This window comes from Gordonia sp. SGD-V-85 (assembly GCF_001456905.1).
GTDB classification, from domain to species: domain Bacteria; phylum Actinomycetota; class Actinomycetes; order Mycobacteriales; family Mycobacteriaceae; genus Gordonia; species Gordonia hongkongensis.
In genome coordinates this window covers 57,672-100,865 of the sequence record NZ_LNQO01000019.1, presented here as the reverse complement: position 1 = coordinate 100,865, position 43,194 = coordinate 57,672, and the positions used below count along the sequence as shown (strand labels likewise).

Genomic DNA, 43,194 nt, shown 5'->3' with positions numbered 1-43,194 from the left:
CCTCGATATGCAGCACCTGGATCTTCACACGCCCATTCTCCCGCGCAACTCGCGGCGGCTGGCCACCCCGCACCTTCTTGATCAACACGCCCTAGTTGGACTCGACCTCTCCGAGCTCGGCGATGACGAACTCGCCGGCGCGGCGGCCGTCGGCGACACCGAGGCCTTCGACGTGCTCGTCCGGCGCGTGACCCCGGGTCTGCTGCGATACATGCTGCGGATGGTCGACGGTCAGCAGACCGCCGAGGACCTTACGCAGGAGACCTTGCTCGACGCGTGGAAGGGGCTGCCCGACTTCGCTTTCCGAAGCAGCTTCCGCACCTGGATGTTCGCCATCGCGCACCGCAAGGCGGTGGACTACCACCGCCGCCGACGCGACGTCCCGTTCGACGACGAGCGCTTCGCCGAACTCGAGGCCGCCGGACCGCTGCCCTCCGACATCGCCGAACGGAGTCTGCTCATGGATGCCCTGCGCGCCGAATTGGACAATCTCCCCGCCAATTCGCGCGCCGCGTGGTGGCTGAAGGAAGTCGAGGGGCTTACGCTCGAGGAAATCGGACAGGTGTTGCGCATCACCACGGGATCGGTGCGCGGTCATCTCCAGCGGAGCCGGAAGTTCCTGTTGACCCGTTTGGCGCCGTGGAACCCTGGTAAACCGAGAATCACACCGACGGAGACCGTCGACGACGCGGAGGGAGGCGAGGTCGGTGCCTGACAAGCACGGACGTGACTTCGAGGCCACCGACGTCGCCGACGCCTGGCTCGTCGAGGCGACACAGCAGATCGCCGCCGACGAACCCATCGGTGACGTCGATCGGCTGATCACCTCGATCTCGGGCAGCCTGCAACGCATTCGGCGCCCGGCTCGAACCCTGGCGACCGACGAACTGCGCGTCAACACGAGCGACCGCGTCGTCAAACAACTCATCGCCGTTCGGACGCGCCGCGAACTCGGTCGGTTGACAGTGTTCGTGTCGGTCGACGGCGCCGGTGACACCGTCGACGGCGTGCGCGTCGGGTTGATCGCCCGGTACGCCGACGAGCTGCCCGCGCTCTCCGACGAGGTACGCGACATCGTCGACGAGGTGCTGCTCGACACCCTAGGGGCCGAGAGCAGTGCCGCGGCCCGACGCAACATCTCGGTGCGGTGGCAGGATGTGTACACGCGGGAGTGGTTGAGCCGGTAGCGGTTTCACGGCTAGGAGTCGCGCTGGGCGCGGGTCTGAGCTACGAAATCGAGGGAGTGCGCGCAAAGGGATTCGAACCCCTGACCGCTGGTGTGTAAGACCAGAGCTCTACCGCTGAGCTATACGCGCGTGCCGCGCTGACGAACGTGGCGCTGCGCACACGAATTTAGTCGCTCCGATGCCGGTCGCTCAAACCGGGTCTGGCCGGGATTACCACGCTCCCTGAGGAGCGAGCTTGAGAGCCCCGCCCTGCTGCCTGAGTAGCGAGCTTGCGAGCCCCGCCTGCTCCCTGAGGAGCGAGCTTGCGAGCGTCACGAAGGGTCTTGGTCAGTCGGGTTGCGAAGACCCTTCGTGACGCGCCCTCCGCAAGCTCCGGGCGCTCCTCAGGGAGCGATGGTATGGCCCTCCGCAAGCTCCGGGCGCTCCTCAGGGAGCGATGGTATGGCCCTCCGCGAGCTCCGCGCACTCCTCACAGAGCAGGGGAATGTTCCCCCGGGCAAGCTCCGGGCGGTCCTCAGGGAGCAATGGGGTCGATTCTCTCGGATCGGGGACCGGGGGACCGGCAGACTTCAACTCAACCGACAGACTTCGATCGAAGTCTGGGAGTCGAGTTGAGGTCTGGCGGTCAGGCGAAGACGGACGGGAGGGCCAGGACCATGACCGCGCCCCAGATCACGTGGGTGATCGCGGGTGCGAGGACGCCGGCGGTACTGCGTCTGAGGATGGCGCAGACGGTGCCGAGGACCGCGCCGGCGAAGCCGAGCATCACGTTGCCGCTGGCCATGGTGACCAGCACGTAGATGACCGTCGACACGAGGATCGGATTGTGCGGGCGGGCCGCCGAGTAGACCGAGCCGCGGAAGAACAGCTCCTCGGCGAGGCCGTTGAGCATCGTGATCGCGGTGACCACGGCGAGGCTGCCGAAGTCGGCGAAGGCCAGAACCTGGTTGGCGAGGTCGCTGACGCCGGGGATCATCCGTGCCACCAGGCCGCCGACCACGAACGCGCCGCCCACGGCCAGACCGACGACGACGCCGAGTCCAATCGCCCCGATCCGGTCGGGCGGGCGCGAGGGGGTGGGGCTGAAGGCACCGAGGCGCAGCGGTCCGGAGACGAACGCACCGACGATCCATACGGCCGCCAGGCCGATGGTCAGCGGGTAGAACGCGGCATCTCCCGGCTCTACCCGCAGGGAGATGCCGAGAACCACCGCACCGATGACGAGGAAGACGCCGACCAGCCAGCGTCGTCGGATGTAGTGGGCGCCGGGATCGGGGTCGCGGTCCGCGGCGACGGAGTCGTACAGGTCGCGCGCCAGTGAGGTCACCAGCACATCACCACCTAGTTCGATCGGTCAGGGAGTCGGTCGACTAACGGTCACCGCTCACGACGCTACATCGGCGCGACCCGGTCGGAGGACTCCGACGACCTTCGTCGCCACTCCGAGGGACGTACCGATCGTCTCGACGACGCTGCGCTTGACCCGCAGCCAGTCGCCGCCGGCCCAGGCCGGGTCGGTGTCGGCGAGGTGGTGGAGGTCGTCGAGGTCGCACACCGAGCGGGGATACGGCGACCGCACGGATGCGTGGACGGCCTCGCGCATCGGTGTCAGTCCGCCCTCGGGCGGCGGGACGAGGTCGCGGATGCGGTGCTCGGACGCCGTCATCGGGTGGTCGAGGGAGGTGACGAGCTCCTCGGTGAGCGACGCCGGGACCGGCACGAGCATGCCGCCGACCCGGCCCGCGAGCCGGGTCGAGATCCCGAAGACCGGCAACCGCAACCTCGGCATCCGGATCGCCGACACGTACTCGTGCAGGATCGAGATGTAGCGTGCGCTGTCGGGGCCGGAGATGTCGTAGTTCCCGGCGGGTAGGACCGACGAGTCGCACGCCGCGGCCAGGTAATGGACCGCGTCGCGGATGGAGATGGGATCCATCTCGTTGGTGATCCATTCGGGTTCGGGGATCACCGGCAGTCGGTCGGCCATGTAGCGAATGATCTCGAACGACGTCGAACCCGCGCCGATGACCACTGCGGCGCGCAGCCACACCAGTTCGGGCCCGCCGTCGACCACCAGTCCGTCGGCGACGTCGGCGCGGCTCTGCAGATGGGTGGACAGTTTGTCGTCCGACGGCACGAAACCGCCGAGATAGATGATCCGTCCCACTCCGGCGTCACGCGCGGCTTCGGCGACGTTGCGTGCGGCGTCGCGGTCGCCGTTCGCGAAGTCGGCCTGGCCGATGGCGTGGACGAGGTAGTAGATCGCGTCGATCTGCCCGGCGTCCGACATCGCGCTCCTGACCGACGCCGGGTCGTCGGCGTCCATGGTCACCATGCTGACTTGGTCCGACCAACCGAACTTGGCCAGCTTCCGGGTGTCCCGTGACGTGACGACCACGTCGTGTCCCTGCTTGAGCAGTGCGCACACCAAGCGGGAACCGACGTACCCCGTGGCGCCAGTGATGAGAAGTCGCATGACACCGACGGTAGAGAAAATCGGCGGAGTCGGTCGGCTCGGGAGCGTCCATGTGACAGACACGGTGCCGATGTCACGGTCGGGTAACGGCGTCGGTGACGGTCACGGTTGCGCGACGACTGCCCGTCGGTACCGTTCGGCGACCCGGTCGTGGTACTCCGCGGCGGCCACCAACTCGGCCCGGAGTTCAACCGGTTCGATCACGGTGAAATCCGCGCCGAAGGCGTACAGCCAGCGAGCGATCTCCGCGAGCGACGTGCTGTACAGCGTGATCTCGCAACTGTGCTCGTCGCCGGACTCGAGTGCACCCCACGATTCGTGGACCATCGCCGACACCTCGTCGAGCGAGGCATGGATACGCACCCGCGCCGTCGCCCGCCGGTAGACGGACCCGAGACCGCGCAGAACGAACGCCGCCGCCCCTCCCTCGGGTGGTTCGCGCGGGGTGAAACGCGGTCCGGTCGGCACCTTCGGTTCCATCCGGTCGACGCGGAACGACCGCCAGGCGCCGCGTTGGATGTCGAAACCGACCAGATACCAACGGTTCCCGTTGCGGACGAGTCGATAGGGTTCGATCTCGCGTCGGCTCTCCTCCCCGTCGTTGCGCCGATAGTCGAACCGCAGCCGCTCGTTCCGATGGCATGCGGTCGCGATCTCGGTGAGCCGGTCGGCGGACACCGCGCTCGCCGGCGCGGTACGGGGCACGGCCTCGATCCGCAGGGCGTCGAGTCGGTGGCGCAGCCTCGACGGCATGACCTGACGCAGCTTCGCGAGCGCGCCCGCCGAGGCCTCCGCCATGTCGGCGACCGCACCGGTCGTCACCGCGTCGAGCCCCAGAGCGACCGCGAGGACCTCCTGGTCGTCGAGCAGCAGCGGCGGCATCTCCGCGCCGGCGCCCAGCCGATAGCCACCGCGCGAGCCGACGTTGGCGTCCACCGGGTAGCCCAGCTCGCGCAGTTTGTCGATGTCGCGCCGCACGGTGCGGGTGGTGATGTCGAGGCGCTCGGCGAGTTCGGGGCCCGACCACTCGCGTCGTGTCTGCAGTAGCGACAGCAACGCGAGCAACCGCGCGGAGGTTTCCAACATGTGCCCATCCTGCCCGACGATGCGGACAGGTCCGGTCCTTGTTCGTCGCGTCGTCCCTGTAGGGGCGCGGTCAGCAGGTGATCTGCGATTCCGGGTCGGTGGTGTAGTCGAGCCAGCGGCCGTATGCAAGGCCGCCGATCTGGTTGCGCATCGTGCAGATGTCCTCGAGAGTGCGGCCCGCGACGTAGTAGACCGCATAGATCGGAGTGCCGTCATCGCTCACCTGCTTCAGCGACGGACACGACTGATCTGTGCGCAAGTAGCTCGCACCCGGGTACTGGTTCAAATAGGACTGCACCTCGCCGGGGTAGTTCCCGGGTGCGGTCGCGTTGGCGACCACGACGATCCCCGTGCCGTCGCACGCCGGCCGGGTCATCGGCACGGTGAGACCGAGATCGCCGGGGACGATTGCGGGTTGAGGACTCGCCGACGGCCGGGGTGCCGGACCCGGCTGCGACGCGGGGCCCGGTTGCAAAGTCGGTCCGGGAAGGGGCGTCGGTTCGGCCGGCGTCGGCGTCGTTGGCTGGGGCGCCGCCTCGGTGGTCGTGGACACTGCGGATGCGTCGGCGGCTGTGGTCGCCGGGTTGTCCCGCTCGGTCGTGACGATCGCCCAGGCGACGACGCCGGCGCAGATCAGCAGCACGACGGACGTCGCCACGACGATGGGAACGAGAGGTGACCGGCGGCGGGGCGGTGTGGTCCAGACCGCGGCCCGGGTGGCGTCCCACGGCCCGGCTGGAGCGGCGGGTGTCGATGCCGACGGGGTGGCGGGCACGACGGTGGGGGTTCCGGCCGGGACGATCGTCGGCGCGCCACCGAGAGGCTCCGACCGCAGGGCACCGCCGGCGTCGGCGACCAGCGCCGCCGCCGAGAGCTGGCGCTGCGACGGATCTTTCGCCATCCCGCGGGCGATGACGTGATCGATCGCGGCACCGAGGCGCGGCGGCGGGGCGGTGAGGTGGGCGGCGATCAACCGCTCGATGGTGGTCGCCGAGGCGAACGGGTGCACTCCGGCGAGACATTCGAACAGCACGCACGCCAGCGCGTAGATGTCGGCGGGCGGCCCCACGGCATCGTCGCCGAACCGCTCCGGCGCCATGTAGCCGAAGGAACCGACTGCGGTGCCGGTGCTCGTGAACCGTGTGTCGGTGTCCGCCTGTGCGAGACCGAAATCCACGAGGTACGCGAAGTCGCGATCGTCGACGAGAATGTTGTCGGGTTTGACGTCGCGGTGGACGAGGCCGGATCGATGCGCAGCATCGAGGGCGTCACCGATCTGACCGACGATCCGCAGCGCGCGTTCAGCCGGCAGGGGTCCGTCCTGCAGGAGCAGGGTGCGTAGGTCGCGGCCGTCGACCAGGCGCATGTCGATGAACAGGCGCCCCTCGATCTCTCCCCAGTCGTGGATCGGGATGACGTGTGGATCGTTGAGGCGGGCGGCAACGCGCGACTCGCGGTGGAACCGGTCACGGAAAGCCGGGTCGTCGGCGACCTGAGGGCTGAGCAGCTTCAGGGCGACGACCCGGTCCTTGCGGGTGTCGGTCGCGCGGTACACCTCGCCCATTCCGCCCCGGCCGATCAACCCGTCGATGAGGTACGGACCGAGCCGGTCGCCGGCGCGCACGGATGCAGACACGCGGACAAGCGTAGGGTGTCCGGGTCGTTCGCCGGGGCCGACCCCACGCATTGTCCTCCGTTCGGCGGGTCCCGGGATCCGCAGATCGGTCCCCGATACGGTTGAACCGAGTGACCCGCCGGCGACCCTGATCGCCGATTCAGACCCGAGGAGAAACGATGGCGACGACGATCCTGCCGATCGACGAGGTGACCGAGGCTCTGATCGCGCAGTGGGGCGTGATCGGCGAACTGGCCCGCGCGCTCGACGACGATGCGTGGTCGGCGCCGTCGGTTCTGCCCGGCTGGACCAATGCCGACATCGTCGCCCACATCGTCGGGACCGAAAGCATGCTCGACGGCCGCGACGTCGAGGCCACCCGTACGGTCAGCGCCCTCGACCACGTCCGTAACCCGATCGGCGAACTCAACGAGAAGTGGGTCGACCATTACCGCCCGAAGCCGCGTGCCGAGGTGGTCGCCGCCCTCGACGAGATCATCGGCGTCCGGACCGAGGCGCTGAAAGCCATGTCGCAGAACGACTTCGACGCCGAGTCGATGACGCCCGCCGGGCCGGATACGTACGGGCGCTTCATGCGGATTCGGATCTTCGACTGTTGGGTGCACGAGATCGACCTGCGTGACGGCACCGATCGTTCCGCCGTGGCCGAGCCGGGCCCGGCGTCGTTCGCACTCGACGAGATCGGCGCGTCGTTGCCCTTCGTCGTCGGGAAGCGAGCCGATGCACCGAAGGGCAGCACCGTCCTCTTCGACATCACCGGGGTGTCTCCGCGAACCGTGCGAATCGCCGTCGGGGACCGGGCGGGTGTCGTCGACGAGTTCGACGGCGGCGACGACGCCGCCGACGTGCGTATCCGGCTGGATGCGACGAATCTTGCGCGGTACGCCGGCGGCCGACGGGATGCCGATTCGTCTGCGGTGGAGTTGCACGGCGACCAGGTTCTCGGACAAGCGATCCTGAGCCGGATGAACTACGTGATCTAGTCGGGTGGACCTCGGCGGCTAGTCCTGATTTGGTTGCGGTTTGTATCGCTTTGCGGGACAAGTCGCAACCGGATCAGGCGGCCGAACGGCTCAAGGCATTTCTCACCGTGGTCACCACCTGATCGCCGCGTTCGACGATGTCGGCCCAGGTGAAGTTCAGGACCAGCCCGCGGCGATGAGCGCATTGCGCTTTGTCCGATCTCGCTGAAACGTCGTGACATCGCGGTGATAGGCGAATCCGTCGATTTCGACAGCCAGCTTCTCCCGGGCAAAGGCCATGTCGATGACATATCCCTCGGCGCCCACGTTCGGTGTCCAGCTCACTATGCCCGACTCGCGAAACAACGTGGCCACGATTCGCTCCGCCTCCGATCGCGCGCCGTCGCCGAGGAGTCGCAAGTACTGAGTGATGGCCGGAGAACCATGCCGCCCGGGGTAGCGCGAGTGTGCGGCCTGCAGGTCGGCGAGTTTCACCGTGCCGGAGAGAAGAGCCGAATCGAGGACAGCGATTCCGAGTTCGGCGGAGGCGTCGAGGACGGTGAGCGCCGCTGCGGTGACCCTGAGGTCGGCGTGCGTGGCGACGTCGGCGTCGGTCAGGCGGCGGTGCCGGACCACCGCAGTCGCCGACGAGCGCGAATGCGCTCCGTGAGAGCCGGTGAACACCAGGTGTTTTCGAGGTTCTTTCGGGTGGAGGCCCAACCACCAAGCGGCGGCAACCCCACCCAACGCGGCGTTCGAGCTCACGGAGAGTACTGCGATCCGTGCCTGTGCGCGCGCCGATCGGTGATGGCCCAGAATTCTGGTTGCGGTTTGTCCCGGTTGCCGGGACAAACCGCAACCGGATCCACATGGACTCCGCGGGTCACCCGCCCACGGTCGCCTTCTGGATCAGCAGGTTCTGCTTCGGCGGGCCCGACGCCGCACCCGGGGCATTCGGGGTGAAGCCGCCGGCCAGGACCTTGTCGAGGACGGCGAGCCCGGACGGGTCGATGGTGCCGACGGTCGAGTAGGTCAAGGGGAGGTCGGTGTCGTCGGCGAGCAGGAAGAACGTCGTGGATCCGGTGGCACCCTCGTCATCGGGCAGATCGAGGATGCCGACGGTGCCGCGTGGGTAGGTGACCTGCGGTACGCCGTCGTCGTCGGTGCCGGCCGACGGCAAATTCTCGGGCAGCTCGTCCGGGCTGGTCCAGCCCGGGTTGGTGCCCTCACGGCCGCCGGACGAGCCGCAGATCAGGTACTGCCGCGACGCGCGGTGACACTTGCTGTTGTCGTAGAAACCGGACTCGATCAACGACACCATCGCCCCCACGTTGCAGGGCGCCTCGGCACGGTCGAGCGTCAGGTCGATCGTGCCCTGGCCGGCAATGGGGATCTGCGCGTCGACCGTTCCGGTGTTCGGTTGGCTCGGGGCGGGAGCGGGCTGGGTGATGCCGCCGACCGCGGTTCGTGTCGGGTAGTCGCACGCAACGGTGCCCGCCGGGATCGCACTGGTCGACGTGCTCGGCGGGGCCGGGTCCTCATCGCCCGAACCGGCCAGGACCACGATGATGCCGGTGACCGCCAGCGCGATCACGACCAGCCCGGCTCCCACCGCGATGGCCACATTCCGTCCGGTGTTCGATTTCCGCGGCGGGGCGGTCGGGGTGCCCCACTGCCCCGGGCCCGCGAACTGTTGCGGGCCGGAGAACTGTTGCGGGCTGGAGCGCTGGGGAGCCGAATAGGACTGGGGACCCGAGCGTTGGGGACCCGGGTAGGACGGCGCGCCCGAATGCGACTGGGGGCCCGAATAGGACTGGGGGCTCGAAAGTCGTTGCGGGCCGGACTGTCCCGGCGGTGGCCCGAAACCGGGGGCGCCGCCGGGCTGTCCGGGCGCGGGTGTGCCGGGCGAGATGACCGTCCGATCCGAGGGGACCGGACTCCCTTGCTTGCGAAACGCGTCCGAGCCGGGCCCTCCGGGCGCGTAGGTGGGCGGGGCCATCGGGGGTGGTGTCACGATGCGCGGTGTCACCGTCGGCGGTGCCGACGACGCGGGCGGTTCGGTCAGCGCCGACGCCGCGGCCCGGATCAGTTCGCGCGCCGTCGGATAGCGCTGCGCCGGATCCTTGGCGAGTCCGCGCGCGATGACCGGGTCGAGCGGACCGCCCATCGTCGGCGGTTCCTTGGTGATGTGCGCGGCCATCAGACCCTGATCGGTTTTCACCGGATACGGGGTCTGACCGGTGACACATTCGTACAACACGCAGGCCAACGCGTAGTTGTCCGAACTCGGCCCGGCGGGGTCGTCGCCGAACCGCTCCGGCGCCATGTAGGCGAGTGTCCCGAGCGCGGTCCCGATCTGGGTGAGGCGGCTGTCGCTCGCGCCCTGCGCGATGCCGAAGTCGACGAGGTAGGCGAAGTCGTCGGCGTCGACGAGGATGTTGTCCGGCTTGATGTCTCGGTGGACGAGGCCGTTGCGGTGCGCGGCGTCGAGAGCCGACGCCACCTGGCCGAGGATCGCAACCGCCCGGGCGGCGGGCAGCGGACCGGCGGCGAGCAGCTTGCGCAGGTCCTGCCCGTCGACGAGCCGCATGTCGATGAAGAGGACGCCGTCCTTCTCGCCCCAGTCGTGGATCGGGATGACGTGCGGGTCGGAGAGCTTCGCCGCGGTCTTCGACTCCCGCTCGAAGCGCTCGCGGAAGTCCTTGTCGTGCACCAGGTGTGGGGGCAGGAGTTTCAGGGCGACGCGGCGTTCCCGGACGGTGTCGTAGGCCTCGTAGACCTCACCCATCCCGCCACGACCCAGGAGTCTGTCGATGCGGTACGGACCCAGCGTCGTACCCGCACGCGACGATGGATCGCTCACGTCATCCTCGGTTCCTCGGCGTCGGGATCGAACCCAACCCTATCCATTGGCGACAACGGGTGTGCAGCGTGTGCCGGCAGCCGGGTCACGACTCCGCGTCCGGCGGGCGGCCGCGCGACCACCCCGGTGCTTCACGGCTCGTCGGTCAGGGCCTCGCCGCGGGCGAACTCGCGGGCTCGGTCACCGGAGAGGATTTGCGCCGGTAGCGGATCGCTGAGCAGGGTGCGGACGAGGGAGGCCGACGGATCGAGCGGGGTGTCGCTGCCCGCGATCACGATGTTGCCGGTGCGTCGACCTTTGAACATCGCGGCGTCGGCGATGAGCGCGAGATGGTCGAACACCGATCCGACGGTCGCGGCTTCGGCGCGGGCGCCGGCGAGGTCCCGGCTGTCGCCGCAGTTGGCGAGATACAGGCCGCCGGGGACGAGGACGTCGCGGACGCGTTCGGTGAATTCGCGCGTCGTGAGGTGCCGTGGGGTGCGATCGCCGGCGAACGCGTCCCGTACGACGACCTCGCGGGTGCCCGGCTGCAGCGACTCGACGACCTGCCGCGCATCGCCGACCCGGATCCGGAGTTTCGGCGCACGAGGGAGGTCGAACCACTCCCGTACGAGGCGTGCGAGTTCGGCGTCGATCTCGACGGCCACCTGGCGGGCGTCCGGGTAGCGGTGGTCGAGGTGGCGCGCCAATGCGCAGGCCGCCCCACCGAGATGCAGGACCCGGAGTCGATCGGTCGTCGGGTGCCGTTCGTCGATGACGGCCGCCATCTGCCGCAGGTAGTCGAAGTCGAGCGCGGTCGGGTCGTCGGGGTGGATGTGCGAGCTGTGCGCCCCGTTGATGGTCAGCAGCCACCCGCCCGCGATGGTGTCGGGGCTCAACTCGGCGACGCCGGTGTCGATGTCGTACCGACCGGGTGTCGGGTGTGCGGTTGTCCGGGCCACGGGGGCCAAGTGTGGCACGGGCCCGGCGCCGGGAGCGAAGCGAGCGGGCCGTACGGGTGCCGGCGCCGGGAGCGAAGCGAGCGGGCCGAATGGGTGCCGGCGCCGGGAGCGAAGCGAGCGGGCCGGAGGCACACGAGCCCGGGTGGATACCATCGCGCGGTGCCCAGACCGTCGCGTTTCCGTAGTCCGCACCCCGATCGCCGTCGTGGTGACGTCACCGCGGCGGGGTTGGTGGCCGGGTTCGTGCTCGACGAGCTGTTCGGTGATCCGTCGCGCGGTCACCCGGTGGCCGGATTCGGACGGCTGACGGGTGCGGTCGAGCGGCGTATGTACCGGGACTCGCGGGCGGCGGGCGTCGGGCTGGTCGGGGTGATGGTCGGTTCGACGGTGGCGCTCGCGGCGTTGCCCGGTCGGCGATCTGCAGGCGTTGTCGGCGTCGCGGTGACCGCGGCGTCGACGTGGGTGGCGCTGGGCGGCACGTCGCTGTGTCGGGTCGGCGATGCGGTCGCGCAAGCGTTGGAGGCCGAGGACCTCGAGGGTGCGCGAGCGCTCATTCCCAGCCTGTGCGGCCGGGACCCGGAGTCACTCGACGAGGCGGGGCTCTGCCGTGCAGCTCTCGAGTCGATCGCCGAGAACACCTCCGATGCGACCGTCGGTCCGCTGGTGTGGGGTGCACTGGCGGGTGTCCCCGGAGTGCTGGGGTATCGGGCGGTCAACACGCTCGATGCGATGGTCGGCTATCGGAGTGAGCGCTACCGGAACTTCGGCTGGGCGGCCGCGCGCCTCGACGATCTCGTGAACCTGCTGCCCGCGCGGCTGGCGGGTTCGCTGCTGGTGGTGATCGGCGGCGCCCCGCGGCGGACGATCGCGGCGTGGCGCCGGGACAGCAGTGCCCACCCGAGTCCGAACGCGGGGGTCGTCGAAGCCGGGTTCGCCGGGGCGCTGGGGGTGCAGCTGGGCGGTCGGACCGTCTACCCGTACGGCGTCGAGATGCGTCCGACGCTCGGTTCCGGACCGGCGCCGGGGCCGGCCGATCTCCGGGCCGCGGTCGCCTTGTCGCGGCGCGTGCAACGCGCGACGGTGCTCACCTGCGCGGTCGTCGCCGTGGTACGACCGGGCGTCGGAGCCGCGGCGAGGCGGCTCAGCCGCCGTATCGCCGGGTGAGCTTGTCGCGGACGTCGCCGGATTCGTCACCGGCGCGCGGGCCATGGCCGATGTCGCCGACCTGCTGGGTCACCGTCGTCCCGGCGGCGGCCCGCAATTCCTCTCGACGGTGCTGCCGGCGCTGGGAGCGGGACTCGACGGTCGTGGTGGCAGCGGCGACCGGGTCGGACGGCTGGTCGACGGCGGTGCCGGCGGCCGCGGTCGCCGATGTCTCGGTGGCCGCAGCGGCAGCCCGGCGACGGGCGCGGATCTCGGAGTAGAGGAAGTAGCCGACGCCGAGGGGGGCCATCACGCCGAAGGCGAGCCACTGCAGGCCGTACGACAGGTAGGGGCCGGTGTCGAGCTGGGGCAGCGGGATCTCGCCGAGCGAGCCCGGCTGGTCGGGGGAGAGCTGCAGGTAGAAGTCGTCCATCGGGGTGGACGTCGCCGCGGACACCAGCCCCGGGTTGATGGTCGCGACGGTCAGTGCGCCGTTCTCGACGCGTGTGCCGCGGTCGGTGCTCACGCTCTCGGCGGCCCGGATGCGGCCGTCGACGGTTTGCTCGCCGACGGGCGGGGCCGGGATGTCGGGGACCGCTCCCTCGACCGGGCGGACGAAACCGCGGTTGACGAGGATGACCCGGTCGGACCCGCTGACCGCGAACGGGGTGAGCACCTCCACCGCGGGGCGCTGATCGACGTTGCGGAGCCGGACGAGAGCCTGCCGGTCCGTCAGGTACCGCCCGGTCACCGCGACCGAACGCCACTCCGAGGACGGCACGAAGGTCGACGACGGCGCCACCTCCGCCAACGGTGCCGTCTCGATCGACGTGGCAGTGCGGATCAGGTCGTTGCGGCGTTCGGTGTCGGAGTTCTTGCCCAGCTGCCAGGGCGCGAGCAGGGTGAAGCAGGCCACCGCGAACGCCGCGACCACGAGACCGAGGGCAATCCACCCGGGCCGGAGGATCGTTCGCAGTACGTGCACACCGCCCAGGCTACCGAGCGGGGGTAGCCTGATCGAAATGCGAGACTTCCTCTGCTTGAAGTGCGGTCAGCGTCTCTCCTTCGAGAACAGTCTGTGTCTGAACTGCCGGAGCCCGCTCGGCTTCTGGCTGAAGACCAGGACCATCCACGTCCTCGACGACCAGGCGCGCGTGGAGGTGGACGGCGTGCTGCTCGAACGCTGTGCCAATACCAAGGTCGCGCAATGCAATTGGCTGGTGAAGTGGAGCGGCAAGCCGACCATGTGTGAGTCGTGCCGCCTCACCCGTACCCGTCCCGGCGACGACGATCCCGAGGCGCTGGTCATCTTCGGCCAGACCGAGACCGCCAAGCGTCGCCTCATCCTGGAACTCGACGAACTCGGGCTCCCCATCGAGACCCGGGAGGAGAACCCGGAGTCCGGGCTGGCCTTCGACCTGCTCTCCAGTGCGAAGCAGTCGGTCATCACCGGTCATGCGAACGGCGTCATCACCCTCGACCTCGCCGAGGGGGACGACGTCCACCGCGAACAGATGCGAGTCGAACTCGCCGAACCGTACCGGACCGTCCTCGGGCACTTCCGGCATGAGATCGGCCACTACTACCAACTCGTCCTCATCACCGACGAGCGACGAGCGGGCTTCGAGGAGCTGTTCGGAAACCCCGACGACGACTATCAGGCGGCTCTCGACCGCCACTACAGCGAGGGCGCTCCCGAGGGCTGGCGGCAGGACTTCGTGTCCTCATACGCGACGATGCACCCGGCGGAGGATTTCGCGGAGACGTTCGCGCACTACCTGCACATCCGCGACACGCTCGACACCGCAGCGGCGTTCGCCATGGCGCCCGCGGGCACGACCTTCGACGGGGTGCCGCCCGGGGACGTGGGATTCGACCGGGTCATCGACGAGTGGCTACCGCTGACGTGGGCGCTCAACCAGATCAACCGGTCGATGGGCCATCCCGACCTCTACCCGTTCGTGCTGCCCGAGACGGTTCTGACCAAGATCCGCTTCGTGCACAATCTCATCGCGCCGGCGGCCTGAGACTGAGTCCCTGATCCGAAAGAACGACCCGCCCCCTGCTCCCTGAGGAGCGCCCGGAGCTTGCGGAGGGCGCGTCACGAAGGGTCTTCGCAACCGACCTCTTCAAGACCCTTCGTGACGGCCTCCGCAAGCTCCGGCCTCCTCAGGGAGCAGTAGTTGGGCTCGCTCCGAGGGCAACGAGTCTTGTCAATGCGGGCGCTCCTCAGGGAGCAGAGGAGAGACCGGCGGTTTTGTGGTTCTTTCGGATCAGGACACCCCGAGTTCGGCCCGCACCCAGTCGATCAGGCCCGGCATCGAACCCTCGATCTGTTCGCGTGTCACCACGAAGTCGTCGGGGGTGCCGTAGTACGGGTCGGCGAGATCGAGGTCGTCGGCGGGCGCGGACGGATCGAACGAGCGCAGCAGTCGTGTGCGGTCGCCGAGACGTTTGCGTTCGAGTTCGCGCACGTGGCCCTCGTCCATCGCGAGCAGGAGGTCGGCCTCGAAATGTTCAGGTCCGATCAACGCGGCGACATGTGCGTCGGAGTAGCCGTGCGCGACCAATTCGGTTCGCGCGCGATTGTCGGCCGGCTCACCGATGTGATAGCCGCTCGTCCCGCAACTGGACACACGCACCTTGCCGCCGAGTCCGGCGTCGTCGAGTGCCGTTCGGAAGATGTTCTGCGCCATCGGTGACCGGCAGATGTTGCCCGTACACACGAAGCAGATGTGAAGTTCGTCAGACACTGCTACCTCAACAAGTCGATGTGCGCCTCAGCCGGTCGTCGGGTACGAGGTCACGCACCCAGGACGTCGCGGAGTTCGGCCACGGACTCGACCACCCAGGTCGCACCCTGGTCCTCCCCGCCCAGAGCGTAACCCCACCGCACGAGAATCGCTGAGATGCCGAATTCGGCCGCGCCCAGCACGTCATGGCTGCGGTCGCCGATCATCACGACCGGAGTGGTGACGTGCCCGGTCTGCGGGTCGGTGGGCAGTCCGAGTTCGGCGAGGGCGGAGGCGATCACGTCGGCTTTCTCGCGGCGGGTACCGTCGTCGCTGGCCCCGGCGATGCAGCGGAAGTGTCCGGCCAGACCGAAGTGCTCGAGGATCCGACGCGCGGTTGTCTGGTTCTTCGACGTCGCGATCGCCAGGGTCCGGCCGCCGGCGGCCAGATCGGCGAGCAGCTCGGCCATCCCGTCGAACACCGAGTTCTCCAGCCAGCCGACCTCGGTGTATCGCTCTCGGTACGCGCGCATCGCCTTGTCGGCCGTCTCGGGGGAGAGGCCCAGGGCATTCAGCGTGTCGATCATCGGCGGCCCGGCGATGCCGGCCACGATGCGCGGATCGGGCTCGGGCGCCCCGACCACGGCGAGAGCATGCCGAAAGCTGTTCTCGATACCTGCGAAACTGTCGGTGACCGTGCCGTCGAGGTCGACGAGTAGGACGGTTTCGGGATGGCGGGGATCCGGCGTCGTCGTCACGTCTCCATCGTGCACGTAAGGTCTGAACACATGACAGTTGGGTACGACGCGCTCGACGTCGGGACCGGTCCGGCCGGGACACCGCCGCCGCGCGCCGATCTGACCGACCCGGAACGTCACGGCGACCAGGACGCCGCGCCGGGGCTCGTCGACTTCGCCGTGAACGTCCGCGGTACACCGCCCGCGTTCGTCCTCGACGCCATCCGGTCGGGACTCGACGATCTTGCGCGATATCCGACCGGAGCGCAGGAGCGACGAGCCGTCGACGCGATCGCCGCGGCACACGGCCGTCGCCCCGAGGAAGTGCTGCTGCTTTCCGGAGCCGCCGACGGGTTCGAGATGCTCCCGCGGCTGGGGGTTCGTCACGCGGCCCTGATCCAACCGTCGTTCACCGAGCCGGAGGTCGTGCTCCGCGCCGCGGGCATCCCGATCACGCAGGTCGCGCTGGCCGCACCCTGGGAGCTGCCCGGTCCGGGAGACAGCGGGACCGCCGTGCCGGACGACGCCGATCTCGTCATCCTGGGCAATCCCACGAACCCGACGTCGGTGCTGCACCCGGTCGAGGCCATCGCCGCATTGCGCAGGCCGGGACGGATCCTCGTCGTCGACGAGGCCTTCGCCGACCTCACCCTGGGCGCCGACGGGTCACTCGAACCCCAGTCCCTCGCCTCGGTCGACTGGCCCGACCTTCTCGTGATCCGCAGTGTGACAAAGACTTTCGGTCTCGCTGGACTCCGCGCGGGTTATCTGCTCGGGCCGGTCGACCTGCTCGACCGACTCCGCGCCGGCCGACGACCGTGGGCCGTGTCGACCCCCGCGCTGGCCGCGCTGACCGCCTGTGTCGAGCAACAGGGGCAGCGATACTGCGCCGCGGTCGCGCGGCGGGTCGCCGACGAGCGCAGCGAGATGGTCGCCGAGCTGACGCGGATCGGGCTCCGAGTGGCGGCCGAGCCCGCGGCGCCCTTCCTGCTCGTCGAGATGGCCCACGCCACCGAGGTGAAGCAGCGGCTGATCCGCCACGGATTCGCGGTGCGCAGCTGCGCCAATTTCGTCGGCCTCGGCGACTCGCATCTTCGTCTTGCCGTCCGGGCACTTCCGCAGGTCCGCGCGCTCACGCGGGCGATCGAGTTGGTACGAGAGGAGATCGACAGTGGAACCGGCGAACGCGTCTGACGCGACTGTGACGGTGGGCGACGTGGTCGACGTCGTGGAGCGGGCTTATCCGCCCGCCCTCGCCGAATCGTGGGATGCGGTCGGTCTGGTGTGTGGCGACCGGGCCGACCCGGCGCGCGGCGTGCTGGTGTGCGTGGACGTCACCGATGCGGTGGTCGACGCCGCGGTCGCGGCCGGCGCAGGGATCGTCGTCGCCCATCACCCGCTCCTCCTGCGCGGTGTCACCACTGTGGCCGCCGACACCCCCAAGGGCCGGATCGTCCATCGGCTCATCCGCAACGGGATCGCGCTGCTGTGCGCACACACCAACGCCGACAGTGCGCGCCCCGGCGTCTCCGACGCGCTGGCCGACCGGCTGGGGTTGCGCGGCACCGTTCCCATCGACCCGAAACCGGTTGCGGCGATGGACAAGTGGGTCGTGATGGTGCCGGAGGGCAACGTCGAGCAGGTCAGCGAGGCGATGTTCGCCGCGGGTGCGGGGGCGATCGGCGACTACCGGGACTGCTCGTGGACGGTCGTCGGAACCGGGCAGTTCGAGGCCGGCGAGGACGCCTCGCCGACCATCGGCGAGATCGGGATGCGCACCCACGTCGACGAGGCGCGGGTCGAGATGGTCGCCTCGCGCGGACTGCGGGCCGGCGTCCTGCGCGCCTTGCGCGACGCGCATCCGTACGAGGAGCCGGCCTTCGACGTGTTCGAACTGGCCGACCTGGGCAGCGATGTCGGGCTGGGCCGCGTCGGGTCGCTCACCGAGTCGATGACGTTGCGCGACTTCGTCGCCGAGGCCGCCCGGGTGTTGCGCACCCCGGCGGGTGTCCGCGCCGCGGGAGACCCGGACGCGCTGGTGCGGACCGTCGCGGTGTGCGGCGGGGCCGGCGACTCCTTGCTCGGACGTGTCCGCGGTCTCGGCGTCGACGTCTACCTGACCGGTGATCTCCGTCATCATCCGGTCGACGAGAGTCTGCGCGACGGCGGGCCGGCGCTGGTCGACGCCGGACACTGGGCGACCGAGTTCCCGTGGTGTGCGCAGGTCGAGGCGCTGCTCGAGGCCGAATTGGGCACGCCGGTGAGCGTCTTCGAGGCGCCGACCGATCCGTTCGCGCTGCACAGTGCGGGCTGACTCGGGAGAAACCGAGCCGCCGCCGGCTCTCGCGCGCCCCCCGCGTACGGTGGGGGGACTTTCGCCGAAGAGGAGACCGCAATGAAAGTCGACGCCGCCGTGCAGCGACTGCTGCTCGATCTCGCGGACTCCGATGCCGAGATCAATCGTCTCGTTCATCGCCGCAAGACCCTGCCGGAGGACGCCGAGATCGCCGAACACAATTCCGCGATCGATGCCGCCCGTGACGATCTGGTGCGCGCGGAGATCGCCGCCGAGGACCTCGGACGCGAGTACCGCCGGATCGACTCCGAGGTGACCGGTATGGCCAACCGTGAGGCCAAGGACTCGGCCCTGTTGACCGCCGGTGGCCTGGCGCCGAAAGCGTTGTCGGAGTTGCAACACGAGCTCGCGGGCCTGGGTCGTCGGCGAGCGGTGCTCGAGGACGAGATGCTGTCGCTGATGGAGCAGCAGGAGGCCGTCGAGTCCGAACGCACCCGGGCCGCGGCGACCATCAGCCACCTCGAAGAGAAGGTCGCCGAAGCGCAGGTCCGGCGCGACAAGTCGCTCGAGACCATCGACGAGGACCTGTCGCGCGCGCGGGAGCGCCGCGAGACCCTCGAAGCCGAGATCGATGCGCCGCTGCTCGCGATGTACGACAAGCAACGCGCCGGCGGCCGCATCGGCGCCGGCCTGCTGCGGGCACGCCGATGCGGTGCCTGCCGGATGGAACTCGACCGCGGGACCATCGCCACCATCGCCGCGGCACAGTCCGACGAGGTGATCCGGTGCGAAGAGTGCGGCGCGATCCTCGTGCGCACCGCCGAGTCCGGGATCTAGATTCGTGACCGCGACCGCCGAAGAGTCTGTCCCCGAGGGAGATTCGGCGACCAAGGCGCCGTCGTGGCAGGGTCGGCGCAGCGATCCGACCCGGTTGATCCTGCTCCGGCACGGCCAGACGCCGCTGTCGGTGGAGCGGCGCTACTCCGGGCGGGGCAATCCCGACCTCACCGACGAGGGCCGACGCCAGGCCCGCGCCGCCGCCGCGCGCGTGGTGCGCGAGGAGGGGATCGCCGCGATCGTGACCTCGCCGCTGCGGCGTGCACGGTCGACGGCCGAGGAGGTCGCCGCCCTGACCGGGATCGACGTCGTCGAACATTCCGGGCTGATCGAGAACGACTTCGGTGACTGGGAGGGTCTGACGTTCACCGAGGCGTCGCAGCGTGACCCGGATCTGCACCGCGCGTGGCTGTCCGACATCACCGTGCCCGCGCCCGGCGGGGAGAGCTTCGCGCAGGTCGCCGAACGCATTTCGCGGACGAAAGCCGAACTGCTGGAGAGGTATCCGGGTCAGACCGTGGTGCTGGTCTCGCATGTCACGCCCATCAAGACGCTGCTGCAGGACGCGCTCGGCGTCGGACCCGAACTGCTGTTCCGGCTGCACCTCGACCTCGCGTCGGTGTCGATCGCCGAGTACTTCGACGACGGCGGCTCCGTTGTGCGGCTCGTCAACGACGCCGCGCACTGGCGCGTCTGACCGCGGATGTTTTGTGCCGTCGCCCCGGGCGTATCCTGAGTGCGCGAACGAGTCGGCCGGGCGGCCGCGGTGCGCGGAACGGGCGGTCTCCCGCCACGCCGCGCATCGAGGAAAGTCCGGACTCCGCAGAGCAGGGTGGTTGTCAACGGCAACCCGGGGTGACCCGCGGGACAGTGCCACAGAGAACAGACCGCCGGCCGCGAGGTCGGTAAGGGTGAAACGGTGCGGTAAGAGCGCACCAGCGGCACGGGTGACCGTGCCGGCTCGGTAAACCCCACCCGGAGCAAGGCCGAAGCACGCACCTCACGGTGCGTGTGCGCGGGCGTCACGAGGGCTGCTCGCCCCAGCCCGCGGGTGGGCCGCTCGAGGTACCCGGCGACGGTGTGCCCAGATGGATGGTCGCCGCCCACGCGGTCTCACGACCGTGCGGGAACAGGATCCGGCTTACGTGCCGACTCGTTCGCCTCACTCTTCTCTAGGGTTGGGGGAGTGAAGCGCATCCTCTCCGCCCCCGACATCGACTTCGCCGGCATACGCACCGAACTGGGCGTCGACGAGGAGTACGGCGACGATGCCCTCGCCGAAGCCCGGGCCACCGCGCAGATGATCGACTCCGGCGCTCCGGGTGCCGACCGGTACGCCGACGTCCGCGAGGACCACACCGGCGTCCCCTTCGTCACGATCGACCCGCCGACCTCTCGGGATCTCGACCAGGCGGTGCACCTCACCGCCGACGGCGACGGGTTCGTCGTCGACTACGCGATCGCCGATGTCGCGGCCCTGATCACCCCCGAAGGTGCTCTCGACCAGGAGAGCCGGCGACGCGGCGCGACCGTGTACTTCCCGGACGGGTCGGTCCCGTTGCACCCTCGCGCACTGTCCGAGGGCGCGGGTTCCCTTCTGCCGGAGCAGGTCAGACTGTGTGTGCTGTGGACCATCCGGGTGGCCGGCGACGGATCGGTGACCGATGTCCGGGTGCGGCGGTCCCGCATCGCCTCGGTCGCGCGCCTCGACTACGCCGGGGTCTCGGCCGATGCCGCCGCCGGCCGGCTGCATCCCGCCATCGCCGCCCTGCCTGCATTCGGCGAACTGCGACGCGAGGTCGCGCTGGCGCGGGGCGCGGTCGAACTCGACCTGCCCGACCAGACGGTCGTCCGCACGGCCGACGGGTGGCGTCTTGATCTCGAGGCACACACACCCGCCGACATGTGGAACTCGCAGGTGTCGCTGCTGGCCGGGATGTGCGCGGGCACGATCATGGCCGAGGCCGGTGTCGGGCTGCTGCGCACCCTGCCGCCGGCCGAGGAGGACGCGATCGAGGATCTGCGTGCCGCTGCCCGGGCCCTCGGGGTTCAGTGGCCGGCCGGCTTGCCGGTGGGCCGGTTCCTGGCGGGGCTACCGGGTGGCGAGCCGAGCACGCTCGCCCTGCAGTCGGCCGCGGCCGGGCTCATGCGGGGTGCCAATTACCTCGCCCTCACCGGACCCGACGAGCCCGTCGATGACGCGCTGATGCGGCATTCGGCGATCGGTGGGCTCTATGCCCATGTCACCGCACCGCTGCGGCGGCTCGGGGACCGGTTCGCCACCGAGGTGTGTCTGGCGATCGCATCCGGTACGCCGGTACCGGACTGGGTGCACCGCGCGTTGCCGACGCTGCCCAAGATCCTGCGGTCGGCCGACACTCTCGGCGCCACCGCGGATCGCGCGAGCATCGACCTGGCGGAAGCCGTCATCTTGCGTGAGCGGGTGGGTGAGCGGTTCGACGCGGTCGTGATGTCGGGCGCGACCGAGCGCAGGCAGGCGCAGATTTTCCTGTCCGATCCGCCGGTGATCGCGCGCTGCGCGGGTGATCTACGCCCCGGCGACCGCGTGGTCGTCGAACTCACCAAAGCTGACGAAGTGACCCGGACGGTGGAGTTCCGCCCGGTGTGAGCGGTGGTGGCGGAGTGGCTTCGACTCGGCGCCTCGCTCCGCTCGGTGCCGGCTCAACCAGCAGGGGGGCGGCTCGCTTCGCTCGGTGCCGGCTCAACCAGCGGCCGGTTGGTCAGAGTTCCTTGGCGACTCGGCGGTACGCGGCGATCGCGCGGTGCCCGTCGGCCTCGAGCCGGGCGTCGATCCGGCCGAGGACGAACATGTCGGGGCCGCCGAGGGTGCCGGCCGCCGCGATCTGTGCGAGTCGCGTCCGGTTGATCCGGGTGTCGTTGAAATCGCCCAGCGCGGACTGGATCTTCTTGGCCGCCACGCCGACCTTGCGATACTTCTTCTTCCCGAGCGGTTCGGTCGCGTCGATGCTGTAGCGCAGCCGCTTGGCGCGCTTGCGGATGGTGTGCAGCTGCTCCTCCCACTCGTCGGAACCCTCGGCGAAGCCGGCGAGACGAGCCTGTGCGCGGTGGATGTGCTTGCGGCTGCGGGCGATCGCCTTGTCGACGACCGTGGTCGCCGGGAGGTCGGCGTCGGGGCCCGGTGGGGGCGACGCGATCAGGCCGTCGATGCTGTCGAGCAGGGCGAAGTACCGCTTCGACGACATCGCGGCGTGCGCCGCGCGCAAGGCGCGATCGTGGGCGGTGACCTCGGTGCCGGCGAGCTCGGCGAGCAGCTCCGGCGAGGCGTTCTCGCCACGCAGCAGTGATTCGCTCAACTCGAGCTGCACCTCTGAATCGCGTGCGTCGCCGAGGATCTGGGCGAGCAGCTTCAGCTCGGCGCCGATGTGGGCGGTGCGCTCGGCGTCGAGGACGGTGGGGAAGCCCGACAACACGCTGCGCAGGCGGCGGCACGCCACGCGCATCTGGTGCACCGCGTCAGGGGCGTCGACGCGCACCAGCGGATCGTAGGCGACCAGCGAGTTGCGATGCAGCGCAATGTCGGTGACGACGAGTTCGAGTGCGGTGGGCCGCTTGGACAGGCGCGGTTCGTGCACGGTCGGGGTGGCGCCGATCGCACGGGCGAGTTTCGACGCGCTCGACGCCTCGCGGCCGCCCCCGGCACGCAGCGCCTTGTCGGCGGCCTTCAGGAGCTTCGGCGTGCCACCGGCGAGGAGCTCGAACTCCCACTCCGCCCACTGCTGGCTGTGACCGCCGGGCAGGAGCGACTGGGCGGTGACGAGGTCCTCGGCGAGTTCGGCGAGCGGCTCGTCGTCGGCGCCGAGCAACCGGGTCACGGTGCGCGTCGTGGAGATGACGGCGACCGGCATCAGGGTGCGTTCGCGGATGTGGGCCAGGACCGGTGTCGACAGTGCGGCGGGGACGTCGCCGGCCGCGGGCGCCTCGTCGAAGCCCACGTGCAGCTCTCGCCGGGTTCCCGGAATGCCCGTGGGCCGCTTGAGGTGCCAGCCCTGGTCACTGCCGCCGGTACGCCGCCGCATGGTGATCTTGTTGCCGGCGAGGTCGAGGTTCTCGGTGTCGAAGTAGGTGGCGTCGAGTGAGAACGTCTCCGGGGTCGTCGCCGACACGACACCGGGCAGCACCCGCAGGTCGGGGGCCACGTGTCCGGCGTCCACGTCGAACTTCAGCTCCACCTCGACCTGCTCGGATGCGGCCACCTGTTCCTCCTGGTTTCTCGACGGCTGTCCGTCGAGCTTAGTGGTGCGTGCGGAGCACTGGCGTCGGCTACCGCGCGAACCGGTCCGTGGCCTCGATCAGGTGATGTCTGATACCCGGTTCGTACGACGCGTGCCCGGCGTCGGCGACGATGCGGAGATCGGCAGCCGGCCAGGCGCGGTGGAGGTCCCAGGCGCTGCGCATCGGGCACACGACGTCGTAGCGGCCTTGCACGATCACGCCGGGGATGGAGGCAATCGTGTCGATCTCGTCGAGGAGCTGACCGTCGCGCAGGAATCCGTGATTGACGAAGTAGTGGTTCTCGATCGATGCGAAGGCGAGGTCGAAGCGGTCGGTGTCCTTTTTCTGGGGGTCGTCCGCCGAGGAACCGTCCGACTCCTCGTCGGGGCGGGGGAGGAGATAGCTGGTCGCCTGCTCCCAACCCGTCCAGGCGCGGGCGGCGGCGCGGGCCGTCGCGGCGTCCCCGGAGGTGAGCAGGCGGTGATAGGCGGCGACGAGGTCGCCGTCGCGTTCGTCGACGGGGATGGGCTCGAGGTAGCTCTCCCACAGGTCGGGGTAGATGTGGGCGGCCCCGCCGTTGTAGTACCAGTCGATTTCGCTGCGCCGCAGCAGGAAGATGCCGCGCAGCACGAGTTCGGTGACGCGGTCGGGATGGGCCTGCGCGTAGGCGAGACCGAGTGTCGAACCCCAGGAACCGCCGAAGACCTGCCAGCGGTCGATCCCGAGATGAGTACGGAGGCGCTCCATGTCGGCGATGAGGTGGGGTGTCGTGTTCACGGCGAGGTCCGCGCCGTCGGCGATGTGGGGCCGGGACTGTCCGCAGCCGCGCTGGTCGAACAGGACGATCCGGTACCTCGCCGGGTCGAAGAACCGGCGCTGCGCCGGGGACGTCCCGCCCCCGGGCCCGCCGTGCACGAACACGGCGGGTTTGCCGTTTGGGTTGCCGGAGGTCTCCCAGTAGATCTGCTGGCCGTCGCCGACGTCGAGATGGCCGGAGGCGTAGGGCTCGATCTCCGGGTAGAAGTTCCGCATGGACGTCAGCGTAGTGCTGACGCCCGGGCTCAGTAGCTGTGTTCGGGGCCGGGGAACACTCCTCGGCGCACCTCGTCGGCGTATTGCTCGGCGGCCGAGCGCAATTCGCCTCCGACATCGGCGAAGCGCTTGACGAACTTCGCGGTCTTGCCGTGGGTGAGTCCGGCCATGTCCTGCCACACGAGGACCTGCGCGTCGGTCTCGTTGCCCGCGCCGATGCCGACGGTCGGGATGGTCAGCTTGCGGGTGATCTGACCGGCGAGATCGGCCGGCACCATCTCCATCACCACGGCGAAGGCGCCCGCCTCCTGGACGGCGATGGCGTCGGCGACGAGCTGATCGGCGCCGTCCCCGCGGCCCTGGACGCGGAATCCGCCGAGCCCGTTGACGCTCTGCGGGGTGAACCCGATGTGGGCCATGACCGGGATACCGGCCGCGGTCAGCGCCGCGATCTGCGGGGCGACGCGTTCGCCGCCCTCGAGCTTCACCGCGTGCGCACCGGTCTCCTTGAAGATCCGGAACGCGTTCTCGAGCGCGTGTTGCGGACCGATCTCGTAGCTGCCGAACGGCATGTCGGCGACGACCAGTGCATGCGGTGCGCCGCGTACGACGGCGCGGATGAGCGGGATCATCTCGTCGACGGTGACCGGGATGGTGGTGTCGTAGCCCAGGACGACGTTGGCGGCGGAGTCGCCGACCAGCAGGACGGGGATCTCGGCGGCGTCGAAGATGCGGGCGGAGGAGTAGTCGTATGCGGTGAGCATCGACCACTTCTCGCCCTCGGCCTTCATCTGCGCGAGGTGGTGGATGCGGGTCACGCGTCGCTTGGCGGACTGGGCGGGGGCGGACGCGCCGTATACCGAGGAATCGGACATCGTTGTCTCTTTTCTGCCTCGAGTCCCGACTGGCCGGAGAGGGCGCGGCGGGTACCCGGGTTGAACACGGACGTAGGCCATTGTTTCACCAGGACGACCGGTTGTGACCTGCCACCTTTATGCAATTGGTCACAGGCGAAAAGGGGTCCGAGATCGCCGTGTGCGACTCTGTCGGCAGTTCACTTGGGATTTCGTGTCCGGCCCGGCGTCCCAGCTACTGGTCGGACGTCTCACGATGTGGGATGCCGTCCGTAAAACTGCAGCACAGCGAGTTGGAATTGCGCGTGTAACACGGATTTAACAGCGTACTTCTAATGTCGGCGACCATGGATCGCCAAAAGGAATTCGTGCTGCGGACCCTCGAAGAGCGCGACATCCGCTTCGTCCGACTGTGGTTCACCGACGTCCTCGGTTATCTGAAGTCCGTGGCGATCGCCCCGGCCGAACTCGAGGGCGCGTTCGCCGAGGGTATCGGCTTCGACGGCTCGTCCATCGAGGGATTCTCCCGGGTCTCGGAAGCCGACACCGTGGCCAAGCCCGATCCGTCGACCTTCCAGGTGCTGCCGTGGACCACCTCGGCCGGTCGGCACCATTCCGCGCGGATGTTCTGCGACATCGCGATGCCCGACGGCACTCCCAGTTGGGCCGACTCACGGCATGTGCTGCGCCGGCAGCTCAACAAGGCCGCCGACCTCGGCTTCAGCTGCTACGTCCACCCCGAGATCGAGTTCTTCCTGCTCAAAGAGGCGCCCCTGGACGGGTCGGTGCCGACTCCCGCGGACTCCGGGGGGTACTTCGACCAGGCCGTCCACGACGCCGCGCCCAACTTCCGGCGGCATGCCATCGAGGCCCTGGAGTCGATGGGCATCTCGGTCGAGTTCTCCCACCACGAGGGCGCGCCCGGTCAGCAGGAGATCGACCTGCGCTACGCCGACGCGCTGTCGATGGCCGACAACGTCATGACGTTCCGCTACCTCATCAAGGAGGTCGCGATCAACGAGAACGTCTGGGCGACGTTCATGCCCAAGCCGTTCAGTGAGCATCCCGGGTCGGCGATGCACACCCACCTCAGCCTGTTCGAGGGCGACCTCAACGCCTTCCACAACCCCGACGACCCGATGCAGCTCTCGGCCACCGGAAAGAAGTTCATCGCCGGCATCCTGCATCACGCCTCGGAGATCAGTGCGGTCACCAACCAGTGGGTGAACAGCTACAAGCGGCTCATCCACGGTGGTGAGGCGCCGACCGCGGCCACCTGGGGCGGCGCCAACCGCTCGGCGCTGATCCGACTCCCGCTCTACACGCCGAACAAGGCGTCCTCGCGCCGCATCGAGGTCCGCAGCCCCGACTCCGCCTGCAATCCGTACCTGACCTTCGCGGTGCTGCTGGCCGCCGGGCTCAAGGGCATCAACGAGGACTACGAGCTGCCCGACGAGGCCGAGGACGACGTCTGGGCGCTCACCTCGGCCGAGCGTCGCGCGATGGGCTACAAGGAACTCCCCGGCAGCCTGGCCGACGCGCTGAAGGAGATGGAGAACTCGGAGCTGGTCGCCGAGGCCCTCGGCGAGCACGTGTTCGACTACTTCCTGCGCAACAAGTGGACGGAATGGACGAACTACCGCAGCCTCGTGACCCCGTTCGAGCTGCAGAACTACCTGCCGCTGTAAGGGCTGCCTTGCCCGGTCCGGGACCGCGATGTCGTGTCGATCGGATCCGGTCGCTACTTTTGTGATGTGACAACACGATCGGGACCCCCGGGGCGAGCCGGACGCAGCACCGTCCCCAGCGCGGGCCGGCTGGGTCTGCTCGACGACTCCGCACCCCGGAACCTCGCCGATCTCGGGTGGAACACGCCCGAATCGGTCGACGTGTTGTGGGCCCTGTCGCGGTCTCCCGACGCCGACCTGGCCCTCCGTACGCTCGTGCGGTTGCGCAGCGCCGTCGACGACGAGTGGTCCGAGATCGACGGCCTGGTGCGCACGGAGCGCGCATTCCGTGGGCGCCTGTTCGCGGTCATCGGCTCGTCGGACGCACTCGCCGATCACCTGGTCGCCGAACCGTCGAGCTGGCGGCTGCTGCTCGCCGACGAGTTGCCCGACCGTGCCGAGGTCGACCGTCTGATGCTCGCCTCGGTCGGTGCCGAGCCCGTTCCGGGCGAGGTCGAGAAGGGCAACCGGGTGTACCGGTCCGCGCTCACCGGCCCGAAGGCCGTCATCGCACTCCGCCTGGCCTACCGCAATCTGATCCTGCAGCTCGCCGCCCACGACGTCGCCTCGACCGTCGAGGACGAACCGGTGATGTGGCTGCCCGAAGTGGGTGCCTACCTGTCCGACCTGGCCGACGCCGCCCTGACCGCGGCGCTGGCCGTCGCCTTCGCCGAGGTCTGCGGGGACGATCCGATCCCGGTCCGGCTCGCCGTCGTCGCGATGGGCAAATGCGGTGCGCGCGAACTGAACTACGTCAGCGACGTCGACGTCATCTTCGTCAGTGACCCGGCCGACGGTACCGCGGCGCGGATCGCGGGCGAGATGATGCGCATCGGTTCGCTCGCGTTCTTCGAGGTCGATGCCGCGCTACGTCCCGAGGGGAAGTCCGGCGCGCTGACCCGAACCCTGGAATCGCATGTGGCCTACTACGAACGGTGGGCCAAGACCTGGGAGTTCCAGGCACTGCTCAAAGCCCGGGCGATGACCGGCGACATGCAACTCGCCGACGACTACATCGCCGCGGTCAAACCGATGGTGTGGAAGGCGGCCGAGCGGCCCGACTTCGTGCCCGAGGTGCAGAAGATGCGACGCCGCGTCGAATCCCTGCTCCCCGAGGACGAGCGCGAGCGCAACCTTAAACTCGGGCGCGGCAGTCTGCGCGACGTCGAGTTCGCGGTCCAGCTGCTGCAGATGGTGCACGGCCGGGTGGACGAGAACCTGCGCGTGATGCCGACCGTCGATGCGCTGGCCGCGCTCACCGCAGGCGGTTACGTCGGACGCGACGACGCCGCGAATCTCAGTGCGTCGTACCAGTTCTTGCGTCTCCTCGAACATCGGCTGCAGCTGCAGCGCATGTCCCGGACGCATCTGTTGCCGCAGCCCGACGACCACGAGGCGCTGCGCTGGCTCGCCCGCGCCGCACACATCCGGCGAGAGGGCGAGCTCGACGCGACGGGGGTGCTGCGCGAACAGATCCGCCATCAGAGCCTGCGGGTCCGGCGGCTGCACCAAAAGCTGTTCTACCGCCCGCTGCTCGAGGCGGTCACGCGCTTCAAGACCGACGAGCTGACCCTGACCGACACCTCCGCCGAGAGGCGGCTGGCCGCACTGGGTTACGCGAAACCCGATCGGGCACTGAGTCATATCCGCGCGCTGTCGAACGCGCCGGGACGCCGCGGTCAGATCCAGCTGCTCATCCTGCCGCAGTTGCTCGAACACATCGGGGACACGCCGGATCCCGATGCCGGCCTGCTGAACTACCGCCGGCTGTGCGACGTGATGGAAGACACCGACTGGTTCCTGCGACTGCTGCGCGACGACGGCGTGGTGGCGGCGCGACTGATGAAGGTACTCGGGACGTCGGAGTACATCGCGAACATGCTGATGCGATCGCCCGAGGTGATCCACCAGTACTCCGACGGGCCGGACGGGCCCAAGCTGTGCAACGTGCGCCCCGAGGACGTCGCCAAGGGCCTCGTCGCCTCGACCGTCCGCCAGCAGGACATGAAACGCGCGGTGGCCGTGGCCCGTTCGCATCGTCGGGCCGAGCTGGTCCGCATCGCCTCCGCCGACGTGCTGGGACTGCTGGACGTACCGGCCGTCTGCAAGGCGCTGTCCAGTGTGTGGGCGGCGGTCCTGAACGCAGCGCTCACCGTCGCGATCAACATCTCCGAGCGCGAACGGGGGAGCCGGGCGCCGGCGCGCATCGCGGTGATCGGCATGGGTCGGCTCGGCGGTGGCGAGCTGGGTTACGGATCCGACGCCGACGTGATGTTCGTGTGTCAGCCCGATCGGGACGCCGAGGAGTCCGAGGCGCTCAAGTGGGCGCAGACGATCGCCGAGAACGTGCGGTCGATGCTGGGGAGCCCGAGCGCGGATCCGCCGCTCGAGGTCGACACGGGGCTGCGCCCCGAGGGTCGGAACGGTCCGATCGTGCGGACTCTCGCGTCCTACGCCGCCTACTACGCGCAATGGGCGCAACCGTGGGAGGTGCAGGCGCTGCTCCGGGCGCATCAGGTCGCGGGCGACGAGGCCCTCGGCATCGACTTCCTGCACATGATCGACCACGTGCGGTATCCGGCCGGCGGTGTCAGCAACGACGCCGTTCGGGAGATCCGCCGGATCAAGGCCCGCGTGGACGCCGAACGTCTGCCGCGCGGCGCCGACCCGGCCACCCACACCAAGCTCGGCCGCGGTGGCCTCGCCGACATCGAGTGGACGGTGCAGCTCCTGCAGCTGAAGTATGCGCACCGCTATCGGAGCCTGCACAACACGTCGACGCTGGACTCACTGGATGCCATCGGCGCGGCGGAGTTGCTGTCGGAGAACGACGTCGCGCTGTTGAAGGACGCCTGGACGACCGCGACGAAGGCGCGCAACGCGCTGGTCCTGGTGCGTGGCAAGCCGATCGACCAACTGCCCGGGCCGGGTGCACAACTGCGCCAGATCGCGTTTGCCGCGGGGTGGCCGGAGGACCAGGCCAACGAGTTCCTGGAGAATTATCTCCGGGTGACGCGCCGGGCCAAGGCCGTGGTGCTGAAGGTCTTCGGGGCCTGAGCGCGGAGAGAAACGGACGGGCGCGGAAGGGCGCAGCTGACTCCGGCGGGGGAACACCGGATCACATGGGGGAGCGATGACGAGATTTCTGTGGGCGGCCGCGTACGTCCTGGGGTGGGCGATGCTCGCCGTCGTGGTGCTGGGCGTGTTCCTGCACTTTTACCCGTCCCGCGGTGACGTCGCCCTGTACCTCACCAGTGCCGTGCAGTTCGCGTTGATCCCCGGAGTGATCGCGATCGTCGTCTTCGCGGTCCTGCGGCGCTGGTTCATGCTGGCGATTGCGATCGTCGCCGTCGGCGGTCTGGCCTACACCCAGGTGCCGCTGGTCATCGCCAACGCGGCGCCGTCCGGCGAGCGGTTCACCGTCGTTTCCGCCAACCTCCTCTTCGGCGGGGGCGACCTGGGTGCGCTCGAGAAGATCGTCGCCGACGCCGATCCGGACCTCGTGTCCCTCCAAGAGGTCACCCCCGAGGCGCTGGAACGTCTGCGGCGCAGCGAGATCGGCCGAACCCTGCCGCACGAGTTCGCGATCCCGTACACCTACGCGGCCGGCACCGCGATGTTCAGCAAGCGCCCGCTGGACGAGCGATACAACATCCCGGGGACGGTGCTGCACAACCTGCAGGCCCGCACCGACCTGCCGGGCGCCGCCGGGACCCAGGTCCTGGCCATCCACCCGGCGGCACCGCTGTGGGGTCGCAACTGGGACTGGCACGACGACATGGACACGCTCGCCGCACATTTCGCCGAGCTCCCACCCGGCCGGGTCATCGCGATCGGGGACTACAACTCCACCTGGAATCACGCGAAGTACCGCAGCCTGCTGACCAACGGGCTCGTCGACGGCACCGACATGGCCGGTGCCGGGTTTTTGCCGAGCTATCCCACCGACAAGCAACTCGGCAACCGGCCGCTGGTCGCCATCGACCGGGTCATCCTGCGCGGTTTCGTGGCGACGTCGATGGACACCCACTACCTGCCGGGTTCCGATCACCGGACTCTGGTGGTAACACTGGTGGCATCATGACGCCCGATCCCGAGAACGTCGGACCACACGACCGCCCGAGTATCTCCGAACGTCTGCGTTCGGCCACCGCGGTGGCGCACGAACGCGCCGAGCATGCGCCGTTCATCGACGACCTGATGTCGGGCCGGCTGGACTCCGGTGAGTATCAGCGCCTGGCGGTCCAGTTGTACTTCGTCTACGAGGCGCTCGAGCGTGTCGGTGCCGACCTGGCGGGGGACCCGGTGGCCGACGCCGTGCTCGACCCGAAACTGCTTCGCCTGCAACGCCTCGGCGCCGACCTCGCCTCCTTCGGCATCGACCCGTCGACGGCGTCGCCGCTGCCGGCGGTGGCGCGCTATGTGGCGGCGATCGAATCCACACGCACCGACCCGGCGCGCTACGTGGCTCATCACTACACGCGCTATCTCGGCGACCTCAGTGGTGGCCAGGTGGTGGCCAGGCGCATGCGGGACCACTACGGGGTCGACGACGCGGCGCTGAGTTTCTACTCGTTCGACGAGATCGACAAGCTCAAGCGCTACAAGGACGCCTACCGGGCACGGCTCGACGCGCTACCGCTCGACCCCACGGGGATCGATCGGCTCGTTGACGAGGCCATCGCGGCCTTCGACCACAATCAGGCGGTGTTCGGCGATCTCGACGGCGCCCGGGCGGCCTGACCCATAGGTCCGCCCGAACGTCGGATCGTCGAATCAGGAGTCAGTTGACCTGCAGCTTGACGGTGCGGTCCAGGACGACCTCGCTCAGGTCGTCGTGGCCCTTCACGAGTTCGATGCGCAGCTGGTTGTCGTCGACGCGACTGGTGGTCCGAACCACTCGCGGGGTGCCCTCCAGGCGGATGCGGTCACCGGGTACGAGATCTTCGACGTATACATCACGGGTCATTCGTCCAAACTACGGTCGTATTCGGTGAGTCGGCAGGGTAACAAGTCCCAAAAGTGTTACGGATCACATGCCGTATTGCGGGTGCTGTTTCGACGCACGTCAGCGTTGCCGTTCGGCACCCGATTGCACATCCAGCGCGCGTCGCGCGCTGACACCCTGCGGAAGGTGAATCGATGGCAGATGCCGCCGTGCCCGATCTCAGCGAGATCCTCGCCGACTCGCCCACCAATTGGGGCAGATGGGGACCCGATGACGAGGTGGGCAGCCTGAACTATCTGACGGCCGCACAGGTCTTGGCGGGCGCGGCGCAGATCAGGCGGGGCGCGGTGTTCACGCTTCAGCGCCTGATCGGTGATCCCCACGGTGACCCCGTGTGGCCGGGTCGTAGCCCTGCCACTCGCGAGATGACCCTTGACGAATCGCACTGGGATGACGGCAAAGGGCCTGCTTTCCCCGGCGGCATGCACTGCGCCGACGACAAGCTCACCGCATCGCTCCAGGGTTCCACGCAGTACGACGCGCTCGGCCACGTCTGGTACGACGGCCAGATCTGGAACGGGTACGACTCGAGGACCACGATCGGGGGCTTGTCGAGGGCCAGCGTCGCGCCGATCGCCGAGCGTGGAGTGGTCGGTCGCGCCGTGCTCCTCGACATCGCACGTCACCGGGGTAAGGCCTACCTGGAGCCGTACGAGACGTTCGACCACGAGGATCTGATCGCGTGTGCCGAGTACCAGGGCACGGAGATCCAGCCGCGCGACATCGTGGTGATCCGAACCAATCACCTGCAACTGTTCTTCGAGAACGCCGTCGAGTTCTACAGCGACTTCTGCGAATCCGGCCTCGTCTACTCCCGCGAACTCGTGTCCTGGTTCCAGGAGATGGAGATACCGAATCTCGTGACCGACACCATCGCGAACGAGGTGACCGTGGACCCGAACAACGGCGCCGCTCTGGTGCTGCACAACGCGCTCATGCGCAACCTCGGCGTGGCGTTCACCGAGATCTGCGACCTCGAGAAGCTCGCCGCCGATTGCGCCGACGACGGGGTCTACACGTTCTTCTACGTGGCCGCGCCGCTGAAGATCAACGAGGCCACCGGTTCTCCTGTCAACCCCGTCGCGATCAAGTGAGCCACGCCCGGCGTCGACGCGGGACGAGATGATCGGCGCCCCGATGCGGTCCGGGACCGGTAGGACCGTCTCAATGTGAGACGGATCGCGACGGCGATCGTGCTTATTCTGCGCGCGATACCCGCACACATCAGGAGTTGGCGATGAAAGCTCTCGTGTATCACGGTCCCGGGCAGAAGGCGTGGGAAGACGTTCCGGACCCCGTTCTGCAGGAGCCGACGGACGCCATCGTCAAGATGGAGGTGACCACCATCTGCGGAACCGATCTGCACATCCTCAAGGGCGACGTACCGGCGGTCACGCCGGGTCGGATCCTCGGGCATGAGGGCGTCGGTGTGGTCACCGAGGTCGGTCCCGGCTGCGAACGGGTCAAGGTCGGGGACCGCGTGATCGTGTCGTGCGTGAGCAAGTGTGGAACATGCGAGTTCTGCAAGGCCGGCCTGACGTCGCACTGCCAGACGGTGGGCGGCATCGGATGGATCTTCGGCCACCTCATCGACGGCACGCAAGCGGAGTACGTGCGGGTTCCGTTCGCGGACAACGGTCTGATCGCGCTTCCCGAGAAGGTGACTCCCGAGCAGGGCACGATGCTCAGCGACATCCTGCCGACCGGCTACGAGATCGGGGTGCTCTACGGCGCCGTCGCAGAGGGCGACGTCGTCGCCGTCGTCGGGGTCGGGCCGGTCGGGCTGGCGTCGGTGATGACGGCGTCGGCGGCCGGCGCGTCGAAGGTGATCGCCGTGGACGGCAACAAGTTCCGGCTCGAGCAGTCGCGCGACTTCGGTGCGACCGACACGATCGACGTCAACGCAGGCGGGGACGTGGTCGCGCAACTCAAGGAACTCAGCCGGGGCGGGCTCGGGGTGGACGTGGCGATCGAGGCGGTCGGGGTGCCCGCGACGTTCGGCGTCGCGCTCGATTCCGTCCGTCCCGGCGGTCATGTCGCCAACGTCGGCGTGCACGGGGAGAGCGTCACCTTCCCGATCGAGCGGGACTGGATCAACAACCTCACGATCACCACCGGATTGGTCAACGCCACGACCGCACCCGAACTCCTGGAGAGCATCGAACGCGGGGACATCTCCCCGGAGAAGTTCATCACCCACCGGTTCACGTTCGATCAGTTCGACGAGGCGTACGACACGTTCGCGAACGCTGCCGACGAGCACGCGCTCAAGGTGATCATCGCCGCCGGCGACTGACGGTCCGGCCTGGTCCGACGGCGCTGGCTCGGGTCGTCACTCCTTGGCCTCGGCGAAGGAGAGAACGACCGTGGTCCGCTCGTCGGAATCCGCTACGACGTCGTCGGTCTCGTCGACCAACGAGAAGTGCCGTACGTTGGCGAGATTCACGATGTGCGCCGACCCCTCGAGCTCGAGGGCGATCGGTTCGCGCTGCCGGACCACGTCGCGGACGAACTGCATCACCTCCGGGACCGACTCCGCGAACAGCAGGCGGATCTCGAACTCGTCGGACGTCAGCAGTGTGCCCATGCGGCTCATCGTCGCACGGCGGGACGGTCGGACACGGCTGCTCGCGCGGATTGATGGATCGAACCGGCCGACAACGAAACGGCCCGCTCGGCGATCGGAGAGCGATCGCGGAGCGGGCCGAGTCGACGTCGGAGCCTGGGCTCAGCAGTCGTAGTAGAGCGAGAACTCGTACGGGTGCGGACGGATCTGCACCGGCTCGATTTCGTTCTCGCGCTTGAGCGCGATCCAGGTCTCGATGAGGTCCTCGGTGAACACGCCACCGGCGGTGAGGTATTCGTGATCCTCTTCGAGGCGGTCGATGACCGCGGCGAGCGAGGTCGGGGCCTGCGGGATGCTCTTGGCCTCTTCCGGCGGGAGCTCGTAGAGGTCCTTGTCGACGGGCTCGTGCGGCTCGATCTTGTTCTTGATGCCGTCCAGGCCGGCCATCATCATCGCGGCGAACGCCAGGTACGGGTTGCCCGAGCTGTCCGGGCAACGGAACTCGAGGCGCTTGGCCTTCGGGTTGTTGCCGGTGATCGGGATACGCACACAGGCCGACCGATTGCGCTGGCTGTAGACCAGGTTGATCGGGGCCTCGTAGCCCGGCACCAGACGCTTGTAGGAGTTCACGGTCGGGTTGGTGAACGCCAGCAGCGACGGTGCGTGATGCAGGATGCCACCGATGTAGTAGCGCGCCAGGTCCGACAGGCCCGCGTAGCCGGCCTCATCGTGGAACAGCGGCTTGCCGTCCTTCCACAGCGACTGGTGGGCGTGCATGCCCGAACCGTTGTCGCCGAAGAGCGGCTTCGGCATGAAGGTGACCGACTTGCCGTTCTGCCATGCGGTGTTCTTGATGATGTACTTGAATAGCTGCACGTCATCGGCTGCGTGGAGCAGCGTGTTGAACTTGTAGTTGATCTCCGCCTGGCCCGCGGTGCCGACCTCGTGGTGGCCGCGCTCGAGCTCGAAGCCCGAGTTCTGCAGGTTGGTGGACATCTCGTCACGCAGGTCGACGTAGTGGTCGTACGGTGCGACGGGGAAGTACCCACCCTTCGGGCGGACCTTGTAGCCGAGGTTCGGGCTGCCGTCGGGATCGGTCGGCGACGCGGTGTTCCACCAGCCGGACTCGGACTCGACCTCGTAGAAGGTGCCGTTCATCTCGGAACCGAAGGACACCGAGTCGAAGATGTAGAACTCGGCCTCGGCACCGAAGAAGCAGGTGTCGGCGACGCCGGTGGAGGCGAGGTAGTCCTCGGCCTTGCGGGCGACGTTGCGCGGGTCGCGGCTGTAGGCCTCGCGGGTGAACGGGTCGTGGACGAAGAAGCTGAGGTTCATCGTCTTGGCCTTGCGGAACGGATCGATCCGCGCGGTGGCCGGGTCGGGCAGCAGCATCATGTCCGACTCGTTGATCGACTGGAAGCCACGCACCGACGATCCGTCGAACGCCAGCCCGTCCTCGAAGACGTCCTCGTCGAAGGCCGACGCGGGGATCGAGAAGTGCTGCATGACACCGGGCAGGTCGCAGAAACGGATGTCGACGTACTCGACACCTTCCTTCTTGATGCCCTCGAGTAGTTCTTCTTTACTGCTGTACACCGTGCGGTGACTCCTTCGTGATCGGTGGTCCGTGTATGGGGACACGCCACATCCGCCACTGAGAAACAGCAGCGGATCTCAGCGGCAACCGTATGGAGGCGAAGTTGCCCATGCGTCAAGTCCGTGTTTCCCCCGTGTTACACGCGCAGTGGTGTTGGCTACACAGCGTGATCGGGGGCCGTCGCACTCGGCGCATCCCAACCCTAGCGGCAGGGGCCAACGGGCGGGACGGGTCACGACAACCAGCGACTACGATGGTTCCCAGTGCGGCGACGACGCGGACCGAGGGGGTTGCGCGGTCGCGTGAGAGGAGTCATCACCGATGGGACGAGTCACGGGTTCCTGGCTGTCGGGACCGCAGATCGGTCCCGAGAACGGCGTGGACAACGAGTACCGGGGACAGGATCTCGGCCTGCCGGAGAGCGGTCCCGGGTCGCTGGCCACCGGCTGGCCGCGGGTGGCCGGCCTGCTCGTCGACTGGCTGATCGCCGGTGGGCTCGCGATGGCGTTCTTCGGTGGCTTCAACTCGCCGCATCTGGGCACCGCGCAGATGGGCGTGTGGTTCGTCATGGGCATCTTCGCGGTGACGCTGTTCGGGTTCACCCCGGGCCAGCTCGTCATCGGGATGCGGGTCGCGCGAGTGGATTACGGTGTCGAGCGCAACACCGCCGAAGCGACCGGCGAGCAGAGCCCGGCCGCGGTCGGGATCGTCCGGGCCTTCTTCCGCCAGCTGCTGATGATCTTCCTGGTCCCGGCCCTGATCAACGACTACAACGGACGCGCTCTGCACGACCGCGCAACCGGCACCGCGCTCGTCCGGACCCGCTGAGCAGCACCCGATCCGGCGCACAAGCCACTCGTCGACGAAACCCACCACCAAATCGTGATCGGTGGTGGGTTTCGTCGTAGGTCGTCGCTCGTCGAACCCGGTGCACAGTCGACGTAAATCGATGCACAGTCAACGGGATCGGGCGCTCCGTCGACGGAGTGGGCGGAAGCGTCAGCCGCGGCGGCGCGCCGTCCGCTGCATGCTGCGCATCTTGGCGTTCGCGGGCAGGGGACCCTTCGGCATGCCGGGGCCGGGAGCCTTGCTGCCGAGGGCGGACAGCCGGCCTTCCAGGGTCTCCATCCGCTTACGGTCGATGTTGCTGGGCAGCTTGTTGAGGTGCCGCTCGAGCTTCGACAGCGGGACCTGGCCGTCGTCGTTGCCGACCATGATCTCGTAGATCGGGGTGTCGCCGACGACCCGCGCGACCTTCTTCTTCTCCTGGCCGAGCAGCGACTTGATGCGGGTCGGGGAGCCCTCGGCGACCAGGATGATGCCCGGCTTGCCGATGACACGGTGCACGGCGTCGAGCTGGGAGGTGCCGGCCACGGCCTGCTTGACCCGCCACTGCCCGCGCATGTTGCCCAGTGCCCATCCGGCGGCGCCGGGCTGTCCCTCGGCCTTGGTGTACACGTTCTTCTGGACGCGGCGGCCGAACAGGATGAAGGCGCCGAGGATGCCCAGCACCACGCCGAGCGGGATCAGCAGCCACGGCGAACCGAGGACGAATCCGAGAGCGGTGAAGACCGCGATCGACAGGACGATGACACCCACCATGTAGGGGATGAGTCGTTTGTCTTCCTTGCGCTGCATCTGGAAGGCCTGCCAGAGCTGCTGGCGCCGTTCCTTCGATGCGGCCTTACGGGCCTTCTTCTTCTCGGCCTTGACCTCTTTGCTCACCTGCGCCTTTGCCATGAGGCCAGTTTACGTCCGTGGATCGAGCGATCGGGGCATCGGGTGACCGTCCGATGATCACCGGACGCGCGGGGCGTCAGCGGGCGAGGCGTGCCATCAGGCTGGAGGCCTCCTGGCTGGCCGATCCCTCGGCCGCCAGGTGCGCGAGAGCCGGTGAGATCTCGCGACCGTGATGGGCCATCGCCTGCGCGTACAGGCGGCCCGCCCGGTACGACGACCGCACCAGCGGACCCGCCATGACGCCGGCGAACCCGATCTCTTCGGCGAACTCGGAGTGGTCGACGAACTCCTCGGGCTTGACCCACCGCTCGACCGGATGATGCCGCGGCGAGGGACGCAGGTACTGCGTGATGGTCAGGATGTCGCAGCCCGCCTCGTGTAGATCCACGATCGCCGACTGCACCTCCTGCGGGGTCTCGCCCATCCCGAGGATGAGGTTCGACTTCGTCACCAGGCCGAAATCACGTGCGGCGGTGAGGACTTCGAGGGACCGCTCGTAGCGGAAGGCCGGGCGGATGCGCTTGAAGATGCGCGGCACGGTCTCGAGGTTGTGCGCCAGTACCTCGGGCCGGGCATCGAAGACCTCGGCCAGCAGGTCGGGCTTGGCGTGGAAGTCCGGGATGAGGTTCTCCACACCGGTACCGGGGTTGAGGCGGTGGATCGCGCGGACGGTCTCGGCGTAGAGCCAGGCACCCTCGTCGGGCAGGTCGTCGCGGGCGACGCCGGTGATCGTCGAGTAGCGCAGGCCCATCGCCTGGACGCTCTCGGCGACACGACGCGGTTCGTCGCGGTCGAGTTCGGCGGGCTTGCCGGTGTCGATCTGGCAGAAGTCGCAGCGCCGGGTGCACTGCTCGCCGCCGATGAGGAACGTCGCCTCGCGGTCTTCCCAGCATTCGTAGATGTTGGGGCAGCCGGCCTCTTCGCAGACGGTGTGCAGACCCTCGCGCTTGACCAGGCCCTTGAGTTCGGTGAACTCCGGGCCCATCGTCGCGCGGGTGCGGATCCACTCCGGCTTGCGCTCGATGGGGGTCTGCGCGTTGCGCACCTCGAGCCGGAGCAGCTTGCGGCCCTCAGGGGCCGGGGTCGGGGTCTGTGGTGCGGATGCCGAGGCCGAGGGTGTGGCTTCGGGGGCACCGGGTCCGGGGGTGATGGGGGACGCGGTCACTGGATCGATCCTACGCTCGCAGAAGTGGATGGAGAGGACTGTGCCGACGCGACCGGGCTCGCAGTGGCGTCGAGCGCGGTGAGCACGGCATCGGCGGTGACGTCGAGCAGAGAGGCCACCGACAACGGCCGCCCCAGTTCGCGGGCCAGGGACGTGACCCCGGCGTCGGCGATCCCGCAGGGGACGATCGCCTCGAACGCCGACATGTCGGGGTCGATGTTGAGTGCGAATCCGTGCAGGGCCACGCCGCGTGCCACGCGGATACCGATCTGTCCGAGTTTGCGTTCCCCGGCGTCGTCGGTGATCCACACGCCGGAACGTCCGTCGACGCGGCCGGTGGTCACGCCGAGACCGGCGCAGACCGAGATGAGGGCCGCCTCGAGGCGACGCACGTACTCGACGACGTCGAGCGGCTCGGCGAGCTTCACGATCGGATAGCCGACGAGTTGTCCCGGTCCGTGCCAGGTGATCCGGCCGCCGCGGTCGACGTCGACGACCGGCGCGCCGTTGGTGGGCCGGTCGGCGTCCTCCGTGCGCTTGCCCGCCGTGTAAATGGACTGATGCTCAAGCAGGAGCAGCACGTCGTGATCCAGGACGCCGTCGGCGCGGTCGGTCGCCAGGCCGTGCTGCAGGTCGTAGGCCGTCTGGTAGTCGACGACGCCGAGATGGCGGACCTCGACCGGTTCGGCACTCCCGCGGATCGGCCGCTCAGTCATGACTGGTGGAACCGGTGGCGTAAGCGAGGGCCTCGTCGACACCGGGATGGGTGAAGGTGAATCCGTGATCGGTCAGCACCTTGGGTGTAACGCGCTGACTGAACAGAATCATTTCCTCGGCCATCTCGCCGCCGACCCGGCGCGCCGCGAAGGCGGGTACCTGCAGGATCGTCGGGCGGTGCACGGCCCGGCCCAGAGCCGAGGTGAACTCACCGAACGGGACGGCGCCCGGCGAACTCAGGTTCACCGGTCCGGACAGGTCGGAGTCGAGGAGGAACTCGATGGCGCGGATCTCGTCGATCAGGCTGATCCACGAGAAGTACTGCTTGCCGTCGCCGATCGGTCCGCCGAGCCCGAGCTTGAACAACGGCCGGAGTTTGCCCAGCAGGCCGCCCTGGGTGCTGAGGACCGGCGCCGTACGGAGCAGGACCAGACGCGTGTCCGCGCCGACGCCGGCGGTGGCGGCGCGCTCCCAGTCGACGACCAGGTCGGCGAGGAATCCCTCGCCGGGGCCGTCGGTCTCGACCGCGGCGTGGCCACCGGTGTTCCCGTAATAGCCCGTGGCGCTGGCACTCACGAACGTCGGGATGCCGAGATCGCGGACGGCCTCGGCGAGCAGTTCGGTGGGGGTGATCCGCGAGTCCCGGAGTTCCTGTTTGAACCGGCCGGTCCAGCGACCGTCGCCGACTCCCACGCCGCCCAGCGAGACCACCGCCTCGACGCCGTCGAGACTCTCCGGCGGGACGCCGATCGTCTCGGGATCCCAGCTGAACTCGTCATCGGCGCGTGCCTCGCGGCGGACCAGACGTGTGACCGTGTGGCCCGCCGCGCGCAGCGAGTTGACCAGGGCGTTGCCGATGAGTCCCGATGATCCGGCGACGGCGATGCGCATTCTGTGTCCTCGGTGTGCCGTCCGAAGGAGATCTGGGCTAGAGGCCCAGGTCCGCGGCGAAGGCGGCCTCTTCGAGACGCTTCTTCACCGTGGTGAGGAAGCGGCCCGCGTCGGCGCCGTCGATCAGACGGTGATCGTAGGTCAGCGGCAGGTAGGACATCGACCGCACCGCGATTGATTCCGAACCGTCCTCACCGGTGATGACGACCGGGCGCTTGACGATCGCGCCGGTGCCCAGCATCGCCGCCTGCGGCGGCACCAGGATCGGGGTGTCGAACAGCGCGCCCTGACTTCCGATGTTGGTGATGGTGAACGTGCCGCCGGCGAGCTCGTCGGGCTTGAGGCCGTTGGAGCGCGCCCGGGACGCGATGTCGGCGATGGCGCGGGCCAGACCGGCGATCGACAGGTCGTCGGCGTTGTGGATGACCGGCGACAGCAGCCCCTGCGGGGTGTCGACGGCGATGCCGAGATGCACCTTGTCGTAGTAGGTGATCTCTTTCTTGTCCTCGTCGATCGACGCGTTGACGTTGGGATGCGCCTTCAGCGCCTCCACGACGGCCTTCGCGATGAACGGCAGGTACGTCAGGTTGACGCCCTCGGACGCCTTGAAGCTCTCCTTCGCCGCCTTGCGGAGTCCGGCGATGCGGGTCATGTCGACCTCGAAGACCTGGGTGAGCTGTGCGCTCTGCTGCAGCGACTCGCGGGTCTTCTTCGCGGTGATCTGACGGATGCGATTGATCTTCTGCGTCGTCCCGCGCAACTCGGCGAGCTCGGGCCGGATCTCCGGCGAGCCCGACGACGCGGCCGGCGCCGACGATCCCGCGGGCTTGGCGGCGGGGGCGGACTCCTGCGCCGGGGCCTTGGCCTCCTCGGCCGCGGCGAGCACGTCCTGCTTGCGGATGCGGCCACCGACACCGGTGCCCTTGATGGCATTCAGGTCGATGTTGTTCTCCGCGGCGAGCTTGCGCACCAGCGGCGTCACGTACGGGGTCGACTCGACGGTCGGCGGGTCGGACTTCTCCGCGGCCTGTGCCTTGGGCTCGGGGGCCTTGGACTCCTGGGCCTTCGGCTGCGGCTTCTGCTCTTCCTCGGGGGCAGGCGCCTGCTCGGGCTCCGGCTCCGGCGCGGACTCCTGCTCGGGCTCGGGCTCGGGTTCCGGTTCGGGCTCGGGCTCCTTCTTCGACGGAGCCGCCGAGGCATCACCGATGACGGCGAGCTTGCCGCCGACCTCGATCACGTCGTCCTCCTGCGCGAGGATCTCGAGCAGGGTGCCGGCGACCGGCGAGGGGATCTCGGTGTCGACCTTGTCGGTGGAGACCTCGAGCAGGGGTTCGTCGGCGGCGACCTCGTCGCCGACGGCCTTCAGCCAGTTGGTGACCGTGCCCTCGGTGACCGACTCGCCGAGTTCGGGCATGAGCACGTCGGTGCCCTCGGCCGAGCCCGAGCCGGTGTCGGCGGTGGGCTTCTCGGCGGGCGCGTCCTCGTCGACGGACGGCTCCTCGGCGGCCTGCTCGGGCTCGGGTTCGGGGGCGGCCTCGGTCGGCTCGTCGCCGCCGCCGGCGGCGTCGGAATCGGAATCGTCGGAACCGGAGTCGTCGGAACCGGCCTCGTCGGCGTCACCGATCAGGGCGAGATCGCCGCCGACCTCGACGACGTCGTCCTCCTGCGCGATGATCTTGGTCAGCACACCCGAAGTGGGGGCCGGGATCTCGGTGTCCACCTTGTCGGTCGACACCTCGAGCAAGGGCTCGTCGGCCTCGACGGTGTCGCCCTCCTCCTTCAGCCACCGGGTGACTGTCCCCTCGGTGACACTTTCACCAAGGGCGGGCATCTGGACGGAGAAGGCCATCGTTGTGAACTCCTGAACTCGACGTGGTGGTCTGTAGGTGATGCCCAGTGGTGTGTGCGCCGTGGGCACGGGGGTCGGGAGGCGGTTGAAGACCGCGCAAATGAGTGGCGGATCAGCCGCTCATCCCCGCGGCCAACCCTACCCGTACGGTGAGCCGCCGACTCGGTTCGGCTCGTACTCGTCGGTAACGATTCGCCGGCGGCCGCGGCACCGGTCTCGGCCGCGGCTCGCCGAAGGTGTTCTCAGCCGTTCGCGGCGATGTCCTCGAGCACGGCCGCGATGGTCCGGACGGGGACGCCCGTACCGCCCTTCGTCGTGTAACCCCAGGGGCCGCCGGTGTTGAAGGCGGGACCGGCGATGTCGATGTGGGCCCACTGCACGTCCTCGGGCACGAACTCCTTCAGGAAGATGCCCGCGGCGAGCATCCCGCCCCAGCGGTGGGGGGTCACGTTCGCCAGATCCGCGACGCGGGACTTCAGGTCTGCGCGCAGCTCGGCGGGGAGCGGCATCGCCCAGGCGTTCTCACCCACATCGGCCGACCGGGCCGCGACCCGGTCGCGGAACCCGTCGGTGCCCATGACGCCCGGTGTCCGGGTGCCGAGTGCCACCATCTGGGCGCCGGTCAGGGTCGCGGTGTCGATGAGATAGTCGGGATCGTCCTCGCAGGCCCGCACGATGGCATCGGCGAGGATCAGCCGTCCCTCGGCGTCGGTGTTGAGGACCTCGACCGTGCGGCCGCCGTACTGGGTGAGCACGTCGCCGGGGCGCTGCGCAGTCGACGACGGCATGTTCTCGGCCATGGGGACGGTGGCGATCACCGTTACGTCGACATCGAGCCGGGCGGCCAGGATCGTCGCCGCGATGACCGCGGCCGCGCCGCCCATGTCCGAGGTCATCG

Annotated in this window: 38 protein-coding genes, 1 tRNA gene, 1 other RNA gene and 1 pseudogene (1 of these 41 cut by a window edge); 18 read left to right on the top strand and 23 right to left on the bottom strand. The window is 68.8% G+C overall.

Going from position 1 to position 43,194, the window contains the following annotated elements; all coding sequences use genetic code 11:
* Positions 1-7 precede the first annotated feature (7 nt).
* On the top strand, positions 8-715 hold the full coding sequence (locus AS181_RS19245) for an RNA polymerase sigma factor (protein ID WP_269434044.1): 708 nt from the start codon (positions 8-10) through the stop codon (positions 713-715).
* Complete coding sequence (locus AS181_RS19240) at positions 708-1,187, top strand: hypothetical protein (protein WP_058253138.1); 480 nt, start codon at positions 708-710, stop codon at positions 1,185-1,187. The genes AS181_RS19245 and AS181_RS19240 overlap by 8 nt, the downstream gene beginning before the upstream one ends.
* 57 nt (positions 1,188-1,244) lie before the next feature.
* Here the strand turns inward: AS181_RS19240 and AS181_RS19235 are convergent.
* The 5 genes from AS181_RS19235 to AS181_RS19215 all read right to left on the bottom strand — a co-directional run bounded on the left by AS181_RS19235 (position 1,245) and on the right by AS181_RS19215 (position 6,436).
* A tRNA-Val gene (locus AS181_RS19235) sits at positions 1,245-1,316 on the bottom strand.
* 496 nt (positions 1,317-1,812) lie between these two features.
* The gene (locus AS181_RS19230; protein WP_058253137.1) at positions 1,813-2,520 is read right to left on the bottom strand and encodes a CPBP family intramembrane glutamic endopeptidase; all 708 of its coding nucleotides are present in this window, start codon (positions 2,518-2,520) and stop codon (positions 1,813-1,815) included.
* Between the two features lie 51 nt (positions 2,521-2,571).
* Positions 2,572-3,663 carry an NAD(P)H-binding protein gene (locus AS181_RS19225; RefSeq protein ID WP_058253136.1) on the bottom strand — a complete coding sequence of 364 codons (1,092 nt, stop codon included), beginning with the start codon at positions 3,661-3,663 and terminating at the stop codon, positions 2,572-2,574.
* Positions 3,664-3,765: 102 nt separating this feature from the next.
* Entirely contained in the window at positions 3,766-4,749 is a 984-nt protein-coding gene (locus tag AS181_RS19220; protein ID WP_058253135.1) for a helix-turn-helix transcriptional regulator, read from the bottom strand.
* Positions 4,750-4,819: 70 nt separating this feature from the next.
* Complete coding sequence (locus AS181_RS19215; RefSeq protein ID WP_082652982.1) at positions 4,820-6,436, bottom strand: serine/threonine-protein kinase; 1,617 nt, start codon at positions 6,434-6,436, stop codon at positions 4,820-4,822.
* Positions 6,437-6,543: 107 nt separating this feature from the next.
* Between AS181_RS19215 and AS181_RS19210 the strand changes: the two genes are divergently transcribed.
* Positions 6,544-7,368, top strand: coding sequence for a maleylpyruvate isomerase family mycothiol-dependent enzyme (locus AS181_RS19210; RefSeq protein WP_058253133.1), 825 nt, complete (start codon positions 6,544-6,546; stop codon positions 7,366-7,368).
* 73 nt (positions 7,369-7,441) lie between these two features.
* On the opposite strand, the pseudogene AS181_RS19205 reads toward AS181_RS19210, so the two are convergent.
* The 3 genes and pseudogenes from AS181_RS19205 to AS181_RS19195 form a co-directional block, all read right to left on the bottom strand.
* Positions 7,442-8,199: pseudogene (locus AS181_RS19205) on the bottom strand (endonuclease domain-containing protein).
* A gap of 31 nt (positions 8,200-8,230) precedes the next feature.
* Positions 8,231-10,210 (bottom strand): protein kinase domain-containing protein, encoded by a 1,980-nt coding sequence (locus AS181_RS19200; protein WP_058253132.1) that lies wholly within the window; start codon positions 10,208-10,210, stop codon positions 8,231-8,233.
* Between the two features lie 131 nt (positions 10,211-10,341).
* Entirely contained in the window at positions 10,342-11,151 is an 810-nt protein-coding gene (locus tag AS181_RS19195; RefSeq protein ID WP_058253131.1) for a spermidine synthase, read from the bottom strand.
* Positions 11,152-11,310: 159 nt separating this feature from the next.
* Between AS181_RS19195 and AS181_RS19190 the strand changes: the two genes are divergently transcribed.
* The gene (locus AS181_RS19190) at positions 11,311-12,315 is read left to right on the top strand and encodes a cobalamin biosynthesis protein (protein ID WP_058253130.1); all 1,005 of its coding nucleotides are present in this window, start codon (positions 11,311-11,313) and stop codon (positions 12,313-12,315) included.
* Here the strand turns inward: AS181_RS19190 and AS181_RS19185 are convergent.
* Complete coding sequence (locus AS181_RS19185; RefSeq protein WP_171011517.1) at positions 12,293-13,279, bottom strand: SURF1 family cytochrome oxidase biogenesis protein; 987 nt, start codon at positions 13,277-13,279, stop codon at positions 12,293-12,295. The genes AS181_RS19190 and AS181_RS19185 overlap by 23 nt on opposite strands.
* Positions 13,280-13,316: 37 nt before the next feature.
* On the opposite strand from AS181_RS19185, the gene AS181_RS19180 reads away from it, so the two are divergent.
* Positions 13,317-14,321: a zinc-binding metallopeptidase family protein gene (locus AS181_RS19180; protein ID WP_058253129.1), complete on the top strand. Its 1,005-nt coding sequence runs from the start codon at positions 13,317-13,319 to the stop codon at positions 14,319-14,321.
* Between the two features lie 246 nt (positions 14,322-14,567).
* Here AS181_RS19180 and AS181_RS19175 read toward each other — a convergent pair whose 3' ends face one another.
* Complete coding sequence (locus AS181_RS19175) at positions 14,568-15,047, bottom strand: low molecular weight protein-tyrosine-phosphatase (protein WP_058253128.1); 480 nt, start codon at positions 15,045-15,047, stop codon at positions 14,568-14,570.
* Positions 15,048-15,097: 50 nt separating this feature from the next.
* Positions 15,098-15,784: an HAD hydrolase-like protein gene (locus AS181_RS19170; RefSeq protein WP_058253146.1), complete on the bottom strand. Its 687-nt coding sequence runs from the start codon at positions 15,782-15,784 to the stop codon at positions 15,098-15,100.
* A gap of 30 nt (positions 15,785-15,814) precedes the next feature.
* On the opposite strand from AS181_RS19170, the gene cobC reads away from it, so the two are divergent.
* The 6 genes from cobC (at position 15,815) to AS181_RS19145 (ending at position 21,525) form a co-directional block, all read left to right on the top strand.
* Positions 15,815-16,957: an Rv2231c family pyridoxal phosphate-dependent protein CobC gene (gene cobC / locus AS181_RS19165; protein ID WP_058253127.1), complete on the top strand. Its 1,143-nt coding sequence runs from the start codon at positions 15,815-15,817 to the stop codon at positions 16,955-16,957.
* Positions 16,935-18,077, top strand: a complete 1,143-nt coding sequence (locus AS181_RS19160; protein ID WP_058253126.1) for a Nif3-like dinuclear metal center hexameric protein — start codon at positions 16,935-16,937, stop codon at positions 18,075-18,077. Before cobC ends, AS181_RS19160 begins: the two co-directional genes overlap by 23 nt.
* 81 nt (positions 18,078-18,158) lie before the next feature.
* Positions 18,159-18,896 (top strand): zinc ribbon domain-containing protein, encoded by a 738-nt coding sequence (locus tag AS181_RS19155; protein ID WP_058253125.1) that lies wholly within the window; start codon positions 18,159-18,161, stop codon positions 18,894-18,896.
* Positions 18,897-18,900: 4 nt separating this feature from the next.
* A complete protein-coding gene (locus AS181_RS19150) occupies positions 18,901-19,593 on the top strand; it encodes a histidine phosphatase family protein (protein ID WP_058253124.1) in 693 nt (230 codons plus the stop codon).
* Positions 19,594-19,641: 48 nt separating this feature from the next.
* An RNA gene (gene rnpB, locus AS181_RS19250) (RNase P RNA component class A) lies at positions 19,642-20,056 on the top strand.
* Between the two features lie 26 nt (positions 20,057-20,082).
* The gene (locus tag AS181_RS19145; protein WP_058253123.1) at positions 20,083-21,525 is read left to right on the top strand and encodes an RNB domain-containing ribonuclease; all 1,443 of its coding nucleotides are present in this window, start codon (positions 20,083-20,085) and stop codon (positions 21,523-21,525) included.
* A 112-nt stretch (positions 21,526-21,637) separates the two neighbouring features.
* Here AS181_RS19145 and AS181_RS19140 read toward each other — a convergent pair whose 3' ends face one another.
* The 3 genes from AS181_RS19140 to panB form a co-directional block, all read right to left on the bottom strand.
* Positions 21,638-23,131, bottom strand: coding sequence for a CYTH and CHAD domain-containing protein (locus AS181_RS19140; protein ID WP_058253122.1), 1,494 nt, complete (start codon positions 23,129-23,131; stop codon positions 21,638-21,640).
* Positions 23,132-23,198: 67 nt separating this feature from the next.
* Entirely contained in the window at positions 23,199-24,182 is a 984-nt protein-coding gene (gene pip, locus AS181_RS19135; RefSeq protein WP_058253121.1) for a prolyl aminopeptidase, read from the bottom strand.
* Between the two features lie 29 nt (positions 24,183-24,211).
* Positions 24,212-25,057 (bottom strand): 3-methyl-2-oxobutanoate hydroxymethyltransferase, encoded by an 846-nt coding sequence (gene panB / locus AS181_RS19130; protein WP_058253120.1) that lies wholly within the window; start codon positions 25,055-25,057, stop codon positions 24,212-24,214.
* Positions 25,058-25,383: 326 nt separating this feature from the next.
* On the opposite strand from panB, the gene glnA (AS181_RS19125) reads away from it, so the two are divergent.
* From glnA (AS181_RS19125) to AS181_RS19110, 4 genes are all read left to right on the top strand, one after another.
* Positions 25,384-26,724, top strand: a complete 1,341-nt coding sequence (gene glnA / locus AS181_RS19125; protein WP_058253119.1) for a type I glutamate--ammonia ligase — start codon at positions 25,384-25,386, stop codon at positions 26,722-26,724.
* A gap of 66 nt (positions 26,725-26,790) precedes the next feature.
* Complete coding sequence (locus AS181_RS19120; RefSeq protein WP_082652981.1) at positions 26,791-29,820, top strand: bifunctional [glutamine synthetase] adenylyltransferase/[glutamine synthetase]-adenylyl-L-tyrosine phosphorylase; 3,030 nt, start codon at positions 26,791-26,793, stop codon at positions 29,818-29,820.
* Positions 29,821-29,896: 76 nt separating this feature from the next.
* Positions 29,897-30,847 carry an endonuclease/exonuclease/phosphatase family protein gene (locus tag AS181_RS19115; protein WP_058253118.1) on the top strand — a complete coding sequence of 317 codons (951 nt, stop codon included), beginning with the start codon at positions 29,897-29,899 and terminating at the stop codon, positions 30,845-30,847.
* Positions 30,844-31,506: a biliverdin-producing heme oxygenase gene (locus AS181_RS19110; protein WP_058253117.1), complete on the top strand. Its 663-nt coding sequence runs from the start codon at positions 30,844-30,846 to the stop codon at positions 31,504-31,506. The genes AS181_RS19115 and AS181_RS19110 overlap by 4 nt, the downstream gene beginning before the upstream one ends.
* A gap of 40 nt (positions 31,507-31,546) precedes the next feature.
* On the opposite strand, the gene AS181_RS19105 is transcribed toward AS181_RS19110, so the two are convergent.
* The gene (locus tag AS181_RS19105) at positions 31,547-31,732 is read right to left on the bottom strand and encodes a hypothetical protein (protein ID WP_058253116.1); all 186 of its coding nucleotides are present in this window, start codon (positions 31,730-31,732) and stop codon (positions 31,547-31,549) included.
* Positions 31,733-31,905: 173 nt separating this feature from the next.
* Here AS181_RS19105 and AS181_RS19100 point away from each other — a divergent pair, with 173 nt between their 5' ends.
* Both AS181_RS19100 and AS181_RS19095 read left to right on the top strand, forming a co-directional pair.
* A complete protein-coding gene (locus AS181_RS19100; RefSeq protein WP_058253115.1) occupies positions 31,906-32,865 on the top strand; it encodes a cyclase family protein in 960 nt (319 codons plus the stop codon).
* A gap of 143 nt (positions 32,866-33,008) precedes the next feature.
* Entirely contained in the window at positions 33,009-34,067 is a 1,059-nt protein-coding gene (locus AS181_RS19095; protein ID WP_058253114.1) for a zinc-binding dehydrogenase, read from the top strand.
* Positions 34,068-34,103: 36 nt separating this feature from the next.
* Here AS181_RS19095 and AS181_RS19090 read toward each other — a convergent pair whose 3' ends face one another.
* Entirely contained in the window at positions 34,104-34,358 is a 255-nt protein-coding gene (locus tag AS181_RS19090) for a hypothetical protein (protein WP_058253113.1), read from the bottom strand.
* A gap of 141 nt (positions 34,359-34,499) precedes the next feature.
* The gene (glnA, locus tag AS181_RS19085; RefSeq protein WP_010841141.1) at positions 34,500-35,933 is read right to left on the bottom strand and encodes a type I glutamate--ammonia ligase; all 1,434 of its coding nucleotides are present in this window, start codon (positions 35,931-35,933) and stop codon (positions 34,500-34,502) included.
* A gap of 322 nt (positions 35,934-36,255) precedes the next feature.
* Here glnA (AS181_RS19085) and AS181_RS19080 point away from each other — a divergent pair, with 322 nt between their 5' ends.
* Complete coding sequence (locus AS181_RS19080) at positions 36,256-36,762, top strand: RDD family protein (RefSeq protein ID WP_058253112.1); 507 nt, start codon at positions 36,256-36,258, stop codon at positions 36,760-36,762.
* A gap of 171 nt (positions 36,763-36,933) precedes the next feature.
* On the opposite strand, the gene AS181_RS19075 is transcribed toward AS181_RS19080, so the two are convergent.
* The 6 genes from AS181_RS19075 to AS181_RS19050 form a co-directional block, all read right to left on the bottom strand.
* Positions 36,934-37,674 (bottom strand): DUF4191 domain-containing protein, encoded by a 741-nt coding sequence (locus AS181_RS19075; RefSeq protein WP_058253111.1) that lies wholly within the window; start codon positions 37,672-37,674, stop codon positions 36,934-36,936.
* A 76-nt stretch (positions 37,675-37,750) separates the two neighbouring features.
* The gene (gene lipA / locus AS181_RS19070) at positions 37,751-38,839 is read right to left on the bottom strand and encodes a lipoyl synthase (protein ID WP_058253110.1); all 1,089 of its coding nucleotides are present in this window, start codon (positions 38,837-38,839) and stop codon (positions 37,751-37,753) included.
* Positions 38,836-39,555, bottom strand: a complete 720-nt coding sequence (gene lipB / locus AS181_RS19065) for a lipoyl(octanoyl) transferase LipB (RefSeq protein WP_058253109.1) — start codon at positions 39,553-39,555, stop codon at positions 38,836-38,838. The genes lipA and lipB overlap by 4 nt, the downstream gene beginning before the upstream one ends.
* Complete coding sequence (locus AS181_RS19060) at positions 39,548-40,447, bottom strand: TIGR01777 family oxidoreductase (protein ID WP_058253108.1); 900 nt, start codon at positions 40,445-40,447, stop codon at positions 39,548-39,550. The genes lipB and AS181_RS19060 overlap by 8 nt, the downstream gene beginning before the upstream one ends.
* A 37-nt stretch (positions 40,448-40,484) precedes the next feature.
* On the bottom strand, positions 40,485-42,296 hold the full coding sequence (sucB, locus tag AS181_RS19055; RefSeq protein ID WP_058253107.1) for a 2-oxoglutarate dehydrogenase, E2 component, dihydrolipoamide succinyltransferase: 1,812 nt from the start codon (positions 42,294-42,296) through the stop codon (positions 40,485-40,487).
* Between the two features lie 242 nt (positions 42,297-42,538).
* Positions 42,539-43,194 carry the 3' portion of a leucyl aminopeptidase gene (locus AS181_RS19050; protein WP_058253106.1) on the bottom strand. Its footprint extends 892 nt past the window's final position, so only the last 656 of its 1,548 coding nucleotides appear in the window; its start codon lies off the right edge, out of view — the gene reads right to left on this strand; it ends in the stop codon at positions 42,539-42,541.

Coding starts and splice junctions, on each gene's coding strand:
- AS181_RS19245 (WP_269434044.1), top strand. CDS start 8: ATGCAGCACCTGGATCTTCACACGCCCATTCTCCCGCGCAACTCGCGG.
- AS181_RS19225 (WP_058253136.1), bottom strand. CDS start 3,663: ATGCGACTTCTCATCACTGGCGCCACGGGGTACGTCGGTTCCCGCTTG.
- AS181_RS19220 (WP_058253135.1), bottom strand. CDS start 4,749: ATGTTGGAAACCTCCGCGCGGTTGCTCGCGTTGCTGTCGCTACTGCAG.
- AS181_RS19215 (WP_082652982.1), bottom strand. CDS start 6,436: ATGCGTGGGGTCGGCCCCGGCGAACGACCCGGACACCCTACGCTTGTC.
- AS181_RS19210 (WP_058253133.1), top strand. CDS start 6,544: ATGGCGACGACGATCCTGCCGATCGACGAGGTGACCGAGGCTCTGATC.
- AS181_RS19180 (WP_058253129.1), top strand. CDS start 13,317: ATGCGAGACTTCCTCTGCTTGAAGTGCGGTCAGCGTCTCTCCTTCGAG.
- cobC (WP_058253127.1), top strand. CDS start 15,815: ATGACAGTTGGGTACGACGCGCTCGACGTCGGGACCGGTCCGGCCGGG.
- AS181_RS19155 (WP_058253125.1), top strand. CDS start 18,159: ATGAAAGTCGACGCCGCCGTGCAGCGACTGCTGCTCGATCTCGCGGAC.
- pip (WP_058253121.1), bottom strand. CDS start 24,182: ATGCGGAACTTCTACCCGGAGATCGAGCCCTACGCCTCCGGCCATCTC.
- panB (WP_058253120.1), bottom strand. CDS start 25,057: ATGTCCGATTCCTCGGTATACGGCGCGTCCGCCCCCGCCCAGTCCGCC.
- glnA (WP_058253119.1), top strand. CDS start 25,384: ATGGATCGCCAAAAGGAATTCGTGCTGCGGACCCTCGAAGAGCGCGAC.
- AS181_RS19115 (WP_058253118.1), top strand. CDS start 29,897: ATGACGAGATTTCTGTGGGCGGCCGCGTACGTCCTGGGGTGGGCGATG.
- AS181_RS19110 (WP_058253117.1), top strand. CDS start 30,844: ATGACGCCCGATCCCGAGAACGTCGGACCACACGACCGCCCGAGTATC.
- AS181_RS19105 (WP_058253116.1), bottom strand. CDS start 31,732: ATGACCCGTGATGTATACGTCGAAGATCTCGTACCCGGTGACCGCATC.
- AS181_RS19100 (WP_058253115.1), top strand. CDS start 31,906: ATGGCAGATGCCGCCGTGCCCGATCTCAGCGAGATCCTCGCCGACTCG.
- AS181_RS19095 (WP_058253114.1), top strand. CDS start 33,009: ATGAAAGCTCTCGTGTATCACGGTCCCGGGCAGAAGGCGTGGGAAGAC.
- AS181_RS19090 (WP_058253113.1), bottom strand. CDS start 34,358: ATGGGCACACTGCTGACGTCCGACGAGTTCGAGATCCGCCTGCTGTTC.
- AS181_RS19080 (WP_058253112.1), top strand. CDS start 36,256: ATGGGACGAGTCACGGGTTCCTGGCTGTCGGGACCGCAGATCGGTCCC.
- AS181_RS19075 (WP_058253111.1), bottom strand. CDS start 37,674: ATGGCAAAGGCGCAGGTGAGCAAAGAGGTCAAGGCCGAGAAGAAGAAG.
- lipB (WP_058253109.1), bottom strand. CDS start 39,555: ATGACTGAGCGGCCGATCCGCGGGAGTGCCGAACCGGTCGAGGTCCGC.
- AS181_RS19060 (WP_058253108.1), bottom strand. CDS start 40,447: ATGCGCATCGCCGTCGCCGGATCATCGGGACTCATCGGCAACGCCCTG.
- sucB (WP_058253107.1), bottom strand. CDS start 42,296: ATGGCCTTCTCCGTCCAGATGCCCGCCCTTGGTGAAAGTGTCACCGAG.